The sequence below is a fragment of the Aeromonas sp. 603607 genome, assembly GCF_049171595.1.
In the GTDB taxonomy this organism is placed as follows: Bacteria; Pseudomonadota; Gammaproteobacteria; order Enterobacterales; family Aeromonadaceae; genus Aeromonas; species Aeromonas veronii.
The window spans coordinates 403,701-461,371 of sequence record NZ_JAAKOV010000001.1 but is presented as its reverse complement, the minus strand read 5'-3'; the positions used below and the strand labels follow the sequence as shown (position 1 = coordinate 461,371).

Genomic DNA, 57,671 nt, shown 5'->3' with positions numbered 1-57,671 from the left:
ATTCCGGAAGAGGGCAAGATCTACTCCATCAACGAGGGCAACTACATCAAGTTCCCGGACGGGGTGAAGAAGTACCTCAAATATTGTCAGGAGCGCGACGAGGCGACCCACAGACCTTACACCTCCCGTTATATCGGTTCCCTGGTTTCCGATTTCCATCGCAACCTGCTCAAGGGTGGCATCTACATCTATCCGTCCGGCACCAACTCGCCGAACGGCAAGCTGCGTCTGCTCTATGAGTGCAACCCGATGGCGTTTCTGGTAGAGCAGGCTGGTGGCAAGGCCTCCGATGGCTTTGGCCGCATCATGGATATCCAGCCCACCGCGCTGCACCAGCGTACCCCTTACTTTGTTGGCTCGACCAAGATGGTGGAGCGGGCAGAGGCCTTTATGCGAGAGTTCTCCGCCCATGAGGATCCAGCCAACCAGTGCTGATCGTCAGAGGTGTAGGTTGGTGCTGAGCGCAGCGAAGCCCAACATTTACCGGTGCGATTCCCTCTCCCCCCTAGGATAGGGCAGGGTGAGAGGAATGGTTTTCACTGCCCCCCTCATCCCCGACCATTCTCCCACAAGGGGAGAAGGGAGACACTAGTCACCAGCCAACGTAAACAAAACGGGAGCCGATTTGGCTCCCGTTTTAGTTGGCATTCTCTCTCTGGCTCGACGCCTGCGTTGCAGAGACTCACAGGCTGTTGTTGGCCAGATCAGCCAGCAAACCATCCACCAGTTTCAGGCGCATGGCTCTGTCCTGAGTTGGCACCTGGAAACGCAATCGGGTCGGCCCGTCCATCTTGTAGACCCGTGGCTGGCTGGAGAGCAGTTTGACCAGATAGGCCGGATTGACCTTGGTCTCCTGGGTGAAGTCCAGATAGCCGCCACGCTCGCTCATCTCCACCCGGCGAATGCCAAGGGCGGTGGCACGCTGGCGGAAGGCGGCCAGCTCCAGCAGGGTTTTGGTCGCCTCCGGCAAGAGACCAAAGCGGTCGATCAGTTCCACTTTCAGCTCGCGCAGCTCCTGCTCGTCCGCCGCACTGGCGATCCGCTTGTACATGGAGAGGCGCATATTGACGTCCGGAATATAGTCATCCGGCAACAGCGCAGGCAGGCGCAGCTCCACCTCGGTGTGCTGGCTCATCAGCTGCTCCAGCGACGGCTCCTTGCCATTTTTCAGCGCCTCGACCGCCTGCTCCAGCATCTCCATATAGAGGGTGAAGCCCACCGATTCAATCTGGCCGCTCTGATCGTCGCCGAGCAGTTCGCCCGCGCCACGGATCTCCAGATCGTGGGTCGCCAGCGCAAAACCGGCGCCGAGATCTTCAAGCGAGGCGATCGCCTCCAGCCGCTTGGCCGCATCCTTGGTCATCAGCTTGGGATGGGGGGTGAGCAGGTAGGCATAGGCCTGATGGTGAGAGCGGCCAACCCGACCCCGCAGCTGGTGCAGCTGGGCCAGACCCAGGTGATCCGCCCGATCCATGATGATGGTGTTGGCGCTTGGCACGTCGATGCCGGTCTCGATGATGGTGGTACAGACCAGCAGGTTGAAGCGCTGATGGTAGAAGTCGGACATGATCCGCTCAAGGTCACGTTCGCGCATCTGGCCGTGGGCGATGCCGATACGGGCCTCCGGCACCAGTTCGGCAAGGTCTGCCGCGCACTTCTCGATGCTCTCCACGTCGTTGTGCAGGTAGTAGACCTGGCCGCCACGTTTGAGTTCACGCAGCACCGCCTCGCGCACCACAGCCGGTTCGTGCTGGCGCACGAAGGTCTTGATGGCGAGCCGCTTGGCGGGCGGAGTGGCGATGATGGATAGATCCCGCATGCCGGACATCGCCATATTGAGGGTGCGCGGAATAGGGGTGGCGGTGAGGGTGAGGATATCCACATCGGCCCTCAGAGCCTTGATCTTCTCCTTCTGGCGCACCCCGAATCTGTGCTCCTCATCGACGATGAGCAGCCCCAGATCCTTGAAGGTGAGTTCGGATCCGAGCAGCTTGTGGGTGCCGATGATGATATCCACCTTGCCCTCGGCCAATTCCTTCATCACTGCGCTCTGCTCCTTGGCGGAGCGGAAGCGGCTCAGCACCTCGACCCGCACCGGCCAGTTGGCAAAGCGGTCGCGGAAGTTGTCGTAGTGCTGTTGCGCCAGCAGGGTGGTGGGCACCAGCACGGCAACCTGCTTGCCGCCGTGCACCGCCACAAATGCCGCCCGCATCGCCACTTCGGTCTTGCCGAAACCCACGTCGCCGCACACCAGTCGGTCCATGCTCTTGGCCTGACACATGTCCCCCAGCACCGCATTGATGGCGTTGAGCTGATCGTCGGTCTCCTCGAACGGGAAGCTTGCAGCAAATTGGCGATAGGCCTCTTTGTCGTGCTTGAAGGCAAAGCCGGCGCGAGCGGCGCGATGAGCGTAGACATCCAGCAACTCGGCTGCCACGTCGCGCACCTTCTCCGCCGCCTTGCGCCGCGCCTTGCTCCAGGCCTCGCCACCCAGCTTGTGGCTGGGCGGGTTATCAGAGCCGGTGTAGCGGCTGATAAGGTGCAAACTGGTGACCGGCACGAACAGCTTGTCGCCGCCGGCATATTCGAGGGTCAAAAACTCGGTGGGCAGACCACCGGCGTCGATGGTTTCGAGCCCCAGATAGCGGCCGACCCCATGATCCAGATGGACCACCGGCTGACCCTGGGTCAGCTCGCCCAGGTTTCTGATCACCGCATCGGAGCTTAAGTTTTTGCTCTTCTCCCGCGCCCGCTTGCTGCGCACTTTGCCGCCCAGCAGTTCGGTCTCGGTGATCAGCGCCAGTGGATCCTGACCGACCTCCTGCCACAGGAAGCCACGCTCAAGCGGTGCAACCAAGAGGCCGTGGCGATCCTGGCTTGCCATAAAGGCGTCGAGGGAGGGGAACTCTTTAGGTTGCAGCGAGATACGCGCCAGCAGATCGCCGAGCACCTCCCGTCGCCCTTCGGATTCCACCGCAAACAGGGTGCGCCCGGCAAAGCCTTGCAGGAACTGGTTAAGCGCCAGCAGAGGTTGCTCCTTGCTGTGATCGAGTTGCAGATCGGGCAGCGCGGAGATGGGCAGATCGTGCTGACCGGCATCACCGGCGGTGGCGGCCTCTTGCAGCCGCACCGCGCCATATTGGCCGAGGGAGGCAAAGAGCTGCTCCACCGGCAGATAGAGCTGGGCCGGTGGCAGCAGTGGGCGGGTGTTGTCCCAGCGTCTGTCTTCATAGCGCTGGCCGATGTCGTTCCAGAAGCGCTGGGCGGCGGGGTAGATATCCCCCACGGTGAGCAGCAGGGTCTCTTCCGGCAGATAGTCAAACAGGCTGGCGGTCTGGTTGAAGAAGAGCGGCAGATAATACTCGATGCCGGCGGGCCAGCGTCCCTTGCTCACCTCCTGATAGACGGAACCCTCGGCCCGCGACAGCTCGAACTGCTCGCGGAACTGGCCGCGAAACAGTTCGATGGCCGCCTCGTCGGTAGGGTATTCCCGGGCGGGCAGCAGGCTGACCGTCTTGACCGGTTCGCTGGAGCGCTGAGTCTCGGGATCGAATGGGCGGATGGAGTCCACTTCATCGTCGAAGAAGTCGATGCGATAGGGGCTGCTGCTGCCCATGGGGAAGAGATCGAGCAGGGAGCCGCGGGCGGCAAACTCGCCGTGCTCCAGCACCTGATCCACCGCCACGTAACCCGCCTCGGCCAGGCGGCCGCGCAACTGTTGCAGATTGAGGCGCTGGCCGGCCTTAACCATCAGGCTGTATTTGTCGAGATAGACCCGGGGGGCGCAGCGCAACATCAGGGTGGAGATGGGGACAATGAGTACCCCCTTGCTCATCTGCGGCAGCTTGTAGAGAGTCTCGAGCCGCTGGGAGATGATGTCCTGATGGGGGGAGAAGGTGTCGTAGGGCAGGGTCTCCCAATCGGGGAACAGCAATACGGGGGCGGACTGATCGGCTAGCTGCTTGTCTGCCAGCAGCTTGCCTGTCAGCAAATACTGTAGCTCCTGCTCCAGGCGCAGGGCGCTCGGGGTATCGGCGGTGATAAGCAGTACCGGCCCTTTGGCTTCATTGGTGAGACGAGCTGCAATCAGCGAGAGGCTGCTGCCGACCAGCTGGCCGAGCGTGATCTTTTGGCCCGCTTTGGCGGGCAAGGCGGGGAGTGTCATTGGCATGGTTCGATTCTTTTAACGTTGACGTTATCTATCGCTGACGTTCGCTCTGGTTAGCGCTGACGTTCTTGGGCGCGCAGCTTGAGCTGCTTCGATTGCACGTGGAGGCTGGCACGAACCAGCAGTTCACGGTCATCTTCGCGGATCCGCACATAGTCGAGCTGCACATGGGTGCCATGTTCACCGCCGTCAAGCTGTTTGACCTGGCCATAGCAGTAGATGGCGGCCGCCTCTTCCCGCAGGAAAATCTTGAGGCGCACGATCTGGTGCAGGTGCGGCGCATCCCCGTGACCATGATAGGGGTGCAGGTAGGTGAGTTGGCCAGCCCCGAAGCGCAGGGTGTGAAAGCGCTGCTCCGGATGGTCCTGCAGGGAGAGCACATAGCCCATGATCATGTCGATCTTGCGGGACTGCTGATTGACGATCTCGATCAGATCGTGCATCGACTCGTTCTGGTTGCGCAGCAGGCGAGTGGTCACCAGATCGATGGAGGTAATGGCCGAAGAGATCCGAAAGGGCTCCGGCAGCTCAGCGTCCAGCTCCTCCAGCGAGGGGAGGTGGAAGTCGGCCGGCATGGGGATCACATTGACCGGCGTGGCATGAGTGACGCTGAAGAACTGTTCCTGCATGGAGGCTATCCCTTGTTGTCATGGACGGTTTCCCTTTATTATCCGGTATCTTATTTTGTTGGCAACGTACATATCCTTGAAGACCGGACTTTTTCAGCCCCTTTCGCTGGCCATCGGCCTGCGTTATGCAGGCTCGAAGCGCAGCAATCGCTTCGTCTCATTTATCTCCCTGTTCTCTACCTTTGGCATCGCCATCGGGGTCGCCGCCCTGATGGTGGTCATTTCGGTGATGAACGGTTTCGAAGGGCAGCTCAAAGGGCGCATCCTCGGGGTGATCCCCCATGTGGTGGTGACCAATCAGGCTGGCCGTATTGATGCAGACCCGCAAGGCTTGCCGGATCTGGCCAAATTACCCCATGTGGTCGCCTCGGCCCCCATGCTCGACAGCGAAGGGATGCTGCAAAGCCCCGGCCAGCTGACCGGGGTGAGTGTGCAGGGGATCGACCCTGCAAAGTGGCCCAAGGATGACATCCTCCACAGCCAGATGCTGGGGGGGCGCCTCGATACCCTGCAGGCCGGCCACTACCGCATCGTGCTGGGGCAGGGGGTGGCACGTCGCCTCAATGTCTCCATCGGCGATCAGGTTCGCCTGATCCTGACCGAGGGGACCCGCTTCACTCCCTTTGGTCGGGTACCGGCCCAGCGCCTCTTTACCGTCTCCGGTATCTTCGGGGTCGGCGCCGATGTGGATAACCAGATTGCGCTGATCGCACTGGGAGATGCCCAGCGCTTGCTGCGTCTGCCGACAGAAACCGTCGGTGGCATTCGCCTCTGGCTCGATGATCCCTTTGCGGCTGACGAAGTGATCAAGACGCCGCTGCCGGATGGCTTGCTATGGCAGGATTGGCGCCGCGAGCGGGGCGAGCTGTTCCAGGCGGTCGCCATGGAAAAACGGATGATGGGGCTGATGCTGGTGCTGATCATCGCCGTCGCTACTTTCAACATCCTCTCCGCGCTGGTGATGGTGGTGACGGACAAGGAGGGTGAAGTGGCCATCCTGCGCACCATGGGCATGAGTGAATCGGGGATCGTCAAAATCTTCATGGTGCTTGGCGCCTCCAGCGGGGTGATTGGCGCCCTGTTTGGCGGACTGGCGGGCCTGGCGCTCTCCCTGGGTCTCAACCCTCTGCTCAATGCGGTGGGGCTCAACCTCTATATGGCGGCGGGCGGCAGTGGCCTGCCGGTGATTGTCGAGCCGGCTCAGGTCATCACCATTTTGCTGGGCGCCGTGCTGCTGAGCTTCAGTGCCACCCTTTACCCGGCGGCACGCGCCGCACGGGTGAAACCGGCCGAGGCGCTGCGTTATGAGTAATGCCGTGAATAATGCATCTTCTGTTGTGACTGGTGCCCCCGTAGTTGCGGGTGCCAGCGTTGTTACCGAGGCAAGTGGAGCCCCTGTTATGAATGAAGCCGTATCCCGTGAACCTCTGCTGCGCTGCCAGGCGCTCAATCATGTCTATAAAGAGGGGGAGCTGGAGACTCAGGTGCTCAAGGGGATCGATCTCTGCGTCGCGCCCGGTGAAATGCTGGCGGTGGTGGGGAGCTCCGGCTCCGGCAAGACCACTCTGCTGCATCTGATGGGGGCGCTGGACAACCCCTCCAGCGGCGCCGTGCTGTTCAAAGGGGAGGATATCCACCATTGGGACAGCCGTACCCAAGCCCGTTTTCGCAACCGCGAGCTGGGCTTTGTCTACCAGTTCCACCACCTGCTCTCCGAGTTCAGTGCGCTGGAAAATGCGGCCATGCCGCTGCTGATCGCCGGTGAGTCGGTGGCGGTTGCCACCGAAAAGGCGACCAAAATGTTGGGTAGGGTAGGGCTCTCCCATCGCTTGAACCACCGTCCCTCCGAGCTTTCTGGTGGCGAACGTCAGCGGGTGGCGATCGCCCGGGCGCTGGTCAACGAACCGAGCTTGGTGCTGGCGGATGAGCCTACCGGCAATCTGGATCACGCCAGTGCCACGGCGGTGTACGAACTGCTGTGTGAACTGAATCGTGAACTGGGCACTGCGTTTGTGGTAGTGACTCACGACTTGAGCCTCGCGGCCAAGCTCCATCGCCGGGTGACCCTGGTGAGCGGCGTGATGGCGGAGGTTGCCTGATGTTCAAACCGCTGCCCCTCTTTCTGGGCCTGCGTTACAGCCGCTCCCGCCGTCGCAACGGGTTTATCGCCTTTATCTCTGCCTCTTCCCTGATCGGTATTGCCCTCGGGGTGATGGCGCTGATCCTGGGCCTCTCCGCAATGAACGGTTTCGAGCGGGAGCTTAAAGATCGGGTGCTCTCGGTCGTGCCGCAAGGTGAGCTGGACGCCGTCGAGCGGCCGCTGCCGGATTGGCCGCGTCTGCGCGACTACCTGCTGGCCCAGCCGGGCGTTGAGGCGGCCGCGCCGGTCATTCGCCTCAATGGCCTGCTGGAGCATGGCTCTGCCCTCAAGGGGGTGCAACTGCGCGCCGTGCTGCCCGATCTGGAAGCCAATCTGTCGGATGCCGGCAAATACATGACGGGCCGTGGTCTGCGTGAGCTGCAACCGGGTGAACGTGGGGTGATCCTTGGCAAGACCATCGCCGACAAGCTGGGGGTCAAGGTGGGGGATTCGGTCGCCCTGCTGCTGCCGCAAGGGGGTGATCAGGCGGGGATCAAGAATCCTCGGCGCGAAGCCCTGACCGTGGTGGGGCTGCTGGAGATCGGTGGTCAGCTCGACGGTCTGCTCGGCTTTATGCATCTGGCCGATGCGCAAGCGATCACCGGCATGGGCAGCGGCGTGGAGGGCTTCAGCCTGCGGGTGAGCGATGTGCTTAATGCACAAAATATTACGATCGCCGCCGCGCAGCAGTTCCCCCATCATGTTTACATCCGTAGCTGGATGAACAGCCAAGGCTACCTCTATCAGGACATCCAGATGGTGCGTACCGTCATGTATGTGGTGATGCTGATGGTGGTGGCTGTCGCCTGCTTCAACATCGTCTCCACCCTGGTGATGGCGGTGAACGAGAAGCGCAGCGAGATTGCCATCCTCAAGACCATGGGGGCGAGCCCCGGCCAGATCCGGCTTACCTTCGTCATTCAGGGGATGGTCAACGGCGTGGCCGGTGCCCTGCTCGGTGCCCTGCTGGGTGGGCTGCTTTCGAGCAAGCTGACCCAGATCCTGAGCGTTGTCGAAAAGCTCATCGGTCACCGCTTCCTCAATCCGGATATCTACTTTATCGACTTTTTGCCGACTGAGTTGCATATGCAGGATCTGCTCATCGTGACGGGCGCCGCCATCCTGATGAGCCTGGTGGCGACACTCTATCCCGCCTGGCGGGCGAGCGGTCTGGTACCGTCCCGCGAGCTGGGTCACTGATGCGTTGCATCTAATGCGCAATAAAGAACGAAGGGCCCGCCGGTGCAAACCGGCGGGCCCTTCTGTTTTTCAGGTCATGTAGACTGGCTTAGTGAGCGTTAAGCTCATCGAGTGGCAGGGAGAAGCTGGCCACGAAGGTGTCGATAAAGTAGCGCATCTCATCGCTCATCCGGGCTGCCAGCATGGCCTCGAGGCGCTTGCGAGCCGGTTCGAACTCCCGGTTGCCGGCGTTGATCTCCTCCAGACATTTGGTATAGGCGCAGAGGGTGTCGGCATCTTTCACCAGCCTGGCCAGCTCGTCATCCTGGGCTGCCGAATCGAGCAGGGGGCGAAAGTCCTCCACCAGTTCCGGCGGCAGCATGCCAAGCAGACGCTGCTCGGCGGCCAGTTCTATCTTCTTGTACTCGCGGGCAATTTCGGGGTTGAAGTATTTGACCGGGGTAGGCAGATCGCCGGTCAGCACCTCACTGCTGTCGTGGTAGAGGGCCATCACGGCGGCGCGGTCGGCATTCACGCTGCCGCCAAACAGCCGGTTTTTGATGATGCCGAGGGCATGGGCCACCATGGCGACCTGCAGGCTGTGTTCGGCAATGTTTTCCGGCTGGATGTTGCGCATCAGGGGCCAGCGGTAGATGAGTTTCATGCGGGCGAGATTGGCGAAAAAGTGGCTGGGTAACATGATGGCCTCAACAAAAGAGAATAAAAAAGGGCAGACCCTAGTCTGCCCTTTTTTTCGTTGCAGGGCAGCGTCTGCCCGCGCATTTCCCGTGTTTAGCGGATATAGCGGCCCGATTCCGCCTCCTGGTTGGTCACAATCATCTGGCCGATAGGAGCCAGGCTGATCAGCGCCAGCTTGAGGTGCTGGATACCGAACGGGATACCGATAATGGTTACGAAGCAGGCCAGCGCGGAAGCGATGTGGCCGATGGCCAGCCAGACGCCGATCAGCACGAACCAGAGGATGTTGCCAATCAGCCCCAGAGTGCCGGTGCCGATATCGCTCTGGCCGGTCATGGTTTTGCGATTGACGGCCTGCTTGCCAAACGGGAAGAAGGTAAAGGTGCCGATCACGAAGCAGGCACGTCCCCAGGGGATGCCGACCAGCGAGATAAAGCAGACAAGACCGGCCAGCCACCAGGCCAGGCCCATAAAGACACCTCCCAGTACAAACCAGAGCAGATTGAACAAGAAGCGGAAAAAGGCCATGTGAGTGACTCCAGAACATCAATTTGGTTGCCACCATAACGAGGGAGGGGTAGGGACGCAATGGTTGATTGGCCCAATCGCCATTTGGCTGGTCAAATTAAGTCGTCGTCCGCAACAGTGGGCTGTTTTTCGGCGAAAAATGGGTAATAAAGCGGCGTTCGGATGAAAAAAGGTGAGCAAACGCAAAATTATCCTCACCGGATGGTTGAACTAGAGGGCCTCTCTCCCCATATAAAGGGCAGTTTTGCACGAATTGTGCTTGCACGCCGCTCAATGTGGGGGATGTGTGGCTCGACTCGACCAAAGTGCGCCGCTATAATGCCGCGTCATATTTTCTCATCACAAAGACATATCGTTGTCTTTATAAACAGGAAGACTCCGGGCTTTGCCCAGGGGCAATAAAGGGTCAGCACACAGTGCTGAGTTGAACGAGGTAGAAGAATGCAAGTTTCTGTAGAGACAACCCAGGGTCTGGAACGCCGTCTTACCATCACTGTACCGGCTGCTACCGTAGACGCCGCTGTGCGTAAAGAATTGAATGGCCTGGCCAAAACTCGTCGCATCGACGGTTTCCGTCCTGGCAAGGCTCCGGTTGCCATCATCAAGAAGATGTTCGGCGCCATGGCTCACGCCCGCGTTGCTGATGAAATGATGCAGAGCAACTTCATCAAAGCCATCATCGAAAACAAACTGAGCCCGGCCGGTGCCCCGACCATGGATCCGAAAGAGATCAAAGAAGGTCAGGATTTCGAATTCACCGCCACTTTCGAAGTGTATCCGGAGTTCGAAGTTGCAGGTCTCGAGACCATCAAGGTTGAGAAGCCGGTTGCTACCGTGAAGGATGAAGATCTGGCCAACATGATCGACACCCTGCGCAAGCAGCACGCTACCTGGGCTGATGCCGATGTTGCCGCTGCAAATGGCATGCGTGTGACCATGGACTTCGTCGGTTCCATCGACGGTGAAGAGTTCGACGGCGGCAAAGCTGAAGGCTTCAACCTGGTGCTGGGCGCTGGCCGTATGATCCCGGGCTTCGAAGACGCCATCTTGGGCAAGAAAGCGGGCGACGAGTTCACCATCGAAGTGACCTTCCCGGCTGATTACCACGCTGAAAACCTGAAAGGCAAAGAAGCCAAGTTCGCTTCCAAGCTGATCAAGGTTGAAGAGCAGCTCCTGCCTGAGCTGACCGAAGAGTTCGTGAAGCGTTTCGGTATCGAAAGCGGTTCTGTTGAAGAGCTGAAAGCCGAAGTGCGCAAGAACATGGAGCGCGAACTGGCTCAAGCCCTGAAAAACAGCGTGAAAGAGCAGGTTCTGAACGGTCTGGTTGAAGCCAACCAAATCGACCTGCCGAAAGCTGCCGTTGCTCAAGAGATCGACGCACTGCGTCAGCAGGCTCTGCAGCGCTTCGGTGGTTTCCAGGGCGGCAACGCTCCCGAGCTGCCGGCTGAACTGTTCCAGGCTCAAGCCGAGCGTCGTGTACGCGTAGGTCTGCTGCTGGGCGACGTGATCCGTACCAACGAGATCAAGGCTGACGATGCCCGTGTAAACAGCATCATCGAGTCCATGGCGACTGCCTACGAAGATCCGAAGGAAGTGATCGAGTACTATCAGAAGAACGAACAGATGCTGAACGGCGTTCGTAACCTGGCAGTAGAAGATCAAGCCATCGACCTGATCCTCTCCAAAGCGCAAGTGACCGAAAAAGAAGTTGCCTTTGACGAAGTGATCAACAAGTCTGGCGCCGCTGCCTAAGAACATTTGACTTAAGGTCAAGACTGTTAAGTATAATGGCTCGTGTGATCTCCACTCGGGCCATTTTATTTTAGGGACAATGCCTTATGTACAAGAACTATAACGATATGACCGATTCTCCCAGCAATGCGCTGGTCCCCATCGTGGTCGAACAGACTGCCAAGGGTGAACGTTCCTACGATATTTACTCCCGTCTGCTGAAAGAGCGGGTGATCTTCCTGACTGGTCAGGTTGAAGATCACATGGCCAATCTGGTGGTTGCCCAGTTGCTGTTCCTCGAGTCCGAGAATCCGGACAAGGACATCTATATCTACATCAACTCGCCGGGTGGTTCGGTGACTGCGGGCATGTCCATCTATGACACCATGCAGTTCATCAAGCCGGATGTCAGCACTGTGTGCATGGGGCAGGCCTGCTCCATGGGGGCCTTCCTGCTGGCCGGTGGCGCCAAGGGCAAGCGTTTCTGCCTGCCTAACGCCCGCGTGATGATCCACCAGCCGCTGGGTGGCTTCCAGGGTCAGGCATCTGATATCCAGATCCACGCCCAAGAGATCCTGAAGATCAAAAATACCCTGAACGAGCGTTTGGCTTTCCATACCGGTCAGGACATGGCTACCATCGAGCGTGACACCGATCGTGACAACTTCATGTCCGCCGAGCAGGCCGTGGCCTATGGTCTGGTCGACGGTGTCCTGAGCCAGCGTAGCTGAGCAGGGTGTCCCGGTCTGTTGTAAACTCAACAGGCCGATCCATCCTCTATTGATAAAACGAGGTTGCTGAATGACAGAGAAACGCAAGGGTGAGGGTGATAAGCTGCTCTACTGCTCTTTTTGCGGCAAAAGCCAGCATGAAGTGCGCAAGCTGATCGCTGGCCCTTCCGTCTACATATGTGATGAGTGCGTCGAGCTGTGCAACGACATCATCCGCGAAGAGATCCGCGAGATCTCTCCCAAGCGCGATGGTAACGAGCTGCCGACCCCTCATCAGATCCGCGCTCATCTCGATGACTATGTGATCGGGCAGGAGTATGCCAAGAAGGTGTTGGCCGTTGCCGTCTACAACCACTACAAGCGTCTGCGTAACAGCGGCGAAAACAGTGGTGTGGAGCTCGGCAAGTCCAACATCCTGCTGATTGGCCCGACCGGTAGCGGCAAAACCCTTCTGGCCGAGACGCTTGCTCGTCTGCTGGATGTGCCGTTCACCATGGCCGATGCGACCACCCTGACCGAAGCCGGTTATGTGGGCGAGGACGTGGAGAACATCATCCAGAAGCTGCTGCAAAAGTGCGACTACGACGTGGAGAAGGCCCAGCGTGGCATCGTCTACATCGACGAGATAGACAAGATCTCCCGCAAGTCGGACAACCCCTCCATCACCCGAGATGTCTCCGGGGAAGGGGTGCAGCAGGCACTGCTCAAGCTGATCGAAGGGACCATTGCTTCCGTGCCGCCGCAAGGTGGTCGCAAGCATCCGCAGCAGGAGTTCTTGCAGGTTGATACCTCCAAGATCCTCTTTATCTGTGGCGGTGCCTTTGCCGGTCTGGACAAGGTGATCGAGCAGCGTTCCGTGAAGGGAACCGGTATCGGTTTTGGCGCCGAGGTGAAATCCAAGGATGCCAAGGCCACCCTGAGCGAGACCTTCGCCAAGGTAGAGCCGGAAGATCTGATCAAGTATGGTCTGATCCCCGAGTTCATCGGCCGTTTGCCGGTGGTCGCGACCCTGACCGAGCTGGACGAGTCAGCCCTTATCCAGATCCTGAAAGAGCCGAAAAACGCGCTGACCAAACAGTACGCTGCGTTGTTCGACCTGGAAGGGGTTGAGCTGGAGTTCCGTGACGATGCGCTGAACGCCATTGCCCGCAAGGCGATGGAGCGTAAAACCGGTGCTCGTGGTCTGCGTTCCATCGTGGAAGCCGTTCTGCTGGATACCATGTATGACCTGCCTTCTCTGGAAGGGGTCAGCAAGGTGGTGATCGACGAGACCGTGATCAAAGGGGACTCTGCGCCCTTGATGATTTACGAAAATCCCGAAACTCAGGCTGCTGCATCAGAGTAAATGTCTGATTTTTAATCAAATGGAAGGGGCTTTTTGCCCCTTTCATGCTTTTTGCGGTTTCGGCGATTGAATCTCATCTCAGCGCCCCCATATACTCAGCCAAGCGCTTTGCCAACGGTATAACAAGCCGAGAGGACATATATGAACCTAGAGCGTTCAGAACGCATCGAGATTCCCGTCCTGCCTCTTCGTGACGTGGTGGTTTATCCCCACATGGTCATTCCACTCTTTGTGGGGCGGGAAAAATCCATTCGCTGTCTGGAAGCGGCCATGGAGCAGGACAAGAAAGTTCTGCTGGTGGCCCAGAAGGATGCGTCAACCGATGAGCCAACGGTGGAGGAGATCTTCACCGTCGGGACAGTGGCCAATATTCTGCAGATGCTCAAGCTGCCGGACGGCACCGTCAAGGTGCTGGTAGAGGGGGGACAGCGTGCCCGCCTGGAGCGGATGATCGACGACAAGGATTTCTTTGTCTGCGAGGCCCAGTACATCCCCTCCCAAGCCATTGAGGAGAAGGATCAGGAAGTACTGGTTCGCTCCGCCATCGGCCAGTTTGAAGGCTATATCAAGCTCAACAAGAAGATTCCGCCCGAGGTACTGACCTCGATCTCGGCGATCGACGATGCTGCGCGTCTGGCTGACACCATGGCGGCCCACATGCCGCTCAAGCTGGAAGACAAGCAGAAGGTGCTGGAGATCGTCTCGGTTTCCGAGCGCATCGAATTCCTGATGGCGATGATGGAGTCGGAAATTGACCTGCTGCAGGTCGAGAAGCGCATCCGTACTCGCGTCAAGAAGCAGATGGAAAAGAGCCAGCGCGAGTATTACCTCAACGAGCAGATGAAGGCCATCCAGAAAGAGCTGGGTGAGCTGGAAGATAGCCCGGATGAGTTTGAAGCCCTCAATCGCAAGATTGAAGAGGCTGGCATGCCGGAAGATGCCCGTGAAAAGGCCCAGGCCGAGCTTGCCAAGCTGAAGATGATGTCTCCCATGTCTGCCGAGGCTACCGTGGTTCGCAGCTATGTGGACTGGATGGTACAGGTGCCTTGGAAGGCGCGCTCTAAGGTCAAAAAAGACCTTGGCAAGGCGCAAGAGGTGCTGGATGCCGATCACTATGGCCTCGAGAAGGTCAAGGATCGCATCCTCGAATATCTGGCGGTACAGGCACGGGTGAACAAGCTCAAGGGCCCCATCCTCTGTCTGGTTGGGCCTCCCGGTGTGGGCAAGACCTCGCTGGGCCAATCCATCGCCAAGGCGACAGGCCGCAAATATGTGCGGATGGCTCTGGGTGGGGTGCGTGACGAAGCGGAGATCCGCGGTCACCGCCGTACCTATATCGGTTCCATGCCCGGCAAACTCATCCAGAAGATGGCGAAAGTCGGCGTGAAGAACCCGCTGTTCCTGCTCGACGAGATCGACAAGATGAGCTCGGACATGCGCGGCGATCCCGCATCCGCCTTGCTGGAAGTACTTGATCCGGAACAGAACAACAGCTTCAACGATCACTACCTGGAAGTGGATTATGACCTGTCGGACGTCATGTTCGTGGCCACCTCCAACTCCATGAACATTCCGGGTCCGTTGCTGGACCGGATGGAAGTGATCCGTATCTCCGGTTACACCGAAGATGAGAAGCTCAACATTGCCAAGCAGCATCTGGTTGCCAAGCAGATCCAGCGCAACGGCCTGAAAGAGTCCGAGATCACCATCGAAGATTCTGCCCTGGTCGGAGTGATCCGCTACTACACCCGCGAGGCGGGGGTGCGGAGTCTGGAGCGCGAGATCTCCAAGATTTGTCGCAAGGCGGTCAAGCGCATCCTGCTGGACAAGAGCATCAAACATGTTCAGGTCAATCAGGAGAACCTCAAGGAGTTCCTCGGGGTGCAGCGTTTCGATTACGGCAAGGCCACCGACCAGAACCAGGTGGGTCAGGTGTGTGGTCTGGCGTGGACCGAAGTGGGGGGCGATCTGCTCACCATCGAGACCACCAACATGCCGGGCAAGGGCAAGCTCACTTATACCGGTTCTCTCGGTGATGTGATGCAGGAGTCCATCCAGGCGGCCATGACAGTCGTACGGGCCCGTGCCGAGAAGCTGCGCATCAACGCCGACTTCTACGAGAAGCGCGATATCCACGTGCACGTACCGGAAGGGGCAACCCCGAAAGATGGTCCGAGCGCCGGTATCGCCATGTGTACTGCCCTGGTCTCCAGCTTGACCGGTAATCCGGTTCGTGCTGATGTGGCGATGACAGGGGAGATCACCTTGCGCGGCGAAGTGCTGCCCATCGGTGGTCTCAAGGAGAAGTTGCTGGCAGCCCATCGTGGCGGCATCAAGCGAGTGCTTATTCCGAAAGAGAACGAGCGTGACCTTGAGGAGATCCCGGCAAACGTCAAACAAGACCTTGAAATTTATCCGGTTCGCTGGATTGACGAGGTGCTGGAATTGGCGTTGCAGGACAATCCACAGGGGTTTGAGCGCGTTTCTGTCGTGTAAATGTTGATGCGCCGCAAATTTGGCGCATTCGGCGGGTGGTTAAGGCTTGCATGCGCCCGATAACGGAAGTAGCCTTGACCACCGATCGGGTACTCGTGATGAGTCGCAATGCGTTGTGTGGCGCGGGTTTGCGCCAGATTGTCACTTGCAACTGATCAGGAGGCTTGCTATAAAACCTCCACTTGTTGTGGCCAGGGAAATCAGCGCCGCAGCGGTGTTCGATAAAAGGGGAATATAAGAGTGAATAAATCTCAACTGATTGACAAGATTGCAGACGGTGCCGATATCTCCAAAGCTGCCGCTGGCCGTGCGTTGGATGCCTTCATTGATGCTGTTGGTGAAGCGCTGAAAGAGGGTGACCAGGTTGCTCTGGTTGGTTTCGGTACTTTCGCTGTACGCGAGCGTGCTGCCCGTTCAGGCCGTAACCCGCAGACTGGCGCGACCATCGAAATCGCTGCTGGTAAAGTTCCTGCCTTCAAAGCCGGTAAGGCCCTGAAAGACGCTGTTAACTAAGTCGGTCGCTGATATCCGTCGGCTACCGTCCTTGGTCGCAGACCAGACAAGTTAGAGAGTCTTCTCTCATACTGATTGACCAAGGCGCATCGCAATCGGTGCGCCTTTTTATTGTTTACGCCCATCGAGTTCGGGAGCATAAGTACAAACATGATGTTGGATAAACTACGCGAAGGGGCGCAGGGCAAGGTAGCCAAGGTTATCTTGGGCCTGATCATCCTCTCCTTTGCCTTGGCTGGTGTAGGTAGTTACCTGAACGGCCCGGCCCGTACCGCCCCCGCCACTGTCAACGGCACAGAAATCAGTGCAACCGCACTGGAAAATGCCTACCGCAACGAGCGCGCCCGCATGGAATCCCAGATGGGAGAGGCATTCAGCCAGCTGGCAGCGAACCCCGATTACATGAAACAGTTCCGTCGCGGTGTGCTGGATAGGCTGATCGATCAGGCGCTGCTGGATAGCAAGGCCCGTGAACTGGGTCTGCGCATCAGTGACGAGCAGATCAAGCAAGCCATCGTAGCGATGCCGGAGTTTGCCGAGAACGGCAAGTTCAACAATGACCGCTATCTGCAGCTGATCCGTCGTGCCGGCATGACTCCCGAAATGTTCCGTGACACCCTGCGTCAGGACATGGTGCGTCAACAGTTGATGAGCGCCCTGCTGGGCACCGAATTCTCCCTCAAGGGTGAAGCGGAGCAGCTCGACAAGCTCTACAACCAGACTCGCGATCTGCGTCTGGTGCGTCTGGCTGCCGCCAACTACATGGCTGATGTTCAGGTCTCCGACAACGAGCTCGAGCAGTACTACAAGACCAATGGCGCACGTTTCATGAACGACGAGCAGGTCAAGGTCGACTATCTGCTGCTGGACGCTGCCAACCTCGCCAAGGATATCAAGGTCACCGAGCAGGATGCCCAGGATTACTACGATCAGCACCAGGATCTGTTCCAGCGTGCCGAGCGTCGCCACGTGGCTCACATCCTTATCCCGTTTGGCAAGGACGAGAAAGCGGCCGAGCAGAAAGCAGAAGCCGTTTTGGCCAAAGCCAAGGCGGGCGATGATTTCGCTGCGCTGGCCAAGGCTGACTCTTCCGATACCTTCTCTGCCAAAAAAGGCGGTGAGCTGGACTGGTTCGAGAAAGGGGTGATGGATCCGGCCTTCGAGAAAGCCGCGTTCGCCCTGAACAAGGCTGGCGATCTCTCCGGCGTGGTGAAGAGCCCGTTCGGTTTCCACATCATCAAGCTGCTGGGGGTTGAAGCAGCCCAGACCAAGCCGTTTGCCGATGTGAAAGAAGAGACCATCACTCGTCTGCAAGCTGACAAGGCCAAGGAGAAATTCTTCGCCGAGCAGCAGAAGATGGCTGACAACAGCTTCGAAAACCCGGACTCGCTGGATCTGACCGCTGATGCCATGGGGATGAAGGTTCAATCTTCCGATTTCTTCACCCAGGCGACTGCTCCGGCTCCGCTGAACGATCCCAAGGTGCTTTCCGTAGCGTTCTCCGAACAGCTGCGCGATGACAACACCAACTCCGACGTGATCGAGCTGGCTGACGGCAAGGCGCTGGTGCTGCACATCACTGGTCACAAGCCCAAAGCGGTCAAGCCGCTGGCCGAGGTGAAAGAGCAGGTGATTGCCGCCATCAAGCATGACAAGGCTAGCGAAGTGGCCCGTGGCAAGGCCCAGGGCCTGCTGGACAAGCTGAAGGTAGGTGAGAGCATCACCGCCGATCTGACTGCACTCGGTCTGAAAGTGGAGACCCACAAAGGGGTTGCCCGCTTCGATCGCGAGCTGGATCAGAACCTGATTGCCCAGGCGTTCACGCTGCCCCATCCGATCGACGGCAAGCCGAGCGTGGCTCTGGTTGCCGAGACCAATGGTGACCGCGTTGTGGTTGCGCTGGACAAGGTCAACGTCCCTGCCGCCGCATCCGGTATGGCCGCCATGCTGCAAGCTCAGCTGGGTCAGGGCAAAGCCCAGGTGGATTACAAATCTCTGATCGACGAGTTGCGTAAAGCGGCCAAGATCGAGTACTTCACCAGCGTGGAAGCGACCGTCGAGTAATCGTCAGTTCAATTCAGTGAAAACGGCTCCTTGATGGAGCCGTTTTTTTATCTGTGGGCAAGAGGGGGGATATTCAAGCTCTGCTCTCTGCTCTCTGCTCTCTGCTCTCTGCTCTCTGCTCTCTGCTCTCTGCCCTCTGCTCTGTGGCGTGTAGTCACACCACTGCTATACGCCATCTCAGTCGTCTAAATACGGGATATAAAAAAACCGGCACATGAGTGCCGGTTTTGCATTGCGCACTTGCGGGGTTATACCACGCCCTGGGTGCGCAGGTAATCCTCGTAGGTGCCGCCGAAGTCGCGGATGCCATCTTCAGTCAGCTCCAGGATGCGGGTCGCCAGGGAGGAGACGAACTCGCGATCGTGGGAGACGAAGATCAGGGTCCCCTGGTAGAGCTCCAGTGCCATGTTCAAGGATTCGATGGATTCCATGTCCAGGTGGTTGGTCGGCTCATCCATGATCAGGATGTTGGGGCGTTGCATCATCAGCTTGCCGAACAGCATGCGGCCCTGTTCACCACCGGAGAGCACCTTGACCGGCTTCTTGATGTCGTCCTGGGAGAAAAGTAGACGGCCCAGTACGGAGCGTACAGCCTGCTCGTCTTCGTTCTCCTGTTTCCACTGGGCCATCCAGTCGAACACGTTGAGATCGGTGTCGAAATCTTCGGCGTGATCCTGAGCGTAGTAACCGATCTGGGCGTTCTCGGACCACTTGATGCTGCCGGTATCCGGAGCCAGTGCACCGACAAGGGTCTTGATCAGGGTAGACTTACCGATACCGTTGGTACCCAGAATGGCGACCTTTTCGCCCACTTCCATCATCATGTTGAGGCCCTTGAACAGGGGACCGTCGCCATACCCCTTGGATACACCTTCCACTTCCAGGATGTTGCGATAGAGCTTTTTGTCCTGCTCGAAGCGGATGAAGGGGTTCTGGCGGCTGGAGACCTTGACGTCCTCAATCTTGATCTTGTCGATCTGCTTGAGACGGGAGGTCGCCTGACGGGACTTGGAGGCGTTGGCGCTGAAACGGGAGACGAAGGATTGCAGATCGGCGATCTGGGCCTTCTTCTTGGCGTTGTCGGCCAGTAGACGCTCGCGCGCCTGGGTGGCGGCCAGCATGTAGTCGTCGTAGTTGCCCGGGTAGACGCGCAGCTCGCCGTAGTCCAGATCCGCCATGTGGGTACAGACGGAGTTCAGGAAGTGACGGTCGTGAGAGATGATGATCATGGTGCTTTCACGTTCGTTGAGCACCTGCTCCAGCCAGCGAATGGTGTTGATGTCCAGGTTGTTGGTCGGTTCGTCCAGCAACAGGATATCGGGGTTGGAGAACAGCGCCTGTGCCAGCAGCACCCGCAGTTTCCAGCCCGGCGCCACTTCGCTCATCGGGCCGCTGTGCTGCTCAAGGGGAATGCCGACACCCAGCAGCAGCTCGCCTGCACGCGCTTCAGCGGTGTAGCCGTCATATTCGGCGACCAGACCTTCCAGCTCGGCGGCCTTCATATAGTCTTCGTCGGTGGCTTCGAGGTTGGCGTAGATAGCATCGCGCTCGGCGATGGCCGCCCACAGCTCGGTGTGACCCATCATGACCACGTCCAGTACGCGCATATCTTCGTAGGCGAACTGATCCTGACGCAGCTTACCGATGCGCTCGTTGACGTCCAGGCTCACATTACCGCCAGTGGGCTCCAGATCACCGCCGAGGATCTTCATAAAGGTGGACTTGCCACAGCCGTTGGCGCCGATAAGGCCATAGCGGTTGCCGCCGCCAAACTTGACGTTGATGTTCTCAAACAGCGGCTTGGCGCCGAACTGCATGGTGATGTTGTTGCTACTTAACAAGGTATGTGTCCCGATTGGTCTGTCAAATGGCGCGCATTATGGCACAGATCCCCCGAAAGTTTTAGCGAGAAGTGTGATCTTGATCGGGGCAAGCGGGGCGTGCAGCCGATTGATGGGCAATAAAAAAAGCCGGCGCGAAGCCGGCTTGGAAGGATGAACTTGATCTGTTAGTGGGAGGTGGCGCCAGAGGCACCCAGCCCGGTCTGGGAGCGAACGAACTGCGGCAGGAACTTGGCATGCTCGTCGGCGGCGTTCTGGGAGCTGTCAGTGATGGAGAAGAACCAGATCCCGATGAATGCCAACCCCATGGAGAAGAGGGCAGGGTATTCGTAGGGGAAGATGGCCTGGGCATGGCCCAGCACTTTCACCCACACGGTCGGACCCAGGATCATCAGGGTCACTGCGCTCGCCAGTCCCAGCCAGCCACCGTAGACGGCGCCACGGGTGGTCAGGCGTGACCAGAACATGGAGAGGAACAGCACCGGGAAGTTGCAGCTGGCGGCGATGGAGAAGGCCAGACCGACCATGAAGGCGATGTTCTGCTTCTCGAACAGGATCCCCAGACCAATGGCAACCACACCCAGCACCAGAGTCGTCATCTTGGAGACGCGCAGTTCATCGGTCTCGTTGGCCTTGCCCTTCTTCAACACGCTGGCATAGAGGTCATGGGAGACCGCAGAGGCACCGGCCAGGGTCAATCCGGCGACTACCGCCAGAATGGTGGCAAATGCCACGGCAGAGATGAAGCCAAGGAACAGACTTCCACCCACTGCATCAGCCAGGTGGACGGCTGCCATGTTTGTGCCGCCCAGCAGGGCGCCGGTGGCATCCTTGAAGGCCGGGTTGGTGCTCACCAGCAAGATGGCGCCAAAACCGATGATGAAGGTGAGAATGTAGAAGTAACCGATAAAGCCTGTGGCGTAGAACACCGATTTACGCGCCTCTTTGGCGTCACTTACGGTGAAGAAGCGCATCAGGATGTGGGGCAGGCCGGCGGTACCGAACATCAATGCCAGACCGAGCGAGATGGCGGAGATGGGGTCGGAGACCAGCCCGCCCGGGCTCATGATGGCGGAGCCTTTCTCGTGCACTTTGACCGCTTCGCTAAACAGGGCGCCGATGTCGAAGTTGACTGACTTCATCACCATGATGGCCATGAAGGACGCACCAGAGAGCAGCATCACTGCCTTGATGATCTGCACCCAGGTGGTGGCCAGCATGCCGCCAAACAGCACGTAGAGCACCATCAGGATACCGACCAGCACCACGGCCACATGGTATTGCAGGCCAAACAGCAGCTCGATCAGTTTGCCGGCACCGACCATCTGGGCGATCAGGTAGAGGGCGACCACCACCAGCGAGCCGCAGGCGGAGAGGGTACGCACTTCAGTCTGCTTCAGACGATAGGAGGCGACATCTGCGAAGGTGTATTTGCCGAGATTGCGCAGCCGTTCGGCGATCAGGAACAGAATGATGGGCCAGCCCACCAGAAAGCCGATGGAGTAGATGAGGCCGTCATAGCCGGAGGTGTAGACCAGCGCGGAGATCCCGAGGAAGGAGGCGGCGGACATATAGTCACCGGCGATGGCCAGACCGTTCTGGAAGCCGGTGATACGGCCACCGGCAGCATAGTAGTCGGAAGCCGAGCGGTTGCGCTTGGAGGCCCAGTAGGTGATGAACAGGGTAGCGGCCACAAACACCAGAAACATCACGATGGCGGCGACATTAAGGGGCTGACGCTCCACGGCGCCAGAGATTGCATCGGCCGCCAGCAGGGGAGAGGAGGCCAGTGAGGTCAACAGCAGCAACTTGCCTTTCATGATTGCACCCCTTTGAGGATCTTCTGGTTCAGTTCATCAAACTCGCCGTTGGCGCGAAAGACATAGACGCCGGTCAACACGAAGGAGGAGAGGATCAATCCTACCCCGACAGGAATGCCGCGAGTAATGGTCGACCCTTCGCTCAAGGGGGTGCCGAGCCAACCGGGGGCAAAGGCGATGAGCAGAATAAACGCCAGGTAGAGTCCCAGCATCAGAGCCGAGAGGGCCCAGGCAAAACGCTGGCGCTTGGCGACCAGCTCCTGGAAGTTGGGATCTTGCTGGATCCTAAGATAGCTTTGCTGTTCCATTGCAGTTCTCCATGACATGAGTGTCAGCGGTGGATGGGGTAACCCCGACGAGCAGGCAATCTGCTCATGTAAGCAAAATGTGAATTAAATGTTATTTCTCGACAATTAGACTTTGGGATAAGTGAGCGGCGAGCCGCAGGTCAGGCGCAGGTAGATGAGCGCGGCCGTGGTGGCATCGGCAAGGGCATCGTGGGCGGGCAGGGGGGGCAGCGCCAAGTGACGGCAGATGGCACTCAAGTGGAGGTCAATCGCAGCATCGGGGTAGCGGCGATAGAGGTGGTCATGATAAAGCTGGCTCACCTCGATCCCTCGCTGGGGCAGGGTCAATCCCCACAATTTTTGGCAGGCGAGATTGAGAATGCGCAGATCGTAGGCGATGTGATAGCCCACCAGTTCGCGCGGGCCGATATAGTCGAGCAGCAGGCGCAGCGCGGCTTCCAGCTCCATTCCCTGTTGCAGATCCTGATGGCGCAGACCGTGGATCACCACAGATTGGCTGGTCAGGCTGGCCGGTGGCTGTACCTTGATGGCGAGGGCCTCACCGGTCAGCAGCCGGTTGCCCTGAATGCGCACCGCCCCGATGGAGACGATCTCGGCCTGCTCGGGATCGAGACTGGTGGTCTCGAAATCGAGGGCGATCCGTTCATCTTCCGGTGGGGTGGCAAAGAGCGGCGCGAACTCGCCAGTTCGGAACGCACGGCCATACCAGTAGCGTCGAACGCGGCTCAACATGGCTATTGTCTCAGACGAAAGTGCAAGGTGAGCCACTGCTGGAACTTCTTAACCTGATGCAGCGCCTGACGCAACAGATCCCGCTCGCTGTGGCTAAGCTCGCTTGTCTGCACCCGACTATTGCCCCCCTTGAGCTGGCTGCGCAGCCTCAGCCGGATAAAGAGCCGAAACGCCTCTGCCAGATTGCTGCCATAGTCGGCACTGAGCCGATCGGCTGCCACCAGCGCATCGATACGCCCCAGGGTTGAGGTCTCCAGAATGCCAGCCTCAAGGGCCAGCATGCGGATACCGTGCACCAGCGGAAACAGGCCGCCCCGCTTGAGATCCAGCCCTTCCGGTGGCTGCTCCAGCCTGCCAAACAGAGTGAGGGGGGCATGAAAGGCCACCGCCGGTCGCACCATCTCCGCCAGCAGATCCCGCCTGTCCGCCAACTGCTCGCGCAGCGCTCTGGCAACAGGCAGATGGAGCTGACGATCCCCTGCTATGGGGTGAGCATCGGCCAGGGTGGCGAGCCAGAGCAGCTCATCCTCATTTGCCGTGGTACAGGCGCTGGCAATGGCGCTTTGCCACTCATCGCCTGTTTTTACCCAGGCCGGATTGTTCACCATTACCTGCCCGGGGCACAGCGGGTAGCCGAGGTGCTCCAGCAGGGCGCTGAATTCGGCCAGATCGGCTGCCTGGGTGGGCCATGCCAGCCCCTCTGGCAGGATCAGGGCGTTGTCCTGATCGGTTTTGAGGATCTGCTCGCCGCGCCCCTCCGAGCCCAGCATCAGCAGGCAGACCTTATCCTGCACCTCGGGGGGGATCACCAGCGCAAAGGCTTTGGCGATCAGTTGCTCGTTGATGGTGGCGATGAGCTTCATCAAAAATGCGGTGTGGATCCCCTGAGCAAACAGCGAGCGGGTCAATTGTTGCTGCTCGCGGGCGACTGCCTCCAACGTCGGCAGGCTGTCGGCGCGGGCGATACGTAACGTCAGCACGTGGGAGTGGGTCGAGAAGAGCCCCAGCACCTGGGTCAGTTGCAAGATGCCCGCCACCTCGTTGCCGCGCCACACCACCAGTCGCTTGATGCGATGGCGGGTCATCAGCAGCAGGGCATCAAACAGATAGCTCTCCAGCGGCAGACCAATCAAGGGCGTGGGAGTCAGCACCGAGAGGGGGGCCGTCAGCGGCAATCCCTTGAGAGTCAGGGCGTGGAGCAGGGTCTTGCGGGTTGCCAGCGTGAGAGAGCCGTCGTGGGCCGGGTAGAGCAGGCAATCGGTTCCCTTGCTCACCATGGCTTCGGTCGCCGCCAGTAGTGACAGCTTGCTGTCGACGATAAGCGGTGCCTGCAGGTGGCCGGGTTCGATGCGGGTCAGGATAAATTCCGCCAGATTCTTCTGCCCCAGCTGTTCGCGTTGCTCCTGCTGGCGCTGCCGCTCGGCCAGATTGGCGGTGAAGTAGCTGGCAAACTGCGGATCCTGCTCACAGAGCGCCAGAAAGGTGTGGCGAGGAATGAGTTGGCAGAGGCTATCTTCCAGCGCGGTGAAGCGGTGGCGGCAGCGACCATCAAACTGGGCGCGCACATCGAACAGGTCATCAACCCCGTAATCACCAAACTGGTGGTGAGGGGCCGACTCTTCCACCGCCCCCTTGATGATGAGATAGAGGCCGGGAGGCTCGTCCCCCTCTTTTAGCAGCAGATCTCCGGCCCGAAAATAGCAGAGCGAGAGGTGACGGGAGAGCCGTTCGCGCGCCTCCTCATCCAGTCGGTCGAACGGTGGTCTGGCAAAATTGAACAGGGTTGACATGACAGCGTCCTCTGCTGGCTTGCGGCACTCATGCTGCTCCCAGTGTGACAAAGGGAGGGGGAGGCGACCAGCCGACTTTAGTCTCAGCTGTACCGCCTGTTCACACTCTGATAACGTGGTGGTATGACCAGTGAGTCAATTTCAGTGATCAAGGAGAGGATAAGGGAGATGGAAAAACCAAGGATCAAGTGCGAGATCCACGACGGTATTGCCGAAGTGATGCTGATGCGGGGGGATAAACTCAATGCGCTGGACCGCGCCATGTTCAGCGCCATCGATGAGACATTGACGCAGCTCGCCCGGCACAAGGGGCTGCGGGCGGTGATCCTGCACGGCGAGGGGCGGGCCTTCTGCGCCGGGCTGGATGTGAAATCCATGCTGAGACAGCCGGTAGCGGCGCTCGATATTCTCAAGCGTGAAGCAGACGAGGCGACCAATCTGGCCCAGCGGGTTGCCTATGGCTGGCACCAGCTGCCGGTGCCGGTGATTGCGGTGACCCAGGGAGTCTGTTTTGGCGGTGGCTTGCAGATTGCGCTCGGCGCCGATTTTCGCTTCAGCACCCCCGATTGCCGCTTCTCGGTGATGGAGATCAAGTGGGGCATCATTCCCGATATGAGCGGTAGCGTCACCATGCGCAACCTGATGGGAGTGGATACCGCCATGGAGCTGGCCATGAGCGGGCGCGAGCTGGATGCCATCGAGGCCAAATCCCTCGGGCTGGTGAGTCGGGTCTGCGCCGATCCGCTGGTGGAGGCGCGGGAGTTTGCCCGCACTCTTATCACCAAGTCGCCGGATGCACTGGCGGGGATCAAGCAGCTCTACAGTCAGGCCTGGGCCCGCAGCGATGAGGCGATGCTGAAAGAAGAGACCCGCTTGCAAAAGCAGATCCTGGGGCGACCCAATCAGTGGCGGGCCACCCTTAACAGCCTGTTTCGCTGGCGCCTGCCCTTCGGGCCGCGCCGCAATCCGCTCTGAGATGAGGTGACAGGAAAAAGAAATGGCAGCCGAGGCTGCCATTTTTATCGAACGGTTATTTCGTGTCGGTTTAGGAGATCTTGCGATCCTGATCCGGCTCGAACTGATGGCCCGATTTCTCCCGCTCCAAGTTCTCTTCGGAGCGTTTGCCCACCCAGTAATCGGCGTTCTTGATGCCGAGCTTCTCCGGGTGGAATACGGGGTCAATCCCTTGTGCCTGCTGCGCTTCATAATCCTTCAGACAGGTGAAGGCGGTTTTTTGCAGCAGCAGGATGGCGATGATGTTGAGCCATGCCATCAGGCCGACCCCGATATCACCCATGCCCCACGCTAGATCTGCCGTCTTGACGGTGCCGTAGACAGTGGCAGCCATCAGCGCAATCTTCAGCAAGAAGGTGAGCCAGGGGCGATTTATCTTGCGGTTGATGTAGGCGATGTTGGTTTCGGCGATGTAGTAGTAGGCAACGATGGTGGTGAACGCGAAGAAGAACAGCGCGATGGCCACGAAAATGCTGCCAAAGCCCGGCATCATGCTCTCCATGGCGGTCTGCACATAGCCCGGGCCTGCTGCGATACCGGCAATACCCGTGTAGATGGCGGCGCCGTCCGGCCCTTGTACGTTATAGAGGCCGGTTATCAGCAGCATAAAGCCGGTGGCGGAGCAGACGAACAGGGTGTCGATATAGACGGAGAACGCCTGCACCAGACCCTGCTTCGCCGGGTGACTCACTGCCGCAGCAGAGGAGGCGTGCGGCCCGGTACCCTGACCCGCTTCGTTGGAGTAGACCCCGCGTTTTACCCCCCACATGATGGCCAGACCCAGAATGGCACCGAAACCGGCATCCAGACCGAAGGCGCTCTTCCAGATCAGCAGGATCACGCCCGGCAGCTGGCCGATATTGAGGGCGATGATGACGCAAGCCACGATGATGTAGCCCAGCGCCATAAAGGGTACTACGGTACTGGCGAAGTTGGCGATGCGCTTGACGCCACCGAAGATAATAAAGCCGAGCAGCAGCGCCAGACCGGCGGCTGTGACGTTCGGATCGATATTAAAGGCGGTCTGCAGGCTTGAACCGATGGAGTTGGCCTGCACCCCCGGCAGCAGCACGCCGCAGGCGAATACGGTCGCGATGGCGAAGGTCCAGGCGTACCACTTCATGCCAAGCCCTTTCTCGATATAGAAGGCTGGGCCGCCGCGGTATTCACCGTTGATCTTCTCTTTGTAAACCTGACCTAGGGTGGACTCCACGAAAGCAGAGCTGGCGCCGAGGAAGGCGACCATCCACATCCAGAACAGGGCGCCCGGACCACCGAAGGTGATGGCGGTGGCCACACCGGCGATGTTACCGGTACCCACGCGACCGGCCAGGGTCATGGCCAGCGCCTGGAAGGAGGAGACACCGGCATCGGTACTCTTGCCATCAAACATCAGGCGCACCATCTCTTTGATATGACGCAGTTGCAAAAAACGGGTGCGCAGGGAGAAGTAAAGACCGACCCCCAGACACAGGTAGATGAGCGCAGGGCTCCAGATTACACCATTGATGGCATTGACGATTTCATTCATGTACAACAACTCCTTTGTTGTGTTTGTGGCGCTGTCTTGGCGAGATCTTGGCCTCGCTCTCTGTCACTGTTTTCGGCCCTTTTTGTTAACAATCCAGTTAACAAATGAGCGCGAGGTTGAGGGGTTAAGCAGAGCGCAAACACGCGCCATGCATGGCTTGTAACATATCGAGTTGTATCGGTGCTTCCCAGCGAAAAATGTTGCCTTGTTGCAAATTTGTGAATTGACAAGGGTGGGGGGATAATGGCAGGCAGCGTTTTCTATGAGTAAAGATGAGATCCTCCTTGTTGATCTGCGCCAGACAATGTGACGGGCGTAACACAATGGAAAGCAAACATGAGGCCAACAATGAAAAATGACCCTGAGACGTTGACGATCCGTTCCCCTGAGGCCGACGACGGGAGCGCAATCGCCCACCTGTTCAGCCAATTGGGGTATCCTGCCGAAGGCGCTGACGTGACGGCACGCCTGTTGGCGCCGGATCCCGCGAGCGTTGTGCTGCTCGCCTCCCAGGGCGACAAGGTGGTCGGTGTGCTGGTGTGGCACAAACTGGCACCGCTGCATGTTGCACCAGCTTGGGGCCTGATCTCGGCGCTGGTTGTCGATGAAGGGGCAAGAGGGGCGGGAGTGGGCGCAGCCCTGCTCAAGGGCGCCGAAGCGATGGCGCGGGCCGCAGGTTGCGCCCAGCTGGAGCTATCCAGTAGTCTCAAGCGCGAGGCGGCCCACCGTTTCTATCTGGCGCAGGATTATCTGGAGAGGCCGAAACGGTTCGTCAAACTGCTGTGACCTGTTGTTTGCATCAAAAGAAGGAGTAGGCGTGCTGGGATGGTTCAAATGGCTGGGTGGTCGCCCGCAAACGCCCATGAGTGAGGATGAGTTGGCGCTGTGGCGTCAGGCTCTGGCGGCTGTGCCCATCTTGCAAGGGCTCAGCGACACCGAGCAGACGACGCTTATCGGCTTGGGGCAACAGCTACTCAAGCGCAAGACCCTGACCCTGATCGGGGTAGAGCTCAGCCCACGCCAACTGGCGGTGCTGGCGCTTCAGGCGGCGCTGCCCATCTTGCATCTTGGGGCTGACTGGTATCGCGGCTTTCACGAAATCATCATCATTCCCGAACCTGTCACGCGCAGGCAGGAGGTACAAGATGAGTTCGGGCTGGTGAGCGAAGTGGAAGAGGAGAACGCCGGTGAATCCTGGCCGCAAGGGCCGCTGGTGCTGGCCTGGCGCGAGCTGCAGCAAGATGGCGACTGGGACGGCTTTAATCTGGTGATCCACGAGCTGGCCCACAAGCTCGATATGCTGGGCGGTGAGGCGGACGGTGCGCCGCCGTTGCCGGGGCAGATGAGCAGCCAGCTGTGGCAACAGGCATTTCAGACTGCCTTCGATGCGCTGTGCCAGCAGCTAGATCGGGATGAGGTAACTGCCATCGATCCCTATGCCGCCGAACATCCCGCCGAATTTTTTGCCGTCAGCTGCGAATGTTTCTTTACCGATCCACTGCGGCTGCAGCAGGTCTATCCCGCGGTATACCGGCAACTGAGCCAGTTCTTTAGCCAGGATCCCGCGCAGCGTTTCCCCGCAACCCGCTTGCTGGCGGGGGAGGTGGACGCCGGGTCACTTAGCTGATAACCGCTCGGTTGAATGGTTATTCGAGATAGCAAAAAGGCACCCGAGGGTGCCTTTTTTACAATCTGAGTGGCTTGCCTATCAGGCAGCGGCTTTCAGCTGTACGGCGGCGGCTTTCTTGTGATCGCCGATCGGCATCACGGTGCGGCCGAACTGCTCGTTGATCACGGTGGCCATGGCCAGGTAGATGGCGCTGGCGCCACAGATGATGCCTTCGAAACCGGCGATGGTGCCGATCAGGGTGCTGCCGGTGAAGTCACGGGCGGCCAGCAGGAAGAACAGCACGGTCAGGGAGGCGAACACGAACTGCTTGGCGCGCGGGTAGTTGATGGTGCCAACCAGCATGAACAGGGTGAACATGCCCCACATCAGCAGATACCAACCCATGTAGGCGTGCGGAGTGGCTTCGGCCAGACCCATGGTCGGCATGATCAGCAGGAACACCAGGCTCAGCCAGAACAGGCCGTAGGAGGTGAACGCGGTCACACCGAAGGTGTTGCCACGCTTGTACTCCATGATGCCAGCAATGATCTGGGCGATGCCGCCGTAGCACAGGCCCATGGCCAGGATCATGGCGCTGATGGGGAAGAAACCTGCGTTATGGATGTTCAGCAGGATGGTGGTCATACCGAAACCCATCAGACCCAGAGGGGCAGGGTTGGCCAATTTTTCGCTCACGTGGCGTTCTCCAAAAATAGAGGTGGGGGTTAACAAAAGACGCGCGATTTTAGGCAGGCTGTGGCGCGCCCGCAAGGGGGCAATGGGGATAAATCGTAAAAAAACTACGTGATTATTTGCATCAGAGGCCAAATGCTCACCAAGGCAGGCTGTTTGGTGAGCAAAAGGTGTCAAAATAGTTGAGGGGTTGTATTTTTATTACGCTTTTTACGAAGTGCGGCGGCGTCACTGATCCAGTGTCAGGATCACTTTGGCTTCCTTGTCCTCTTCCTTGACCTGGCTGTCGAGCACGAACAGCCGCTCCGGGGCGATCCCCTGGCTGTCGACCAGAAACTCCTTGGTATTTTGCGCCCGGCGCATGGCGAGATTGCGCAGGGATTTGGCGGTGATGAGCTGCTGATCACGCAGCAGGATCACCGCCTGGGCTCGCAGTGCCGTGCTCTCTTCATCCAGATGGAGGCGGTCCGCCAGATCTTCCAGATCTTCGCCAAAGCGCTCTTCATAGGCCTGGGCCAGCGCCTCTTGCAGGGCGGGGTCCTGTTCCAGCAGGTCGAGATCCGCCTGATTGCCGGTGAGCTTGGCCAGTACCCGTTCCAGCTTTTGCCGTTGCAGGATGGGGCGCTCCTCGTTGAAGTTGACCTTGCCGCGAATGTTCATGCTGAGCTTGGGTCTATCCTTGAGGGCCTGCGCCAGCTTGACCAGTTTCTCCTGCTGGGTGGGGGTGAGATCGGGATCCCCCGGCAGGAAGGGAAGTTCGTCGAGATCTTCGGTGCCATCGGCCAGCGAGGCGAGCAGGGAGAAGGGGGAGGTGATCGCCTTGCTCAGGGTGTTGCCCAGCACATCCCAGAAGATATTGCCGATGCTGAAGTCCGGTTGATCGAGATCCCCCTTCACCTTGAGGTTCATCTGTATCACCCCGTTGGCATCGCTTAGCAGGGCGATGGCCAGCCCCAGCGGCAGATCCTTGGCCTGATCGCTCTTGATCTTCTCGCCCAGTTGCAGCTTCTTGATGGTGATGTCGTTATCCCCCTCCAGCCGATTGCCCTCCAGCTTGTAGTGCAGTTTCATGGAGAGCTGCCCCTTGTCGATGGCATAACCGGCATAGGTGCCCGAATAGGGGGTAAAGGTGGTGAGTTCCAGATTGTGGAAGGCCACCGCGATGTCGAGGATCGGGTTGGCCACCAGCAAGTTGGTACCGCCGCGAATGGTCACCGGCGCATAGCGATCCACCTTGCCGTTGAAGGCGAGATCGGAGCGTTGCCCCGGAATATTGCTGATATGACGGCTCTGGCCGCCCAGCGAGGCGATATCGGCCACAAAATCCTGACTCAGGCTGCGGTCGGCAAAGCGCAGGTTGCCCTGCTCGGTACGGAGCTGGTCAATGGTGAAACGAAAGTCGGAAGCCTTGCTGCCTGCCGTCGCGTGAGTACTTTTGGTTGCCGCCGGTTGCGGCAACAGCAGCTGTTGCAGGTTGGTGGTGCCATCCTCGTTGATCTCGATGCGGGCGAAGGGCTTGTTCAGGGTAATCTCCTTGATCCGCATCTGCTGGCTGATGCCGTCGTACGTCAGACCGGTGAGAGCCAGGGTGTTGAACTCCAGCAGCCGCTGATTGTCTGCCCGATCGACCACCTTGAGCCCGTTGACGTCGAGCCCCCCTTGCAGGGTCAGCTTGCTGAGACCTCCTTGGGCGGTGGTGGCGAGATCGAGGCGGGTCTTGCTGCTCAGCAGCCCGTTTTGCACCTTGATGCGTACCAGATCGGCCAGATAGGGTTGTGCCAGCGTGAGGGGTAGCCCCTGCTGGTTGATGTCGCCGCTAAGGGTGAAGGGGCTCAGGGTCAGTTGGCCATCAAAGGCGAGGGGGCTGCTCTGGTTGAACTGGGTGGCCAGAGTCAGTTTGCTCGGTTGCTCCCCCTTGCTGCCCAGTGGCCCCAGCGCCAACTTGAGGCCGGAGAGCTGGCGTGCCTGCGGTTTGCCGCTGCTCGATTCGGTGAGGGTGAGATCGCCCTTGTCGATAAGGATCTGCTTGATTTGCCACTGCCAGGGTTTGTCTGCCCCTTGTTTCTTGCCGTTATCGGCTGCTTTTGTTTGTTGTGCCGACTTGGGCGCCGCATTGTTGGCCACCTCGTTTGCGGCGTTGGCCCCTTTGACCTGTTTGGCGGGGGCCTGTTCAATCAGCAAGTCAGCCAGATCCAGTTCCTGCTGTGGGTTGAGGGTGGCCTTGATCAGAGGGTGTTGCAGGGTCACCTTGCCGATCTGGATCGACTGTTTCTGGCCATCGACAGCCAGATCGCTAAGCGCCAGCTGTCCGAAGCGGGCAAACTCGTCGCCCTGGTGTTTTTTAAGCTGCCAGTTGTCCAGCGTCAGCTTGCCTTTGGACAATTGCCACAGCACCCCTTGCTTGCCCTCTTTAAGCTGGTACTCCACCTCTGCATTGGCGTGGCCCTTGGCCAGATCCAGCTTGAGATAGGGTGCCCAGAGCGGGGCGAAGGGTTTCAGCTCGACCTGTTTGAGGCTCACCTTGCCCTGACCCATGCCGCTCATCACAGCGAGTTTGCCGTGAGCGGAGAGACTGCTTTTGCCGTTGATGGCGGCGTTCAGCTGATAGGCGGTCGGGTGATTTGCCTCGGTGCGCAGGTTATCGAGCTTGAGGGCCACTTTTTCCAGATTGAGGGGTGGCAACCAGCCGGGTTCGCTTTCCTTGCGCTGATCTTGATAGCGCACATGGCCGTCAGTGACTGCGATGCTGGCAATGTCGACCAGTAGCGGGGCGCTGGCTGTTTCGGGCTTGGGGGAGGGGGCAGGGGAGAGCAGGGTGGCCAGTGCATCGGTCAGATTGAGTCGAACATCCCCCTTTTTGTCTGCCAGCCGTTGCAGCTGTACCACGGGTTTGGTCAGGGTGACGGCGGAAAGCACGACCCCTTTCTGCTGCCAGCTGGCTTGCAGGTTTGGGGTGATAAAGAGCTGTTCAAAACCGATGATGGGCTGCTGCTTGGCATCGAGCAGGGCAGTCGCGCCGAGGGAGATAGAAGGGTTGCGCAGACCTACGTCAATCTCCCCCAGCGTCAGCTGCAGGCCGTAGTGTTCGGCCAGCCAGCCGGGCAGATAGCGCTGGATCAGACGGGGGGTTTGCCACAGCAGCAGGGTGATCAGGATAAGAAGCAGCAGGAAAGCGTAGGCAAGGTAGCGAAGCAAGCGGAGCTTGGGGAACGCGGGCTCGGTAGTGTTCATTTGGTGCACTCCCATTTGGTTCCCGCCATGGTACAGAAAAGCTGGATAGTAATCATGGGGTTGCGTGCTGTTGTACGCCGTACTTTGTCCAAAGGCGATCCAGTTCCCCCTTTTGTTGCAGCGCAGCCAACCACTGTTCCAGCTGGGCAGGGGTAATGGAGGCCGCAGGGTGAAGAATGGCGCGGTGCTGATACTGTTGGTCCCATTTGTCAGAGACAAGAAGTCGCTCGGCAGTACCGGGATGGGCCAGCAGATACTGGTTAAGGTAGGAGACGTTGAGAATGGCTACCTCACCACGTCCTTTGAGCAGGGCTTGCAGGGCACTGGCGTTGTCCTTGACCAGGGTGATATTGAGCTTGCGCTGCAGGTAAACGGGATCGGCATTGAATTGACCGACGCCATAGTGGTAGCCGGTCACCCCTATAAGGTGGTGCCGGGAGGGGTCATCGAAAAAGCGTTGATCCCGTCCCGCTTTGTTCAGGGCCACATAGACCTCGCCACCACCGAGGAAGGGGGCTGTCATTTTGAATTTATCTGTGTCCCAGCCCCACTTGGTGTCTTCAAACAGCATCAGTGAGAAACGCCCCATATCGAGCGCCTTGTAGCGGTTGGCTGCCGAGGTGGGGACAAAAATGAAGGTCACCTCTTTCTGTACTGCGTTGAGTTGGTCGATAAGATCCAGCGTCAGTCCTTCATAGTGTGAGTCAGAGAGTTTGACCACAAAGGGGGCATAGGGATAGCCGCCAACCTTGATGAGGGGATGGCTCCAACCAGGCAGGCTGAGTAACAGCAATAACCAGCACCAATATTTCATGAGATCACCAAGGTAATGACATGATCCCAGATTCGGTTAATCTGTATCGCTTTTCAAGCAGTCAAGAGAATTAAGGCAGCGTTGTTCGGCTGAGCTCAATTCGCTCATTACCATCTGGATATCTACCAGCTGCTGGTGCAGGGCACGGCGCTTTTCCTCGATCAGCTGGATCATGGAGTGGAGCTGGGTTTTGCTCGATTTGTCAGTGTCATACATATCGAACAGCTCGCGGATCTCGGCCAGGCTAAACCCCAGCCGTTTGCCGCGCAGGGTCAACTTGAGCCGGATTTTGTCCCGATGGCTGTAGATGCGTGTTTGCCCCTCCCGCTGGGGGGTGAGCAGCCCTTCGTCCTCGTAGTAGCGGATGGTGCGCGGCGTAACATCAAACTCGTGGGCCAGCTCCGAGATGCTGTAGGTGATCTCCTTGCCGGGCTGGGAACGGGACATGGTTATGACTCCTGTTGCCGGGAGAGTGGCTGGCAGAGGCGGGCCCGCAGCCGCTCGGCATTGGCGTGCAGAGCCTGACCGACCCGCGAGCCGTTGGGGCGGCCGAGCTGCTCGCTCACCCACTGGCCGGTGGCAGCCAGCTGGTCGAGATCGACGCCGGTGCTCATGCCAAGGCCGTGCAGCAGGTAGACCACCTCCTCCGAGGCGACGTTGCCGGAGGCGCCGGGGGCATAGGGGCAGCCGCCAAGCCCGGCCACCGAGCTGTCGATGGTGCGGATGCCGCGCTCCAGCGCCGGCAGCAGGTTGGCCAACCCCTGGCCATAGGTGTCGTGAAAATGGACCGCGAGCCGGCCGGCCGGGATCTCGTGCAACACCGCATCCAGCATGGGTGCCACCGTGCCCGGGGTGCCGACGCCGATGGTGTCGCCGAGGGATATCTCGTGGCAGCCCAGATCCAGCAGTCGCTCGGCCATGGCGGCGACCCGCTTGGGCCGGGTCGGGCCATCGAACGGGCAGGCGATGACGGTGGAGAGGTAGCCGCGTACCTTGATGCCGAGGCTGCGCGCCTCCTGCACCAGCGGGGCGAAGCGCACCAGCGACTCCTCCACGCTGATGCCAATGTTGGCCCGGGTAAAACCGTCGGAGCAGGCGGTGAAGAGGCCTATCTCGTCGGCGCGGGCGGCAATGGCTGCCTGCAGACCCTGTAGATTGGGCACCAGGGCGCCATAGCGGGTCGGCCCTCTGCGCGGCAGGGCGTTGAACAGTGCGGCGGAATCCGCCATCTGCGGCACCTTTTTGGCAGAGACAAAGGCACCGACCTCGATGCGCTGCAGACCGCTGTCGGTAAGGCGCTGGATCAGCTCCAGCCGTTGCACCAGCGAGAGGGTCGCGGCTTCATTTTGCAGGCCGTCCCGCGGCCCCATCTCCACCAGGCTGACCTTGTCGTCCCGGTTCTCCTGTGCTCGGCTCATGAGCGCTCCTCCTGCGCGGTATGCTGCTCGGCAAAGCGCACCAGCAGGGCGCCCTGACTCACCTGTTCGCCCTGGCGGCACTGCAGCGCTTCGATCACCCCATCCCGGTCGGCCTTGAGGACGTGTTCCATCTTCATCGCTTCCAGCACCAGCAGGGGCTGCCCCTTGCTGACCGGCTGGCCGGCCTCGACCTGCAACGCCACGACGATGCCGTGCATGGGGGCCAGGATGCCGGGGGCGTCGCCCGCCTCGTGATCATGGTGCAGCTGATGATGTTGATCATCGGCCGAAAAGCGGATGCGCCTGCCCGCCAGGTGCAGCAGATAGTCGTCCTCGCCGAGGGCGTGTAGCGGGTAGCGCTGCCAGCTGCCGGCTTGCTGCAGGCGGATCTGATCCGCCCCGAGCTCGAACGGGATCTGCTCGCCCTGCCAGAGCAGGCTGCCTGCCCGCTCGGCGAGGGTCAGCACGCGGGCCTCCTCGCCGATGCGCACCGCTGCGCTAAAGCTGCGGGTGGGGCCCAGCCGAAAGCCTGCGGCCTGCTGCCAGGGGGAGGCGCCGTGCTCGCGACTGGCGAGCCAGAGGGCGGCGAGCGGCCAGGCGAGCGCCGGGACGGGCAGAGTGTCGGTGGGAATGGGCCACTGGGTGTGGTGGCCCATGGCCAATACTTCTGGCTCTTCGCACAGGCGCAGCAACAGCGGGCCGTTGTGCACCAGGGGGCCGAGTTCCAGCGCCGCCAGCGCGTCGGCCAGGCAGGCAAAGGCCTCGCTGCGGCTCGGTGCGTGGGCGATCAGCTTGGCGATCATGGGGTCGTAATAGGGGCTCACCGCATCGCCGGCGCCGACGCCGGTGTCGATGCGCACGCCGGCCGGCCAGTGGAGCCAATTGATGGGGCCGCTGGCGGGCAGAAAACCGGCGGCCACGTCCTCGGCGTAGAGGCGCGCCTCCACCGCGTGGCCGCGCAGCACCACCTCATCCTGGGTGAGTGGCAGCGGCTTACCTTCGGCCACCGCCAGCTGCCAGGCCACCAGATCCTGGCCGGTGACGGCCTCGGTGATCGGGTGCTCCACCTGCAGCCGGGTGTTCATCTCCATGAAGAAGAACTCCTCCCCGCACAGCAGAAACTCGATGGTGCCGGCTCCCCGATATGTGATGGCCCGGGCTGCGGCGACGGCGGCCTCGCCCATGGCACGGCGCAGCGCCGGTGCGATGTCGGGGGCAGGGGCCTCCTCGATCACCTTCTGGTGGCGGCGCTGCAACGAGCAGTCCCGGTCTCCCAGATAGATGGCGTTGCCAAGGGTATCGGCAAACACCTGCACCTCCACGTGGCGGGCGCGGGCGAGATAGCGCTCCAGCAGCACGTGGTCGTCACCGAAGGCGGCGCTTGCCTCCCGCTTGACCGCCGCCAGGGCGTCGTCAAAGTCGGCCAGCTGATCGACCCGGCGCATTCCCTTGCCACCGCCGCCGCTGGCCGCCTTGATAAGGAGCGGGAAGCCCACCTGGCTCGCCTGATCGCGCAAAAAGTCGGGGTGCTGATCCGCACCGTGATAACCGGGCAGCACCGGCACGCCGGCTGCCTGCATCAGCGCCTTGGCGCCCGACTTGTCGCCCATGGCGAGAATGGCGGCGCCGCTTGGGCCGATGAAGCGCACGCCCCGCTGCTCGCAGGCGGTGGCAAAATCGCTGTTTTCGGACAGGAAACCGTAGCCCGGGTGGATGGCGTCGGCGTTCGCCTGCTGGGCGATGCGCAGGACCTTGCCGGTGTCGAGGTAGCTCTCCCGGGCGGGGGCCGGCCCCAGATGCCAGGCCTCATCGGCCAGACGGGTGTGCATGGCAAGGGCGTCGGCATCGGAGTAGAGGGCGATGGTGTGAATGCCGAGGCGTTTCGCCGTCTTGATGATGCGCACGGCGATTTCGCCGCGATTGGCAATTAGCAGGCGTTTAATCTGAATGTGATGGGTCATGTCTCATCCTTGAAACGGGGACGCCAGGCGGGAGGACGTTTGTCGAAGAAGGCTTGCATCCCCTCCTGGGCTTCGAGCCCCACCCGAACCCGGGCGATGGTCTCGACGGTTTTTTCTTCGTGCAGGCGGGAAGGATGGGCTTCTATCGCCGCCAGCAGCCGTTTGGTCTCTTTCATTGCCTCCGGCCCGTTGCGGCACAGACGAAGGGCCTGCGCCCGCCCCTCCGCCAGCAGTTGATCCGGTTTGCAGAGTTGGTGTGCCACATTGAGCCGACAGGCGGTAATGGCATCGAACGGCTCGGCAGTGAGCATGTAGCGGCGCGCCTGACGCATCCCCATAGTGCGCACCACGTAGGGGCTGATCACCGCAGGCGCCAGACCCAGGCTCACCTCTGAGAGGCAGAAGCGGGCATCATCGCTGGCCAGCACCAGATCGCAGGCGCAGATAAGGCCGAGCGCCCCGCCATAGGCGGCCCCCTGCACCAGAGCTACCGTGGGGAAGGGGAGCTCGTCGAGGGTCTGCATCAGCCGGGCCAGTACCCGGGCGTCTTCGCGATTGTGTTCGAAATCGGCGTGGGCCAGATTACGCATCCAATTGAGGTCGGCGCCTGCGCAAAAGTGTTTTCCCTCGGCACGTAGCAGCAGGGCGTGAGGACGTTCGGCGAGATCATGACCATGGAGATGGGCCAGGTCATCGAGGCAGTCGAGCAGCCCCAGCATCAGGTCGGCATCAAAGGCGTTGTGACGGGCCGGGCGCGACAGCACCAGCTCGGCCAGCGGGCCATGCCGCTCCAGCCGAAATGGGGTCTGGGAGGAAGTAAGTGGATCTGACATAGGTTTGCTCCTTACATCCGGAAGATGCCGTACCGCTCGGGTTCAATGCGGGCACCCTGACAGGCGGCGAGCGCCAGCGCCAGCACGGTGCGGCTCTGGGCCGGGTCAATGACGCCATCATCCCAGAGGCGGGCGCTGGCGTAGTAGGGGTGACCCTGGCGCTCATACTGCTCGATCACCGGGGCACGGATGGCGGCCGCCTCCTGCTCGCTCAACTCTTTGCCCTCGGCAGTCAGCTTGTCCCGACGCACCTGCACCAGCACTCCGGCCGCCTGCTCGCCCCCCATGACGGAGATGCGGCTGTTGGGCCAGCTAAAGAGAAAATCGGGTTCATAGGCGCGGCCACACATGCCGTAGTTGCCGGCACCAAAGCTGCCGCCGACGAGCAGGGTGATCTTGGGCACCCGGCTGCAGGCCACCGCGGTGACCAGCTTGGCGCCGTGCTTGGCGATCCCCTCCTTTTCTGCGCTGCTCCCCACCATAAAGCCGGTGATGTTCTGCAAAAAGAGTAGCGGGATGGCGCGGCGATTACAGAGCTGGATAAAGTGGGCCCCCTTCTGGGCGCTGTCGCTGTGCAGCACGCCGTTGTTGGCTAGGATCCCCACTTCCATGCCGCAAATACGGGCAAAGCCGGTCACCAGAGTGGTGCCGAACAGCGCCTTGAATTCGTCAAAGTCAGAGCTATCCACCAGTCGTGTAATTAGTTCGCGGGCGTCGTAAGGGCGTTTGAGACTGGTGCCCACCAGACCATAGAGCTCCTCGATCGGGTAGCAGGGGGGCTCGTAGCCGGGGCTGCTCTCTATCGGCTCGTTACCCAGATGAGTAACCAGCGTGCGGGCGATGGCCAGCGCATGAGCATCGTCACGGGCCATATGATCAGCAACGCCGGAGTGGGCGCAGTGTACTTCGGCGCCACCCAGGGCTTCGGCGCTGATCTCCTCACCGGTGGCGGCCTTGACCAGCGGCGGACCCGCCAGAAAGATGGTGGCTTGCTCCCTGACCATGATGGATTCATCAGCCATGGCGGGCACATAGGCGCCGCCAGCGGTGCAGAGCCCCATCACCACTGCCAGCTGGGGAATGTTCTGGGCCGACATGCGGGCCTGGTTGTAGAAGATGCGGCCAAAGTGATCCCGGTCGGGGAACACCTCGTCCTGCATCGGCAAGAAGGCGCCGCCGGAATCTACCAGATAGAGGCAGGGGAGGCGCAGCCGCTCGGCGATGGCTTGGGCACGCAGGTGTTTTTTCACCGTGAGCGGGTAGTAGGTGCCGCCCTTCACGGTGGCATCGTTCACCACCAGCATGCAGAGTCTGCCCGAGACCCGGCCGATGCCGGTGATGATGCCGGCGGCGGGCACTGGTTCGTCATAGACCTGCCAGCCAGCCAGCGCCGAGAGCTCGAGAAAGGGGGAACCCGGGTCCAGCAGCTGGTTGATGCGCTCGCGGGGCAGCAGCTTGCCACGGGCCTGATGGCGGGCGTTGTTGGCAGCACCGCCGCCCAAGGCTATCTCCTCCAGACGGGCATTGAGATCGTCGACCAGGTCCTGCATGGCGGCCCGATTGGCCTCATAGTCGGGGCTGGCGGTGTCGAGGCGGGAGTGGATCCTGCTCATGCGTTATCTCCCATCAGCTCGCGGCCGATGAGCCAGCGGCGGATCTCCGAGGTGCCGGCGCCGATCTCGTAGAGCTTGGCGTCCCGCAGCAGGCGGCCGGTGGGGTATTCGTTGGTATAGCCGTTGCCGCCGAGCAGCTGGATGGCATCGAGCGCCATCTGGGTGGCATTTTCGGCGGCAAACAGGATGGCGGCGGCGCAATCCTTGCGGCTGGTGCGGCCCTGATCGCAGGCGCTCGCCACCGAATAGACCAGCGCCCGGCTGCTGGCGAGGCGGGTATACATGTCGGCGAGCTTGCCCTGCACCAGCTGGAACTCGCCGATGGGCTGGCCAAACTGCTTGCGCTCGCGCACATAGGGCAGCACCACGTCCATGCAGGCCTGCATGATGCCAAGGGGACCCGCCGCCAGCACCACCCGCTCGTAATCGAGCCCGCTCATCAGCACCTTGACCCCGCCATGCAAGGGGCCCAGCAGGTTCGCTTGCGGCACCCGGCAGTTGTCGAACACCAGCTCGCAGGTGCTGGATCCGCGCATGCCGAGCTTGTCGAGCTTCTGGGCGGTGGAGAAACCGGGGGTCCCCGCCTCGACGATAAAGGCAGAAATCCCTTTGGGACCGGCGGCGGGATCGGTCTTGGCATAGATGACGAAAGTGTCGGCATCCGGGCCGTTGGTGATCCACATCTTGTTGCCATTGAGCACGAAGTGATCCCCCTCGCGCACCGCGGTGAGACGCATGCTGACCACGTCGGAGCCGGCGCCCGGTTCGCTCATGGCCAGCGCCCCCACATGCTCGCCGCTCACCAGCGGGGGCAGGTAGCGCGCTTTCTGCTCCGCCGTGCCGTGGCGGTGGATCTGGTTGATGCAGAGGTTGGAGTGGGCGCCGTAGGAGAGGCCGACCGAGGCGCTGGCGCGGCTCACCTGCTCCATCACCAGCACGTGGGCCAGATAGCCGAGGTTCACCCCGTCATACTCCTCCGCCACCGTGATGCCGTGCAGACCCAGCTCACCCATGCGGGGCCAGAGATCGCGGGGGAAGACGTTGCTTTGATCTATCTCGCTGGCGCGCGGCGCGATCACTTTCTGGCAGAAGGCCTCGACCTGCTCGGTCAGGGCGCACAGGGTCTCATCCATCTGCATCCATGCTCTCCTTACGGATATGACAGTCGGTTTGGAAGGTTGGTTCGACCGGCTGACTCGGCGTTACGGCTGGCAGTGGTCGGTCCATTTTGTACTTCACTTCTGCCACAAGTTTACGTTAGCGTAAACGTAAATCAATTGTTAATCTGTTGTGTGTCGATAAAGCGGTGGTAGTGAAAGAGTCATCAGCTACCACGACAACAGCGCCATAGTGGCAGATCCGACTGACGCAGCGTGTGGGCGCCGCGTCATAAAGCGCTAACTCAGGAAAATAAGCGCGGGGCAACAAGGGAGCGAACGACAAGATGGATTTTACCCTGACCGATGATCAACAGGCGTATGTGGAGGCGGCCGCCGCCTTTGCCGATGAGGCGCTCAAACCCCATGCCGCGCGCTGGGACAAGGAGCATGAGTTTCCGATCCCGACCATCAAGCAGGCGGCAGAGCTAGGTTTTTGTGGCCTCTATACCCCGGAGCCGTTTGGCGGATTGGGGCTGCCGCGCCTCGATGCGAGCCTCATCTTCGAACGCCTCGCCATGGGCTGTACCTCGACCACGGCGTATCTGACCATTCACAACATGGTGAGCTGGATGCTGGGTAGCTGGTTGCCCACCGTGGTTGCCAAAGAGTGGGTTCCGAAACTGGCTAGCGGCGAATTGCTGGGCTCCTATTGCCTCACCGAGCCGGGGGCGGGTTCCGATGCTGCGGCACTCAAGACCCGGGCGGTGCGCGAGGGTGATAGCTACCTCATCGAGGGAACCAAGGTCTTTATCTCGGGAGCGGGCAGCACTGACGTGCTGGTGGTGATGGCCCGTACCGGTGGTGAAGGTGCGAAGGGGATCTCTGCCTTTATGGTGCCGGCAGATAGCGCGGGCATCGTCTATGGCAAGCCCGAAGAGAAGATGGGCTGGAACAGCCAGCCGACCCGGGAAGTGGCGTTCAACGGAGTGCGAATTCCCGCCCGCTACCGGCTGGGTGAGGAGGGGGAAGGGTTCAAGTTCGCCATGCAGGCCCTCGATGGTGGTCGCATCAATATTGCCACCTGTTCGGTGGGCACCGCCCAGCAGGCGCTGGACGATGCGCTGGCCTATGTGCAGCAGCGCCAGCAATTTGGTCACCCGATCAGTGAATTCCAGAGCGTGCAGTTTCGCCTGGCCGATATGGCGACCGAGCTGGCTGCCGCCCGCTTGCTGGTACGTCAGGCCGCCGACAAGCTGGATCGCGGGGCACCCGACAAGAGTGCCTGGTGTGCCATGGCCAAACGGTTTGCCACCGATGTGGGTTATCGAATCTGTGATGAGGCTCTGCAACTCTTTGGCGGCTATGGTTATATCCGCGAGTATCCGCTCGAGCGCTATCTGCGCGATACCCGGGTACACCGCATTCTGGAGGGCACCAACGAGGTGATGCGACTCATCATCGCGCGCCGCCTGCTGGCCGATCCCGGCTTGTCGCTGGGCTAACCGGTGGTCGCATCAAGGGTGTGTTGCCTGCCACCCGATTTGCACCATGCCATGCCGGTTTCGGCTTCGTGAGCCAGCCACAGGTTGGTGTCATTCAAGCCTGTCATCATGGCGGCAGCTTCATCGACAAGGACAATGTTATGACAAGGTTCAGACTCGAATATCATGGCCACGTGGCCTATATCACCCTCGACCATCCCCCTGCCAACACCTGGACTCTCGCCAGCCTGCAGGCCTTTTTGCAGATGATGGTGGAGCTCGACAGTCGTCCCGATGTGGTGGCGCTGGTGATCCGCGGGGCTGGCGACAAATTTTTCTGCGCCGGTGCCGACCTCAATATGTTTGTCGAAGGGAATGTCGAGCTGGCCCGCGAAGTAGCCGAGGCCTTTGGCAAGGCCTTCGAGGCGCTGGCCCGCTTTCACGGCGTCAGTATCGCCGCCATCAATGGTTATGCCATGGGCGGTGGCCTGGAAGTGGCGCTGGCTTGTGATATCCGCATCGCCGAGCAGCAGGCGTTGCTGGGACTGCCGGAAGCTTCGGTGGGCTTGCTTCCCTGTGCTGGTGGCACCCAGCGTTTGACCGAGCTGGTGGGGCCGGGCTGGGCCAAGCGGATGATCCTCTGCGGTGAGAAGGTGAGTGCCTCGCTGGCCTACGAGATGGGGCTGGTGGAGGAGGTGGTGAAAACCGGTCAGGCGTGGGAGGCCGCGCACCAGATGGCCCATCTGGTGGAGCGCCAGAGCCCGAGCGCCCTGCGCGCGTGCAAAACCCTGATCAATCAGGGCCGCAGTGGCCCGCGGGATGCAGCCTTGCCCCTTGAGCGGTCGCTGTTTCTCGATCTCTTTAGCGATGCCAACCAGCGTGAAGGGGTGGCCGCCTTCCTGGAGAAACGCTTACCGCGCTGGCAATATGGCCCAACAGAGTAAATCCATACGGAGCCGTTTATGAGTGAGCCGGTCAAGGTTAGCTGTTATCCCACCGAAGATGGTCATCAGATCGGGGTGTTGACCCTCGACAGCCCTGCGTCTCTCAACGCATTGAGCCTGCCGATGATCCAGATCCTGCAACAGACGCTGACCCGTTGGGAGCAGGATCCCGCCATCGTCTGTGTGCTGCTGCAGGGGGCGGGTGAGAAGGCATTTTGTGCCGGTGGCGATATCCGCTCCTTCTATTACCGCAAGCAGGAGGCAAGCGGATCGGAACTGTTCGAATATGCCCGCGACTTTTTCGAGCAGGAGTACCGGCTCGACCACCACATCCACTCTTACCGCAAGCCCCTTATCTGCGTGGCTGACGGTATCTGCATGGGGGGCGGTATTGGCCTGTTTGCCGGTGCCGATTTTCGGGTTGTCACCGAAAAGAGCCTGTTCGCCATGCCGGAGGTAACCATAGGCCTCTACCCCGACGTGGGAGCGAGCTGGTTTTTAAGCCGGATGCCGGGGCGGCTGGGGCTCTGGCTCGGTCTGACTGGCGCCCGCTTCAACGGGAGTGATGCCATCGGTCTTGGGCTGGCGGATCACGCCATCGCCAGTGGCGAGCGCAGTGCGCTGTTGTCACGCCTCGCCGTGCTCGAGTGGACTGGCAGTGGTGATCCCCGTGAGCAGATCGATTTGCTGCTCAGGGAATTGCACAGCGAGGTGGCGGCTCGCTTGCCTGCGCCTGTGCTGCTACCCCATCAACAGAGAATCGATACCCTGCTGGCGGGGCGCACGTTGCAAGGGGTATTGGCGCGGTTGTTCGAGGCTCAGTTCGATGAACAGGAGGCGGTACTCAGGCAGGCGCAGCAGATCTGCCGCACCGGCAGCCCCATCAGCCGTGCCATTTTGTGGCGCCAATATTGGCAGGCTCGCCGCAACTCACTGGCAGAGGTATTTGCCGAGGAGCTGACCCTCTCGGTCAACTGTGTGCTGAAGGGGGATTTTGTGGAAGGGGTACGGGCACTGCTGATCGACAAGGATAAAGATCCCCGCTGGCAACAGTTGCCACCGGAGGGGGAGTGGCTGGATGAGTTCTATCGCTGGCCGCAGGGGAGCAATCCGTTGGCCTGCAAGGAATAACATCATGGCAACCGGCGGACGCCGCCATCAGCAACGCAAGGAGCAAGCGGGATGACAAGGATAGGGTTTATCGGGCTCGGCAACATGGGGGGGCCCATGGCGGCCAATCTGGCCAGGGCCGGGCACACGGTGCAGGTGTTTGATCTGGTTGCCCAAAACATTGAGCGCGCCATCGCCGCTGGCTGTATCGCAGCGGGGGATGCCCGAGAGGCGGTGACCGGCTGCGAGGTGGTGATCAGCATGCTACCCGCGGGGGAACATGTGCGCGATCTTTGGTTGTCTGAGGGGCAGGATCTGCTGGCTGCCCTGCCGGTTGGTGCACTGGTGATCGACTGCTCCACTATCGATGTCGACTCTGCCCGTCAAGTCGGGGAGGCGGCCCGCGCCCGCGGTTTGCGCTTTATCGATGCCCCCGTATCGGGCGGTGTCGCCGGTGCGGTCGCCGGGACGCTCACCTTTATCGTTGGCGGTGACGTGGCGGATTTCGAGGCGGCGAAACCCCTGCTCGCCAGCATGGGGCAGAACCTGTTTCACGCCGGGACGCTGGGCGCCGGGCAGATCGCCAAGATGTGCAACAACATGCTGCTTGCGATCCATATGGCGGGCACTGCCGAGGCGCTGGCCCTCGGGGTGAAGGAGGGGCTGGATCCCGCCGTGCTCTCCACCATCATGGGCAAGAGCTCCGGCAACAACTGGAGTCTGGAGCGCTACAACCCCTGGCCCGGGGTGATGGAGAATGTCCCTGCCGCCCGCAACTATCAGGGGGGATTTATGACTCGGCTGATGGTGAAAGATTTGGGGCTGGCCATGGCGCTGGCCGAGCATGGCCACAGCGCTGTGCCCATGGGGGCGCTGGCCCGCAACCTGTTCAACCTGCATGCCGCTCAGGGGCAGGGGAGCCGCGATTTCTCCAGCATCGTCGAACTCTATCTGGATAAACAGGATCCCGCCTGACGGGCCACCTCTCTTCAAGGCATCTCTCTTCGACCAGCTACAAGGAGCATTGATGGATATCAAAGATAAGGTCATCGTTATTACCGGCGCTGGACGTGGCTTGGGACGGGCCATTGCGCTGGCTCTGGGCGCACAGGGGTCGACGCTGGCGCTGCTCGACATCAATCGCGCCGATCTGGAGGCGACCGCCGCCATGGTTCACTGCCAGAATGGTCAGTGCGATCAAGATAGCCAGTGCGAGCTGTTTGTCTGCAATGTGGCGAGCGAAGCCGAGGTTGAGTCGGTTTTTGCTGGCATCAAGGAGCGTTTTGGCGTGCTGCACGGTCTTATCAACTGCGCCGGCATTTTGCGCGATGGCATGCTGATCAAGGTGAAAGAGGGTGAGCTGGTGGAGAAGATGACGCTGGCCCAGTGGCAGAGCGTGATTGACGTCAACCTCACAGGTACCTTCCTCTGCGGTCGCGAGGGGGCGGCGCTGATGGCGCAAGGGGGGCAGGGGGGCGTCATCATCAACATCTCCTCTATCGCCCGCGCCGGCAATATTGGCCAGAGCAACTATGCCGCCAGCAAGGCGGGGGTTGCCTCGCTGGTGGTGACCTGGGCGCGGGAGTTGGCGCGCCATGGCATTCGGGTGATGGGGATTGCCCCCGGGGTGTTTGCCACCGACATGACGGCGGCGATGAAGCCGGAGGCGATGGCGCGGATGCAGCAGGCCATTCCGGTCGGCACCCTTGGCGAGGCGCAACAGCTGGCCGAGACGGTGAGCTTTATTTTTGCCAACGACTATCTGTCGGGGCGGATGATAGAACTGGATGGCGGTTTGCGTTTATAGGGATTTACATAATGGGCCCCGGTGTTTCCACCGGGGCTTTTTTATGCAGATTATTTATACAGAGAGCGCCTGAATGGCGATGCATAGGAACCATGCGAGTCAGGTTGTGTTGGCAGAAAAATGAGAAATATCAATGGGTCTTGGTTAATTTGAGCCAGCTCACAGGCCATATGGGTCAGTGCTGTAAAATTGCGCGCGGTCAAGGCGGTGCATGATTGACGGGACGAGGGATTGCGGTCGGAATAGTCATGCAATATAGTTGCCGCCTTTTTCACGGGGTCAGGATTCCCAGCCCCTCCCATATTGCGCGCAGTATGAATACGGACGCTCTGCCGCCGCCTAAATAAACAGGATTGAAATGGACAAGAAACTAGGGCTGGGCGCCCTCATTTCGCTGGTGATCGGCTCCATGGTCGGCGCCGGGGTCTTCAGTCTGCCACAAAACATTGCTGCACATGCCAGTGCCGGGGCGGTCGCCCTGGGTTGGGCCATCACCGGTCTGGGCATGATCTGTCTCGCGCTGGTCTATCAGAACCTCTCCATGCGCCGCCCTGATCTCGATGGCGGTATCTTCAGCTATGCCAAGGCCGGTTTCGGCGATTTCATCGGTTTCAACGCCGCCTGGGGTTACTGGCTCTGCCAACTGCTGGCCAACGTCTCTTACGCCATCGTGGTGTTTAGCGCCCTGAGCTACTTCTTCGATACGCCGGACAACGTCATCTTCGGTGACGGCAATACGCCGGTCGCCATCACGCTGGCCTCCATCCTGATCTGGTCGGTGCATGCGCTGGTGCTGCGCGGGGTGCAGGTCGCTGCGCTGGTGAATATCGTCACCACCATCGCCAAGATGGTGCCGCTCATCGTCTTCTGTGTCGCGATCCTGCTGGCCTTCAACATGGATACCTTCACTCTGAATATCTGGGGCCAGAACAACATGGAGCTGGGCTCCGTGATGGATCAGGTCAAGTCCACCATGAAGGTGACCCTCTGGGTCTTTATCGGGATTGAAGGGGCCGTGGTGGTTTCTGCCCGTGCCCGTCATCGCAAGGATGTGGGCCGTGCTACCGTGCTGGCGCTGCTCGGCGCCCTGACGCTTTACGTGATGGTGACCCTGTTCTCGCTGGGTGTCATGAGCCAGCCGCAACTGGCGGCGCTTAAAAATCCTTCGACCGCCATGATCCTTGAAGCCGTAGTCGGCCCCTGGGGCGCCTGGCTTATCAACATCGGTCTGGTGGTGTCGGTGATGGGGGCGCTACTCAGCTGGACCGTGCTGGCCGCTGAAGTGCCCTACATCGCAGGCAAGACCGGCGTCTTCCCGGGCTGGTTTGCCAAGGAGAACAAGAACGGCTCGCCGCAGGTATCCCTCTGGTGCTCTACCTGTCTGGTGCAGATCTTCCTGATCATCATCTACTTCCAGAGCAGCACCTATCTGGCGCTGGTCAACATTGCCACCTCGGCGGCGCTGGTGCCCTACGTTTTCTCCGGTGCCTATGGCCTGAAGCTGGCATTGAAAGGGGAGACCTATCAGGGTCAACCCCATCAGCGCAAGCGTGACCTGCTGCTGGCTCTGGTGGCGACCGTTTACGGCTGCTGGCTGGTCTACGCTGCCGGTGTGGAGTACCTGTTGCTGGTGGCGCTGCTCTATAGTCCGGGCATCTTCATCTACTGGAAGGCGCGTCAGCATCACGGTCTGCGTGGCCTTAACCGGCTGGAGCAGGGGATGACGGCGGCTCTGCTCGGCTGTGCCGTGCTGGCCTTCTACAAGGTGATGGACGGTACCATTCCGCTGAACTGAGCGGCACAATGAAGAGATGGCCCTCGCGCCATCTCTTTTTTTTCATGCTGATATCCACTGTTGCCCGGCCGTGTTGGCCGTTTATCGTTCAAAACAGGAATTTTTATGCTGTTTATGGGTTACCTCCTGCTGGGCGCCTTTGCCGGCATGCTGGCAGGGCTGTTCGGGATTGGCGGTGGATTGATCATTGTCCCCGTGCTGGTCATGACCTTTCGCGCTCAGGGTATCGACCCTGAAATAATTACCCATCTGGCCCTCGGCACCTCGTTGCCCACAATGATCTTTACCGGATTCAGCTCGCTTAGAGCACATCAGGAAGCGGGTGCCGTCGACTGGGTGATGATCCGCAGATTGGGGGCGGGCATGCTGGTTGGTGCCTGGCTCGGTGGTATGACGGCCAATCTGCTCAGTACCAGCACCCTCAATATCATTATCGGCTGCTTCGCCTGGACTATGGCGCTGCAGATGGGGCTTAACCTCAAGCCCAAGGCGGAAAGACACCTGCCAGGAGCGTTCGGCACCGGCATTGCTGGCACAGTGATAGGCTGGATGTCCGCGCTGTTTGGCATTGGCGGTGGCTCGCTCACCGTCCCTTACCTGAGCTGGAACTCGGTGCCGATGCGCAATGCGGTAGCGGCCTCTGCAGCCTGCAGCATGCCCATCGCGCTGGCGGGGAGCCTCAGCTACCTCTATGCGGGTTGGGATCATGCCGATCTGCCCGAGTGGAGTGTGGGCTACATCTATCTGCCCGCCCTGCTGGGCATTGTGCTGACCAGTACCCAGTTCGCCCGCATTGGCGCCAAGCTGGCACACCGCCTGTCACCCACACGCCTCAAGCAGGCCTTTGCCCTGCTGATGCTGCTGGTGGGGGCGAAATTTATGCTGTTTAGCTGATTCATTCGGCAGATTGTTGAAAAATAAGGCAAACGATCTGTTGGAGGGTAGAAAGCCGTTGCATTGAACGCCCAGTTTGCCTATTCTCCTCGCCGGTGGTCCTATTGGTCCTCTCGCATTGATAACCCGTCGACCTGGTCAGGACCGGAAGGTAGCAGCCAAGGCGGGGGACTCGAGTGCCGGGATGTGGCTGGTAGGGCCACCACTTGTTTCTGCAATTCAATAAGTTAGCCTCCTAAAGCCCTTGGTCATCCACTTTGTGTGGACGACGAGGAGCTCATCGATGAATCTCTGGCTCAGTCCCCACGGCATCTGGTATTACCGGAAAGTCACCACGCTCCCCTGTGGTCGTCGTAAAGAGATCAAAAAATCCCTGCATACCCGAGACAAGCCGACGGCCCGTGCAGCTGTTGCGAAGCTGCTTGCCTGTGTGCGTTCGAGACCGAAATCTGGCGTTGAGCCTGCTGAGGCATCAGAGACCCCACCAAATCAATCGAGCACCAAGCCGGTGGCTCGGGCGGCCAAACCACTTGCTCCGCTCCTGTCGGTCTTGAGTGACCGCTATCTGAAAGAGAAGGCCCTCTCCTGGGCACCGAAAGAGCTCAGCAACCAGAAGAACTACATCGGCTGCTTCATCAAGGCGCTGGGTGATAGACCGGTCGCTGACTACGGCAAAGCGGATGTGGTCAAGTTCAAGGAGGACCTGCTGAACTCCGGCAAAAGCCCGACCACTATCAACAAGTATCTCCAGAAGCTCTCCCTGCTGTTTAGCTGGCTGGCTAACCATCAGGATGGGGTCATCAACCACTTTGCCGGATTGAAGCTACAGCGAGCCAAGGAGGTGAACTCACGAAGTGGGTACACAGCGGAAGAGCGTCGCAAGTTTATCGGGTGGGCTAAGCAGCAAGAGCCCCACCGTAGGTGGATTGCTCTGCTGGGTCTGTTCACCGGAGCTCGTGCCAACGAAATCTGTCAGCTCTATGCCGATGATGTGCAACAGGTTGACGGTATATGGTGCTTGAATATTCGCAGTGGACGGCCAGACCAGAAACTCAAGACGGCCAACAGTGCTCGTCTCGTTCCTCTCCATCGACACCTCCTCCAGAGCGGTTTCATCGAGTTTGTGAAGGGGAGGATAGGGGGACGCCTTTTCCCTGAACTGCCACATCGCCAGGATGGATACAGCCACCTGTGGGGGCAGTGGTTTAGCCGCCATCGCCCCGTCGACAAGGACTTCCACAGCCTGCGGCATACCGTGGGAACCGCCCTCAAAGATCACGGAGTGCCATTGCAGTATGCGGCGGCGATCCTGGGCCACACCAACGGGGCGATCAGCTATGACCGATACGGAGGGGATGTCTCGCTGGAGAAGCTCAAAGAGGTGATAGAAGCGGCCCTTTCATCCTTTGCTGATGCCGGATAAAGGGAAAGATGGGTCTGCTGAGATGCTGAAATTTTGGCATTTTTAAGAACTTTTTATACGATGTTTCATACAGAAAAAGTTCTATAAATAGCTGAAATTTCAGCAGATTGACTGCTTGGTTTGGTCCATTTTCCTTTGTTGGCGGGCAAAACGGGAAAGTCAAAAACGGCAGATGTGATTTGGTTTTGTGGTCTTGCATGTCAGCACAAGGGAGAGTGGATTCATTCGTCTTCAATGTGCCCAAGACTATGTCTTTGCATCACATTTCTTCTAACCCAAAGTAGATACTCGACATATCTCCTTGATAGCTTAGTCGCCTCGACATGTTTTAGCCTTGGACTGCCTGCCAGCTTATCGAGTCGGGATTTACTAATCATATTGAGCATCATGGAGAGTCGTATGCGTTATGTTGCGTTTGCTGTTGGATTAGCACTTTTTGGTTCGGTTGCCCATGCAGCCACCCAGTACACAGGCGATAAGGTCCAAGGTATACCTGTGATTTCAGCACTCGATGTCGCTGATCTTGCTACAGGCCAGCACCGTTTTATGTTCGAGGGCGTCGAGACCGGAACTGGTCAACGTTGGTACGTGCCGATCATGGTGGCCAAAGGGGCTACCGATGGTAAAAAAGTATTGCTACAGGCTGGAGTACATGGTGACGAACTCAATGGTGTTCGGATCGTACAAAAGGCGATGGCACAACTTGAACCGGCCAAGATGAAAGGGACCGTCATTGGGGTTATTGGCCCCAATCGTTCCGGTTTAGAGCGAGTGTCGCGTACATGGGCAATATCGACTGACGGTGGTGATGTGATCGATTACAACCGGATTCATCCAGGTAAAGAGACAGGTAATGCTCCCGAGCGTCAGGCATGGCTGATGTGGAACAAAATCTACAAAGGGAATGTCGATTTGGCCATCGACTATCACACTCAGTCTACTGGGACGGCATACCCACTCTTTATTTATGCCGATTATCGCAATGCGGATGTAAAGACCATTGCGGAACTGTTCCCTGCCGACCAAATTAAAAAGGATCCTGGTGAAGCGGGGTCGATGGAAACTACGTTTGTTGAGAATGGCATTCCGGCTATAACCGCAGAAGTAGGCGAGCCACGGGTGTATCAACAGGATATGATTGATCGAGGCTTACAGGGGGCCTTCAACGTATTGCGTCACTACAAGGTGATAGATGGAAAGCTTGGGGCCACCGCCGAGAGCCACAAGACATACATAGGTAATGAAATGAGCTCGATTCGGGCAACGACTGGTGGCTTTGCAGAAGTCCTCGTCAAGTTGGGGGACGATGTGAAGAAGGGCCAGAAGGTTGCTTTGCAGCGTAATGCTTTTGGTGATGTAGTGGCTGAATATACTGCGAATATGGACGGTAAAGTGCTTGCAGTCGGCACTGATGCTGTACGTGAGCCTCGGGCGTTACTGGTTCGGATTCTGGGGCAAAATCCTGCGGACACTTGCAAAAATGGTTGCTAAGTAAGGGATGCAGCTATCGCGACAAGGAACATGTTTCCGTTAAGGTCAGCTTTGGATGCACGACCAAACACTCTATATTGAGCGTCACTTTTAGATCAAAGTATGAGGGGCCCGCAGACCCCTCGTTTGGTTATACGGTGTAGTTGGCACCGAGCTCTGTCTTACTGGTGGATGATGCCGTCATGTCAGCCATCTCGCTATCGAGCAGGGTCAACCCGATGACGGTTGCCTTGCTGTTGTAGCGGGGGACTGCAAAGCCCTTCTCCATCAGCTTCTTCTTGAGGGCCAACTGCTTCATGGCCCATTCACCGTTCTGCTCTGCCCAGCGGCTGTAGGCCGCATAGACCTCGCTCATGGGCACTTTGGCCCCTGCTCTGGCCTGGGTGCACTCTTCAAGGAAGCAGCCAACCATATCCGACTCGGCACGGTAGGTCTCGACATCCTGCTTGAGGCGAGCAGGAATCGACGCCTTGAGCCTCTGCTCTTGCCACATCTGGCAGCCCTGGATGGCCCAGTTCAGAATGCCGGGCATCTCGGCCCGCAGCTTCTCCATCAGCATGGGGTCCAATTGTGCCTTCGTGAAGGAGGCATTGAAGGGCAGCATCAACATCCGACGCCACATGCCATTGCTGGTATCGCGGATCTCGGGCTTGTGGTTGCCCACCATCACCAGAGAGAAGGTTGGACGGAACTCCATCTCCTTCTTGGCGTAGGGTGCACGAGCGACAATCACGTCATCCCCTGTCATGGCCTTCACCAAGTTCTCATCCATACGGGCCCCCTCAGGCAGCTCGTTGGCGACCACGAGACGTGCATCCACCAGCTTGGTCAGGGACGGGTTCGGCCCGGTATTGCCGTTGCGGTTGAACAGCAAGACGTTACTGCTGATCTGCCGACTGAACTCTCCCAGCAACTGCTGAATGACCGACATGAACGTACTCTTGCCGTTGCAGCCGCCCCCGTGGAGGAAGAACAGGAGCTGTTCGTCGGTACGGCCAGTGATCCAGTAGCCCACACAACGTTGCAGGAAGGCCGCATACTCGGCATCACCACAGGTGATCTCGCCGATGAACTGCTCCCATCGCGGGCAGACAGCAGCTGGGTCATAGGCCACCGGGCTATGGTGGGTCATCATGAATGCCCGTCTTGGTGCCAATAGGCGACCCGACTTCAGGTCGATGACACCATTGGCCGTGCCCAACAGCATCGGATTGGCGTTCAGTTCGTGCAGTCTTGCCGTCATCATCGGCTTGGCCAGTTCCAGCATGTTTTGAATGCCTGCCCGGTTAAGGCTGCTTGAGCCGTGTCTGAGCACGGCATAGGCCCAAGACAGCTCTTCTTTCTTGCACGCCTGCTTGATCAACATCTGTCCGATTTCCTGGATCTCTTTGCCCACGGTTTGAGCAAGGATCATGGGCGTCAAGTCATTCTGGGTCCAGTGCGTACCATCGAAGTAGATAAAGCCACCTAACTCAGGGACGAACTTCAGGTTATGCCCGTGCATCTGCACGAACCGTTCGGCGTTGGCCGAATCGTTGAGCTCGTTTTCAAAGATGGTTGTACGTGGCAGGACCTTGACGACTTCCGGCTGCTGATCATCGTCCTGAACGGCTTCGGCTTCGGCTTCGGCTTCGGCTTCGGCTTCGGCTTCGGCCACAGGCTCAACCAGGGTGAATGCCGCCACCAGCTCGGTCAGAGGCAAGGGGTTGTCGCCATGCAGGTATTCGTCGATGTCCTTGACGCTATCCGGCAGCTTTACTTGGGTCAGTTTGAGACCGAGTTGGGCCACCTTTGAACGGTACTTGTCGCCCGCGTCATCAGTGTCGAAGAAGGTGACAACATCACTGTCAGCCAGCTCACGCCCCAGCCACTCTAACTGTGTCTGTGACAGTGTCCCGATGGTGGCCAGCACAGGGCCCGGCCAACCTGCATCCACCAGCGACAGGCGGTCATTTTCCCCCTCTACCAGGGCGACAGGGCCGGGGGCATGCAGGCTCTCTTCTCCGTAGAACTGCACCCCGTTAAGCCAGTGCTGACTCGGCAGCTGGAACTGATACTGCTTGTTTGGGTCCTTGAAAGTGAAGCGGCTGACTTGTCCGTTGCGGTCGAAGTGCGGGAACACATAGACACCGCTCGGGAAGAAGTCACGAAGCAGATCTGGGGCATCGTTGCGAAGCTTGACCAGACCGGAGGCCAGTCGCTCCTCTTGGCTGAATCCTGCATCCTTAAGTGCCTTGTTCAGGCCACCTGAGAAGCCGATATCCAGCCCCACCAGCACCTCCTCAGAGTGGCCACGCAACTCCATCAGTTCGTCTACATCCAGGCGAGCCTGATAGTGGTTGGTGGCCAGCTTGAAGAGTTCTTGCAGGCGAGCAGGTGGGGCCGTGTAGATCGGCTGCTCCAGCTTCACCACTTTGCGAACGGTCGGGGTGACTGACAGCTCGCCCAGCAGAAGCAATCGGGCTGCATCGTAGGCGTTACTAGCCAGACCGTTCTTGACGATAAGCTCGAACACATCTCCGTTCTCCTCGCAACTAAAGCAGTGGAAGCTATCGTCGTCAGGATAGAGGGTGAAGCAGTCGTTATGGCCACATAGTGGGCAACTGGCATCGTCCAGTCGGTAGGTGTTGGAGCCGACTTTCTTGACGTCTTGCCCGGTCAGGGCCGAGGCGACATCCATAATGGGGAACTGCTCTTTGATGGCAGCAAAGTCGATAGTCAGGGAGTGGCCTGCATCGGCCAGGGCATATTCAAGGTCTAATTGACTGGATTGAGACATGATGTCTCTCCTCTTAGATGACCGCAGCTGGAACTAAAATCAGTTGTGTAGGCGTTCCAAGCGGCGGTAATCAGGTCGGGTAATTGGCGCCCCCCGAGGGCTTATGGCGTGAGCCAAGGTGCGATGTGTGCGGGGGCGTCTGCCCGCCGACAACCCCGACTATACGGATCGGCAGAAGCAATACAACCCCTCTTTTTTCCTCCCCAAGGTCCCATTTCGAGTTTTCGTTGTGAACAACGCAAAATCCACGATCAAAGATTTTTTCATGTGATCTCGATAGTGGGATCAAGTTCACAATATTGCTGCTTCCCTTGTCTGCTCCACGGACGGGACGCCCCCATCAGCAGGTCAAAATCGATCCGCTTGAAAATGCGACATGTACGTTCATTCAGGGAGTTAAGTGCAACCTATATCACCCCCATGACTGGCTTCCCGTGGTAGAATCCCCGACATTTCGTCTGTTTCAGACCGCAAGGCGGTCCCACGGGGTTTCCATGACAACCAATATCTCATCCCTTGCCAATCTGATCTGGTCGGTTGCTGACCTCCTGCGAGGTGATTTCAAGCAGTCCCAGTATGGCCGCATCATCCTGCCCTTCACCGTGTTACGTCGTCTTGAGTGCGTGCTGGCCCCTACCCGTGAAAAAGTGTTGGCCACCGCCGAGAGCACCAAGGCGCTGCCCGAGCTGGCCCGCCATAAGCTGCTGCTCAATGCCGCCGGACAGAGCTTCTACAACACCGCCAAGCTCACACTGGACAACCTGGGTGAGAAGCAGATCGGTGACAACCTAGATAGTTATGTGCGGGGCTTTTCCCGTGAGGCGTTCGAGGTGTTCGAGCACTTCAACTTCGCCGCCAGCATCGATCTGCTGGAAGATGCCGACCTGCTCTACAAGGTGGTCCGCAACTTCGCTAACGTCGATCTCTCCCCCGAAACCGTAGATAACTACCACATGGGTCTGGTGTTTGAGGAGCTGATCCGCAAATTTGCCGAAAGCTCCAACGAGACCGCCGGTGAGCACTTCACCCCCCGTGACATCGTGAGGCTCACCACCTCGCTGGTGTTTGCGGCTGATGACGAGGCTCTGACCACCGCGGGCGTGGTGCGGACCATCTATGACCCCACGGCGGGCACCGGTGGTTTTCTCTCCTGCGGCATGGAGTACCTGCACGAGTTGAATCCCGCCGCCCGTCTCGCCACCTTTGGCCAGGAGCTCAACCCCGAGTCGTTTGCCATCTGCAAGGCCGACATGCTGATCAAGGGGCAAGACATCAGCAACATCAAGCTCGGCAACACCCTCTCCGATGACCAGTTGCCCTTGGATAAGTTTGACTACTGCCTCTCCAACCCGCCATTCGGGGTGGACTGGAAGAAGGTCGAGAAGCAAGTCCGGGATGAACACCTGCAAAAGGGGCACAGTGGTCGCTTTGGGGCGGGCCTGCCCCGTGTCTCTGACGGCTCACTCTTGTTCCTGCAACATCTTATCGCCAAGATGAAGCCGGAAGGTTCCCGTATCGGCATCATCCTCAACGGCTCCCCGCTCTTTACCGGTGGGGCAGGTAGCGGCGAGAGCGAGATCCGCCGCTATATCCTCGAGCACGACCTGCTCGATACCCTGGTGGCCCTGCCCACCGACATGTTCTACAACACCGGCATCGCCACCTATATCTGGGTGCTGTCGAACCACAAACCGGCGGAGCGTCAGGGCAAGGTGCTGCTCATTAACGCCAGTGACCTGCACAGCCCAATGCGTAAGTCGTTGGGCTCCAAGCGTAAGCAACTGAGCGACGAAGCCATTGAGCAAATCGTCCGCCTCGCCAGCCGTTTCGAGGCGAGCCCGATCGCCAAGATATTCCCCACCACCGCCTTCGGTTATCGCCGTATCACCGTGGAGCGGCCGCTGAAACTGGCGTTCTACCCGCAGGATGCCGAGCGGCTCGCTAGCCTTAACACCGACAAGGGCTGGGCCAAGCTCGATGGCACCCTGCAGTCTGCCATTCTCACTGCCTTGGGCCAGTTCGCTGAGGCCAAGTTGCTCTCTCGCGACAAATTCAAAAAGCAACTGACCAAGCTGCTGGGTGAGGTCAAGCTGCCAGCCCCGGCCTTCAAACTACTGGTAAGCCATTTGGCTGAGCAGGACGATGCCGCTGAAGTGTGTAAAGCCAAGGGCGAGCCGGAAACCAACTCCGATCTGCGGGATAACGAAAATGTGCCGCTGGGGGAAGACATTCATGAATATCTGAAGCGTGAGGTGCTGCCCCATGTGCCGGATGCCTGGATTGACACCAGCAAAACCGACCCACTCGATGGTCAGGTCGGCATCGTCGGTTATGAGCTCCCCTTTAACCGCCACTTCTACCAGTACCAGCCACCCCGCGAGCTAGCAGCGATCGATGCCGATTTGGATGCGGTGGCCAAAGAGATTATGCAACTGCTGGCGGAGGTGCATTCATGAGTGAAGTCGTTGATGCTGCTCAGCAAGGGCTGGCGGGGAAATATCAACCCTATCCGGAATATAAGGATTCGGGGGTAGATTGGCTTGGCTGTATTCCTAGAGATTGGAATAAACTTGCGTTAAAGCATGCTCTTGAGATAGCCATCACAGATGGACCACATGAGACACCAGTCTTCATTGAAGAAGGTGTGCCATTTATGTCGATTGACTCAATTCAGAATAACAAGTTGGTGTTTGACGGTTGCCGATACATTTCGATTGAAGACCATAAACGCTATGCGAAAAAGTGTTTACCTAAGCGTGGTGATCTTCTGCTTGGTAAAGCTGCTTCCGTAGGTAAAATCGCCCATGTGACGACAGATAATGAATTTAATGTATGGTCACCTCTGGCTGTGATTCGTGTTGATTCCTGCAAACATGATAGTAGATTTTTTTACTACAGCTTTCAGTCATCACTGATGCAGTACCAGTGTCAAATTAAAAGCAACTCTAACACTCAAGCAAATTTGGGTATGGGTGATATCTCTAATCTTCAATTTGTATATCCAACATTACCAATACAGCAGACCATCGCAGCTTTCCTCGACTACGAAACCGCCCGGATTGATCGGCTGATTGCCCAGCAGCAGCGGCTGATCGAACTGCTGAAAGAGAAGCGGCAGGCGGTGATCTCCCACGCCGTCACCAAGGGCCTCAACCCCGATGTTCCCATGAAAGACTCCGGCGTCGAGTGGCTCGGCCAAGTGCCGGAGCATTGGGCATCTATTCGTGTCAAACAGGTATCTACTTTCATTACTTCTGGCCCGCGTGGCTGGTCTGATTTCATATCAGATAATGGGGGGGGAATATTTCTTCAAAGTGGTGATCTAAATAATGAACTTGGTTTGGAACTTGATAAGGCGAAGCGTGTAACCCCGCCTGAAAATACTGAAAGTGTGCGAACTAAGTTAATTGATGGTG

General features: G+C 59.3%; 44 protein-coding genes and 1 other RNA gene (2 of these 45 cut by a window edge). 25 read left to right on the top strand and 20 right to left on the bottom strand.

Annotation, left to right across the window (positions count from 1 at the left end):
* Window positions 1–435: the 3' end of a class 1 fructose-bisphosphatase gene (gene fbp / locus G5315_RS02000; protein WP_005351317.1), read on the top strand. It extends 600 nt beyond the left edge of the window; the window shows 435 of its 1,035 coding nt (coding positions 601–1,035); its start codon lies off the left edge, out of view; it ends in the stop codon at window positions 433–435.
* 247 nt (window positions 436–682) lie between these two features.
* On the opposite strand, the gene mfd is transcribed toward fbp, so the two are convergent.
* Complete coding sequence (gene mfd / locus G5315_RS01995) at window positions 683–4,165, bottom strand: transcription-repair coupling factor (RefSeq protein WP_421254875.1); 3,483 nt, start codon at window positions 4,163–4,165, stop codon at window positions 683–685.
* A gap of 56 nt (window positions 4,166–4,221) precedes the next feature.
* Window positions 4,222–4,797, bottom strand: coding sequence for a hypothetical protein (locus tag G5315_RS01990; protein ID WP_064336238.1), 576 nt, complete (start codon window positions 4,795–4,797; stop codon window positions 4,222–4,224).
* A gap of 76 nt (window positions 4,798–4,873) precedes the next feature.
* Between G5315_RS01990 and G5315_RS01985 the strand changes: the two genes are divergently transcribed.
* From G5315_RS01985 to lolE, 3 genes are all read left to right on the top strand, one after another.
* Complete coding sequence (locus tag G5315_RS01985; protein WP_040068101.1) at window positions 4,874–6,109, top strand: lipoprotein-releasing ABC transporter permease subunit; 1,236 nt, start codon at window positions 4,874–4,876, stop codon at window positions 6,107–6,109.
* Window positions 6,110–6,197: 88 nt separating this feature from the next.
* Window positions 6,198–6,896 (top strand): lipoprotein-releasing ABC transporter ATP-binding protein LolD, encoded by a 699-nt coding sequence (gene lolD / locus G5315_RS01980; RefSeq protein ID WP_005336988.1) that lies wholly within the window; start codon window positions 6,198–6,200, stop codon window positions 6,894–6,896.
* Window positions 6,896–8,137 carry a lipoprotein-releasing ABC transporter permease subunit LolE gene (lolE, locus tag G5315_RS01975; protein ID WP_421332249.1) on the top strand — a complete coding sequence of 414 codons (1,242 nt, stop codon included), beginning with the start codon at window positions 6,896–6,898 and terminating at the stop codon, window positions 8,135–8,137. The genes lolD and lolE overlap by 1 nt, the downstream gene beginning before the upstream one ends.
* An 88-nt stretch (window positions 8,138–8,225) precedes the next feature.
* Here lolE and yfbR read toward each other — a convergent pair whose 3' ends face one another.
* Both yfbR and G5315_RS01965 read right to left on the bottom strand, forming a co-directional pair.
* Window positions 8,226–8,816, bottom strand: coding sequence for a 5'-deoxynucleotidase (yfbR, locus tag G5315_RS01970; RefSeq protein ID WP_047436789.1), 591 nt, complete (start codon window positions 8,814–8,816; stop codon window positions 8,226–8,228).
* Window positions 8,817–8,908: 92 nt separating this feature from the next.
* Window positions 8,909–9,343 (bottom strand): YccF domain-containing protein, encoded by a 435-nt coding sequence (locus tag G5315_RS01965; RefSeq protein WP_005336982.1) that lies wholly within the window; start codon window positions 9,341–9,343, stop codon window positions 8,909–8,911.
* A gap of 441 nt (window positions 9,344–9,784) precedes the next feature.
* Between G5315_RS01965 and tig the strand changes: the two genes are divergently transcribed.
* From tig to ppiD, 6 genes are all read left to right on the top strand, one after another.
* Window positions 9,785–11,095 carry a trigger factor gene (tig, locus tag G5315_RS01960; RefSeq protein ID WP_421254781.1) on the top strand — a complete coding sequence of 437 codons (1,311 nt, stop codon included), beginning with the start codon at window positions 9,785–9,787 and terminating at the stop codon, window positions 11,093–11,095.
* Window positions 11,096–11,181: 86 nt separating this feature from the next.
* Entirely contained in the window at window positions 11,182–11,805 is a 624-nt protein-coding gene (gene clpP / locus G5315_RS01955) for an ATP-dependent Clp endopeptidase proteolytic subunit ClpP (RefSeq protein WP_005336979.1), read from the top strand.
* A gap of 70 nt (window positions 11,806–11,875) precedes the next feature.
* Window positions 11,876–13,150 (top strand): ATP-dependent protease ATP-binding subunit ClpX, encoded by a 1,275-nt coding sequence (gene clpX / locus G5315_RS01950; RefSeq protein ID WP_005336977.1) that lies wholly within the window; start codon window positions 11,876–11,878, stop codon window positions 13,148–13,150.
* Window positions 13,151–13,291: 141 nt separating this feature from the next.
* A complete protein-coding gene (gene lon / locus G5315_RS01945) occupies window positions 13,292–15,646 on the top strand; it encodes an endopeptidase La (protein WP_421332247.1) in 2,355 nt (784 codons plus the stop codon).
* Window positions 15,647–15,886: 240 nt separating this feature from the next.
* Window positions 15,887–16,159 (top strand): nucleoid-associated protein HU-beta, encoded by a 273-nt coding sequence (gene hupB, locus G5315_RS01940; protein ID WP_005315375.1) that lies wholly within the window; start codon window positions 15,887–15,889, stop codon window positions 16,157–16,159.
* 150 nt (window positions 16,160–16,309) lie between these two features.
* Window positions 16,310–18,223 carry a peptidylprolyl isomerase gene (gene ppiD, locus G5315_RS01935; RefSeq protein ID WP_421332245.1) on the top strand — a complete coding sequence of 638 codons (1,914 nt, stop codon included), beginning with the start codon at window positions 16,310–16,312 and terminating at the stop codon, window positions 18,221–18,223.
* A 248-nt stretch (window positions 18,224–18,471) separates the two neighbouring features.
* On the opposite strand, the gene G5315_RS01930 is transcribed toward ppiD, so the two are convergent.
* From G5315_RS01930 to G5315_RS01910, 5 genes are all read right to left on the bottom strand, one after another.
* Window positions 18,472–20,064, bottom strand: coding sequence for an ABC-F family ATPase (locus G5315_RS01930; RefSeq protein WP_421208366.1), 1,593 nt, complete (start codon window positions 20,062–20,064; stop codon window positions 18,472–18,474).
* A gap of 167 nt (window positions 20,065–20,231) precedes the next feature.
* On the bottom strand, window positions 20,232–21,884 hold the full coding sequence (locus G5315_RS01925; protein WP_040068108.1) for a cation acetate symporter: 1,653 nt from the start codon (window positions 21,882–21,884) through the stop codon (window positions 20,232–20,234).
* Window positions 21,881–22,192 (bottom strand): DUF485 domain-containing protein, encoded by a 312-nt coding sequence (locus G5315_RS01920; RefSeq protein ID WP_040068110.1) that lies wholly within the window; start codon window positions 22,190–22,192, stop codon window positions 21,881–21,883. The genes G5315_RS01925 and G5315_RS01920 overlap by 4 nt, the downstream gene beginning before the upstream one ends.
* 105 nt (window positions 22,193–22,297) lie before the next feature.
* On the bottom strand, window positions 22,298–22,924 hold the full coding sequence (locus tag G5315_RS01915; protein WP_202005986.1) for a 3'-5' exonuclease: 627 nt from the start codon (window positions 22,922–22,924) through the stop codon (window positions 22,298–22,300).
* A gap of 2 nt (window positions 22,925–22,926) precedes the next feature.
* Complete coding sequence (locus G5315_RS01910; RefSeq protein ID WP_421332244.1) at window positions 22,927–24,714, bottom strand: putative nucleotidyltransferase substrate binding domain-containing protein; 1,788 nt, start codon at window positions 24,712–24,714, stop codon at window positions 22,927–22,929.
* 168 nt (window positions 24,715–24,882) lie between these two features.
* Between G5315_RS01910 and G5315_RS01905 the strand changes: the two genes are divergently transcribed.
* Window positions 24,883–25,689, top strand: coding sequence for a crotonase/enoyl-CoA hydratase family protein (locus G5315_RS01905; RefSeq protein ID WP_421332242.1), 807 nt, complete (start codon window positions 24,883–24,885; stop codon window positions 25,687–25,689).
* Window positions 25,690–25,759: 70 nt separating this feature from the next.
* Here G5315_RS01905 and G5315_RS01900 read toward each other — a convergent pair whose 3' ends face one another.
* A complete protein-coding gene (locus G5315_RS01900) occupies window positions 25,760–27,259 on the bottom strand; it encodes an alanine/glycine:cation symporter family protein (RefSeq protein ID WP_266133921.1) in 1,500 nt (499 codons plus the stop codon).
* Between the two features lie 348 nt (window positions 27,260–27,607).
* Between G5315_RS01900 and G5315_RS01895 the strand changes: the two genes are divergently transcribed.
* A complete protein-coding gene (locus G5315_RS01895; protein WP_421332241.1) occupies window positions 27,608–28,045 on the top strand; it encodes a GNAT family N-acetyltransferase in 438 nt (145 codons plus the stop codon).
* A gap of 76 nt (window positions 28,046–28,121) precedes the next feature.
* Window positions 28,122–28,886, top strand: coding sequence for a zinc-dependent peptidase (locus G5315_RS01890; RefSeq protein WP_421332381.1), 765 nt, complete (start codon window positions 28,122–28,124; stop codon window positions 28,884–28,886).
* A gap of 81 nt (window positions 28,887–28,967) precedes the next feature.
* Here G5315_RS01890 and G5315_RS01885 read toward each other — a convergent pair whose 3' ends face one another.
* The 9 genes from G5315_RS01885 to G5315_RS01845 all read right to left on the bottom strand — a co-directional run bounded on the left by G5315_RS01885 (window position 28,968) and on the right by G5315_RS01845 (window position 40,570).
* Window positions 28,968–29,564, bottom strand: coding sequence for an acetate uptake transporter (locus G5315_RS01885; RefSeq protein WP_005336948.1), 597 nt, complete (start codon window positions 29,562–29,564; stop codon window positions 28,968–28,970).
* 225 nt (window positions 29,565–29,789) lie between these two features.
* Entirely contained in the window at window positions 29,790–32,792 is a 3,003-nt protein-coding gene (locus G5315_RS01880) for a DUF748 domain-containing protein (RefSeq protein ID WP_421332240.1), read from the bottom strand.
* A 52-nt stretch (window positions 32,793–32,844) separates the two neighbouring features.
* Entirely contained in the window at window positions 32,845–33,606 is a 762-nt protein-coding gene (locus G5315_RS01875; protein WP_421332239.1) for a substrate-binding periplasmic protein, read from the bottom strand.
* Window positions 33,607–33,642: 36 nt separating this feature from the next.
* The gene (locus tag G5315_RS01870; protein ID WP_421172162.1) at window positions 33,643–34,053 is read right to left on the bottom strand and encodes a MerR family transcriptional regulator; all 411 of its coding nucleotides are present in this window, start codon (window positions 34,051–34,053) and stop codon (window positions 33,643–33,645) included.
* A 2-nt stretch (window positions 34,054–34,055) separates the two neighbouring features.
* Complete coding sequence (locus G5315_RS01865) at window positions 34,056–35,024, bottom strand: hydroxymethylglutaryl-CoA lyase (protein ID WP_421332237.1); 969 nt, start codon at window positions 35,022–35,024, stop codon at window positions 34,056–34,058.
* Window positions 35,021–36,985 carry an acetyl/propionyl/methylcrotonyl-CoA carboxylase subunit alpha gene (locus G5315_RS01860; RefSeq protein ID WP_421332235.1) on the bottom strand — a complete coding sequence of 655 codons (1,965 nt, stop codon included), beginning with the start codon at window positions 36,983–36,985 and terminating at the stop codon, window positions 35,021–35,023. The genes G5315_RS01865 and G5315_RS01860 overlap by 4 nt, the downstream gene beginning before the upstream one ends.
* Window positions 36,982–37,818, bottom strand: a complete 837-nt coding sequence (locus tag G5315_RS01855; protein WP_421332233.1) for an enoyl-CoA hydratase-related protein — start codon at window positions 37,816–37,818, stop codon at window positions 36,982–36,984. Before G5315_RS01855 ends, G5315_RS01860 begins: the two co-directional genes overlap by 4 nt.
* Window positions 37,819–37,829: 11 nt before the next feature.
* Window positions 37,830–39,431, bottom strand: a complete 1,602-nt coding sequence (locus G5315_RS01850; protein WP_421332232.1) for a carboxyl transferase domain-containing protein — start codon at window positions 39,429–39,431, stop codon at window positions 37,830–37,832.
* Window positions 39,428–40,570 (bottom strand): isovaleryl-CoA dehydrogenase, encoded by a 1,143-nt coding sequence (locus tag G5315_RS01845; RefSeq protein WP_421332231.1) that lies wholly within the window; start codon window positions 40,568–40,570, stop codon window positions 39,428–39,430. The genes G5315_RS01850 and G5315_RS01845 overlap by 4 nt, the downstream gene beginning before the upstream one ends.
* Before the next feature lie 305 nt (window positions 40,571–40,875).
* On the opposite strand from G5315_RS01845, the gene G5315_RS01840 reads away from it, so the two are divergent.
* The 10 genes from G5315_RS01840 (at window position 40,876) to G5315_RS01795 (ending at window position 51,476) form a co-directional block, all read left to right on the top strand.
* Window positions 40,876–42,033 (top strand): acyl-CoA dehydrogenase family protein, encoded by a 1,158-nt coding sequence (locus G5315_RS01840; RefSeq protein ID WP_421309724.1) that lies wholly within the window; start codon window positions 40,876–40,878, stop codon window positions 42,031–42,033.
* 140 nt (window positions 42,034–42,173) lie between these two features.
* Window positions 42,174–42,956 carry an enoyl-CoA hydratase gene (locus G5315_RS01835; RefSeq protein ID WP_421230763.1) on the top strand — a complete coding sequence of 261 codons (783 nt, stop codon included), beginning with the start codon at window positions 42,174–42,176 and terminating at the stop codon, window positions 42,954–42,956.
* Window positions 42,957–42,974: 18 nt separating this feature from the next.
* A complete protein-coding gene (locus G5315_RS01830) occupies window positions 42,975–44,087 on the top strand; it encodes an enoyl-CoA hydratase/isomerase family protein (RefSeq protein ID WP_421332230.1) in 1,113 nt (370 codons plus the stop codon).
* Between the two features lie 51 nt (window positions 44,088–44,138).
* Complete coding sequence (gene mmsB, locus G5315_RS01825; protein WP_421332228.1) at window positions 44,139–45,041, top strand: 3-hydroxyisobutyrate dehydrogenase; 903 nt, start codon at window positions 44,139–44,141, stop codon at window positions 45,039–45,041.
* A 52-nt stretch (window positions 45,042–45,093) separates the two neighbouring features.
* Window positions 45,094–45,873 carry an SDR family oxidoreductase gene (locus tag G5315_RS01820; RefSeq protein ID WP_224969948.1) on the top strand — a complete coding sequence of 260 codons (780 nt, stop codon included), beginning with the start codon at window positions 45,094–45,096 and terminating at the stop codon, window positions 45,871–45,873.
* A 358-nt stretch (window positions 45,874–46,231) separates the two neighbouring features.
* Window positions 46,232–47,668, top strand: coding sequence for an arginine-ornithine antiporter (arcD, locus tag G5315_RS01815; RefSeq protein WP_421332227.1), 1,437 nt, complete (start codon window positions 46,232–46,234; stop codon window positions 47,666–47,668).
* A gap of 105 nt (window positions 47,669–47,773) precedes the next feature.
* On the top strand, window positions 47,774–48,562 hold the full coding sequence (locus tag G5315_RS01810) for a sulfite exporter TauE/SafE family protein (protein WP_219264012.1): 789 nt from the start codon (window positions 47,774–47,776) through the stop codon (window positions 48,560–48,562).
* Between the two features lie 102 nt (window positions 48,563–48,664).
* Window positions 48,665–48,761, top strand: an RNA gene (ffs, locus tag G5315_RS01805) — signal recognition particle sRNA small type.
* A gap of 84 nt (window positions 48,762–48,845) precedes the next feature.
* Window positions 48,846–49,985: a tyrosine-type recombinase/integrase gene (locus tag G5315_RS01800; protein WP_421332226.1), complete on the top strand. Its 1,140-nt coding sequence runs from the start codon at window positions 48,846–48,848 to the stop codon at window positions 49,983–49,985.
* Between the two features lie 399 nt (window positions 49,986–50,384).
* A complete protein-coding gene (locus G5315_RS01795; protein ID WP_421332225.1) occupies window positions 50,385–51,476 on the top strand; it encodes a M14 family metallopeptidase in 1,092 nt (363 codons plus the stop codon).
* A gap of 130 nt (window positions 51,477–51,606) precedes the next feature.
* On the opposite strand, the gene G5315_RS01790 is transcribed toward G5315_RS01795, so the two are convergent.
* Entirely contained in the window at window positions 51,607–54,255 is a 2,649-nt protein-coding gene (locus G5315_RS01790; protein ID WP_421332224.1) for a phage/plasmid primase, P4 family, read from the bottom strand.
* 494 nt (window positions 54,256–54,749) lie between these two features.
* Here G5315_RS01790 and G5315_RS01785 point away from each other — a divergent pair, with 494 nt between their 5' ends.
* Window positions 54,750–56,711: a type I restriction-modification system subunit M gene (locus G5315_RS01785; protein WP_421332223.1), complete on the top strand. Its 1,962-nt coding sequence runs from the start codon at window positions 54,750–54,752 to the stop codon at window positions 56,709–56,711.
* Window positions 56,708–57,671: the 5' portion of a restriction endonuclease subunit S gene (locus G5315_RS01780; RefSeq protein WP_421332222.1), read on the top strand. The gene runs 437 nt beyond the window's last position; the window shows 964 of its 1,401 coding nt (coding positions 1–964); it begins with the start codon at window positions 56,708–56,710; its stop codon lies off the right edge, out of view. Before G5315_RS01785 ends, G5315_RS01780 begins: the two co-directional genes overlap by 4 nt.

Coding starts and splice junctions, on each gene's coding strand:
- mfd (WP_421254875.1), bottom strand. CDS start 4,165: ATGACACTCCCCGCCTTGCCCGCCAAAGCGGGCCAAAAGATCACGCTC.
- G5315_RS01990 (WP_064336238.1), bottom strand. CDS start 4,797: ATGCAGGAACAGTTCTTCAGCGTCACTCATGCCACGCCGGTCAATGTG.
- lolD (WP_005336988.1), top strand. CDS start 6,198: ATGAATGAAGCCGTATCCCGTGAACCTCTGCTGCGCTGCCAGGCGCTC.
- lolE (WP_421332249.1), top strand. CDS start 6,896: ATGTTCAAACCGCTGCCCCTCTTTCTGGGCCTGCGTTACAGCCGCTCC.
- yfbR (WP_047436789.1), bottom strand. CDS start 8,816: ATGTTACCCAGCCACTTTTTCGCCAATCTCGCCCGCATGAAACTCATC.
- G5315_RS01965 (WP_005336982.1), bottom strand. CDS start 9,343: ATGGCCTTTTTCCGCTTCTTGTTCAATCTGCTCTGGTTTGTACTGGGA.
- tig (WP_421254781.1), top strand. CDS start 9,785: ATGCAAGTTTCTGTAGAGACAACCCAGGGTCTGGAACGCCGTCTTACC.
- clpP (WP_005336979.1), top strand. CDS start 11,182: ATGTACAAGAACTATAACGATATGACCGATTCTCCCAGCAATGCGCTG.
- clpX (WP_005336977.1), top strand. CDS start 11,876: ATGACAGAGAAACGCAAGGGTGAGGGTGATAAGCTGCTCTACTGCTCT.
- lon (WP_421332247.1), top strand. CDS start 13,292: ATGAACCTAGAGCGTTCAGAACGCATCGAGATTCCCGTCCTGCCTCTT.
- ppiD (WP_421332245.1), top strand. CDS start 16,310: ATGATGTTGGATAAACTACGCGAAGGGGCGCAGGGCAAGGTAGCCAAG.
- G5315_RS01925 (WP_040068108.1), bottom strand. CDS start 21,884: ATGAAAGGCAAGTTGCTGCTGTTGACCTCACTGGCCTCCTCTCCCCTG.
- G5315_RS01920 (WP_040068110.1), bottom strand. CDS start 22,192: ATGGAACAGCAAAGCTATCTTAGGATCCAGCAAGATCCCAACTTCCAG.
- G5315_RS01915 (WP_202005986.1), bottom strand. CDS start 22,924: ATGTTGAGCCGCGTTCGACGCTACTGGTATGGCCGTGCGTTCCGAACT.
- G5315_RS01910 (WP_421332244.1), bottom strand. CDS start 24,714: ATGTCAACCCTGTTCAATTTTGCCAGACCACCGTTCGACCGACTGGAT.
- G5315_RS01905 (WP_421332242.1), top strand. CDS start 24,883: ATGGAAAAACCAAGGATCAAGTGCGAGATCCACGACGGTATTGCCGAA.
- G5315_RS01900 (WP_266133921.1), bottom strand. CDS start 27,259: ATGAATGAAATCGTCAATGCCATCAATGGTGTAATCTGGAGCCCTGCG.
- G5315_RS01895 (WP_421332241.1), top strand. CDS start 27,608: ATGAAAAATGACCCTGAGACGTTGACGATCCGTTCCCCTGAGGCCGAC.
- G5315_RS01890 (WP_421332381.1), top strand. CDS start 28,122: ATGAGTGAGGATGAGTTGGCGCTGTGGCGTCAGGCTCTGGCGGCTGTG.
- G5315_RS01880 (WP_421332240.1), bottom strand. CDS start 32,792: ATGAACACTACCGAGCCCGCGTTCCCCAAGCTCCGCTTGCTTCGCTAC.
- G5315_RS01875 (WP_421332239.1), bottom strand. CDS start 33,606: ATGAAATATTGGTGCTGGTTATTGCTGTTACTCAGCCTGCCTGGTTGG.
- G5315_RS01870 (WP_421172162.1), bottom strand. CDS start 34,053: ATGTCCCGTTCCCAGCCCGGCAAGGAGATCACCTACAGCATCTCGGAG.
- G5315_RS01865 (WP_421332237.1), bottom strand. CDS start 35,024: ATGAGCCGAGCACAGGAGAACCGGGACGACAAGGTCAGCCTGGTGGAG.
- G5315_RS01860 (WP_421332235.1), bottom strand. CDS start 36,985: ATGACCCATCACATTCAGATTAAACGCCTGCTAATTGCCAATCGCGGC.
- G5315_RS01855 (WP_421332233.1), bottom strand. CDS start 37,818: ATGTCAGATCCACTTACTTCCTCCCAGACCCCATTTCGGCTGGAGCGG.
- G5315_RS01850 (WP_421332232.1), bottom strand. CDS start 39,431: ATGAGCAGGATCCACTCCCGCCTCGACACCGCCAGCCCCGACTATGAG.
- G5315_RS01845 (WP_421332231.1), bottom strand. CDS start 40,570: ATGCAGATGGATGAGACCCTGTGCGCCCTGACCGAGCAGGTCGAGGCC.
- G5315_RS01840 (WP_421309724.1), top strand. CDS start 40,876: ATGGATTTTACCCTGACCGATGATCAACAGGCGTATGTGGAGGCGGCC.
- G5315_RS01835 (WP_421230763.1), top strand. CDS start 42,174: ATGACAAGGTTCAGACTCGAATATCATGGCCACGTGGCCTATATCACC.
- G5315_RS01830 (WP_421332230.1), top strand. CDS start 42,975: ATGAGTGAGCCGGTCAAGGTTAGCTGTTATCCCACCGAAGATGGTCAT.
- mmsB (WP_421332228.1), top strand. CDS start 44,139: ATGACAAGGATAGGGTTTATCGGGCTCGGCAACATGGGGGGGCCCATG.
- G5315_RS01820 (WP_224969948.1), top strand. CDS start 45,094: ATGGATATCAAAGATAAGGTCATCGTTATTACCGGCGCTGGACGTGGC.
- arcD (WP_421332227.1), top strand. CDS start 46,232: ATGGACAAGAAACTAGGGCTGGGCGCCCTCATTTCGCTGGTGATCGGC.
- G5315_RS01810 (WP_219264012.1), top strand. CDS start 47,774: ATGCTGTTTATGGGTTACCTCCTGCTGGGCGCCTTTGCCGGCATGCTG.
- G5315_RS01800 (WP_421332226.1), top strand. CDS start 48,846: ATGAATCTCTGGCTCAGTCCCCACGGCATCTGGTATTACCGGAAAGTC.
- G5315_RS01795 (WP_421332225.1), top strand. CDS start 50,385: ATGCGTTATGTTGCGTTTGCTGTTGGATTAGCACTTTTTGGTTCGGTT.
- G5315_RS01790 (WP_421332224.1), bottom strand. CDS start 54,255: ATGTCTCAATCCAGTCAATTAGACCTTGAATATGCCCTGGCCGATGCA.
- G5315_RS01785 (WP_421332223.1), top strand. CDS start 54,750: ATGACAACCAATATCTCATCCCTTGCCAATCTGATCTGGTCGGTTGCT.